We start from the raw sequence: 54,105 nt of genomic DNA on the forward strand, positions 1-54,105 counted from the left end.
CGAAGAGCGCCTGGCATTCGAAAAGCGCTTGGCTTTCGAGAAGCGGGGCGAAGGTCGTTTTTCTCGCCGCCCTGATCGGTATCGGCTCGTCCGCAACCGGCGTCGCCAATGCAGCGCAGCCCAGCGGCACGGTCAAGTCAACGCATGGCGCGTGGTCGATCATCTGCGACACGCCGGCCGGCGCCACCTCGGAACAATGCGTGATGATGCAGAACGTCGTTGCCGAGGATCGCCCGGAAATGGGACTGTCCGTCGTCGTCCTGCGCACCGCCGACAACAAGGCCGAGATCCTGCGCGTGCTGGCTCCGCTCGGCGTTCTGCTGCCCAATGGCCTGGGCCTCAATGTCGACGGCAAGGATATTGGCCGCGCCTATTTCGTGCGCTGCTTCCAGGACGGCTGCTATGCCGAGGTCATTCTCGAAAAGCCGCTGCTCGATACGCTGAAGACCGGGACGTCGGCCACGTTCATCGTCTTCCAGACGCCGGAAGAAGGCATCGGCATCCCCGTCGACCTCAAGGGCTTCGCCGACGGTTTTGCCGCCCTGCCCTGAGCTTGATGCTTGCGAAACCGTCTTTCCTCACAATTCCCACGGGTTTGATCTTTGGCTGTGGGGGTCATCATGCGTGCTTGTTCTTTGCTTTTGTCGACCGGTCTAATCCTGACCGGCGCCGTTTCCGTCGCCTTTGCCGAGGATTCCGAAATCATCACGGCGCCCGATCCGGCCGTCATTTTCGAGCTTGCGAAAGGCTATGGCTCGGCCAAGATGGACAAGGACGACGGGGCGATCCGATGGTCTCGGGCCGGCTTCAGGGCATGAAATATGTCATCTACTTCTATGGCTGCGAAAACCATGAGAAGTGCAAGTCGATCCAGTTCTCCTCGGGCTATACCGACCCTTCACGGCCGACCAGGCCAATGAATGGAACAAGAAATATCGCTGGGTGAAGGCCTTTTCGGGTGACGGGTCGAACTTCAAGATGGATGTCATGTTCAGGGGCGGGGTTACCCGCTCCTACCTGCTGCGGATCGTCATTGCGGATTGTGCAGGCGCGTCTTCGCGCCTACATCGTGGCAACACCATTCCTCTTGTGAGCGGACCTGCCATGAACAGCCTGACCGGCCAATTCGACATTTCAGACGATCGCATCAAGCGGATCGTCGCCGACACACTGAACGGCGCCGACGACGGCGAACTGTTCCTCGAATACAGCGAGAGCGAAGCGCTGATGTTCGACAATGGCAGGCTGAAGACCGCCAATTTCAACACTGACCAGGGTTTTGGCCTTCGCGCCGTGGCCGGCGAGGCCAGCGGCTACGCCCATTCCAGCGATCTTTCCGAGGCGTCGCTGCTGCGCGCCGCCGACGTCGTCTCGACCGTCAAGGGCGGCTATTCCGGCACGCTTGCCGGGGCGCCCGCGCGCACCAACCGCCATCTCTATGGCGAGGAGAACCCGATCCCCTCGCCTTCCTTCGAGGTCAAGGCCAAGCTGTTGCAGGAGATCGACGCATGGCTGCGTGCCGAGGACCCGCGCGTGCGCCAGGTGACGGCCTCGCTCGCGGCGTCCTGGCAGCATGTCGAGATCGTGCGCGCCGACGGCCAGATCGTGCGCGACATCCGCCCGCTGGTCCGCATCAACGTTTCCGTCGTCGTCGGCGACGGCGACCGCCAGGAAAGCGGTTCCTATGGCATGGGCGGGCGCAAGGCGTTCGGCGAGTTCCTGGTCGAGGACGCCTGGAAGCATGCGGCCAGGGAGGCGCTCAGGCAGGCGCTGGTCAATCTCGAAGCCATTCCCGCGCCGGCCGGAACGTTCGACATCGTTTTGTCCAGCGGCTGGCCGGGCGTCATGCTGCATGAGGCTGTCGGCCACGGGCTGGAAGGCGACTTCAACCGCAAGAAGACGTCCGCCTTCGCCGGCCTGCTGGGCCAGCAGGTGGCGGCCAAGGGCGTTACCGTGGTCGATGACGGCACCATGCCGGAGCGGCGGGGTTCGCTGACCGTCGACGATGAAGGCACGCCTTCGGCCCGCAATGTGCTGATCGAGGACGGCAAGCTTGTCGGCTACATGCAGGACCGCCAGAACGCCCGGCTGATGGGCATGAAAGCCACGGGAAACGGCCGGCGCGAAGGCTATGCGCACCAGCCGATGCCGCGCATGACCAACACCTATATGACGGCGGGCGACATGGAGCCGGACGAGATCATCGCCTCGGTCAAGAACGGCATCTATGCCGTATCCTTCGGCGGCGGCCAGGTCGACATCACGTCAGGCAAGTTCGTGTTCGGCTGCACCGAGGCCTACATGATCGAGAACGGCAAGGTGACGCAGCCGATAAAGGGCGCCATGCTGATCGGCAACGGACCGGACGCCATGCACCGTGTGTCGATGATCGGCAACGACATGAAGCTCGACACCGGCATCGGCATGTGCGGCAAGGCCGGACAAGGCGTGCCGGTCGGCGTCGGCCAGCCGCATCTCAGGATGAACCAGATGACCGTCGGCGGCACCAGGGTTTGAGCGAGGAGACGCCAATGGGCTTGAATAGTTCCCCTCACAGGGATATCTTACCTTTGTCTTACACAAGGGTAATACCGCAATGGGTGCAATAGAAAAGCTTATAACGACCGTCTCGACGAAGGGACAAGTCATCCTGCCCAGCGCTATCCGCAAACGGAGGGACTGGGGCGCGGGCACGCGCCTGCAGGTCGAAGACACACCGGACGGTGTACTTTTGAGACCGGCGCCTGCCTTTGCCCCGACACGACCAGAAGATGTCTTTGGTGTCCTGCCGCACAGTGGCAGACCGAAGACCTTGGAGGAGATGGACGCGGCCGTCCTTGCTGAAGCACGGCGGCGCCATGCTCGCGATTGATACCAACGTTGTCGTCAGGTATCTGACGAACGACGATCCCGAGCAGTCCCCGCGAGCCCGGCGGCTGATCGACGGTCAGGCCGTTTTCGTCGCCGTCACGGTGATCCTGGAGGCTGAGTGGGTGCTGCGCAGCGGCTATGGTTATGATCAGGCCTCGATCGTCGATGCACTGCGGGTGTTCGGCGGGCTTCCCACTATCGAGATAGAGGATGCTGCGATGGTCTCTTCCGCGGTCGATCTAGCCGAGACGGGAATGGATTTCGCCGATGCGCTCCATCTGGGCAAGTCCTCGCACTGCTCAGCATTTGTGTCCTTCGACCGTAAGTTCATCAAGGCCGCACAAGCGGCCGGGTACGAAAGCGTTCGCGAAGGCTAGTTTGCCAGCCGGCTACGTCTTGCGGGGGGCGGCAAACTCAAGCACGGCCTTGTGAAAATCGGCGGATTAACGTCGCCGTTTCGGCTTCTCCAGCAGCGCCACGGCCTCGACATGCGGCGACCACAGGAACTGGTCGATGGGCGTGACGCTCTTCAAGATGTAGCCGCCGTCAATCAGGATGCGCAGGTCTCGTGCCAGCGTCACCGGATTGCAGGAGACGGCGGCGACGAACGGCACATCCGAGCGGGCGATCTGCTTCGACTGGTCCTCGGCGCCGGCGCGCGGCGGGTCGAAGACGACGCCATCGAAAGCATTCAGCTCCTTGAACGTCAGCGGCCGCCGGAACAGGTCGCGGCGTTCGCCGGTTACCCGCTTCAGGCCGGTGGCGAAGCGCGATCCGCGGTCGAGCGCCGAAAGGGCTGCCGCGTCGCCTTCGACCGCGTGGACTTCGGATTTGGCCGCCAGCCGAAGCGCAAAGCTGCCGCAGCCGGCGAAAAGATCCGCGACTTTCCTGGCACGCTTCAGATGTCCGCCAACGAGATCGGCCATCGTCTGTTCGGCGGCTTGCGTTGCCTGCAGGAAGGCGCCAGGCGGTATGGCGACAGCGACGGTGCCGAACATGACCACCGGCTTTTTCGGCTCGATGACAATCTCGTCGTCGATCGAAAGCCGGGCAAAGCCATTGGCCATGATGAAGTTGGAGGCGACCCGGCGCTGGTTCTCGCCCAGCTTGCCCGACTCATAGACAGCGACGTCAAGCCCCGAGCCCGTCACAGTGACCGCCATCCGGAACGATTTGGTGGTGGCGCAAACCAGGTCGGCGACCGACCTCAAGCGATCGAGCGCGGCAACGATCTCCGGCAGCGAGATCGGACATTCCTCGATGGGGATGATTTCCGGCGACAGATGGCGATGGAAGCCAAGCAGCATGCCTGTGTCGGCGCGCCTGGCGGCAAGCACGACGCGGCGGCGTGTGTGTGGCGCACACGGCACCAGGGCGCCGATGTCGCCGGCAATGCCTTTCAAGGCATGCACGACCTTGTCGCGTTTCCATTGCTGGTAAGCGTCGGCTTGCAGATGCTGGACGGCGCAGCCGCCACATTCGGTGAAATGCCGGCAGGCCGGATCGATACGCAGCGGCGACGTCTCCAATACCGCCATCAGCATGGCGCGATCCCTCTCGCGCGCGGCGGTGACGGTCTCGCCGGGCAGGGTGAAGGGAATGAACAGCTCGCCGGTTTCCGTCTCGGCGACGCCGTCGCCCTGCGAACCCAGTCTCTTGATGGTGAAGCCCGTGCTCATCGGTCCTTGGTCCCGGCATCCTTGGTCCCGGCATCCTTGATCCCGGCAAGCAGGAATTCGCGGTTGCCGTCCCCGCCTTCGATCGGCGACATGTGCAAGCCCAATGTACGCCAGCCAGGGACGCCTTCGAGCCATTCCTGCAGCAAGCCGGCCACACGGGCGGCGTCATAAGGGTCTTTCAAAAGACCGCCCTTGCCGATCGCCTCGCGGCCGGCCTCGAATTGCGGCTTGACCAGAAACACCGCACGAGCGCCGTCCCGTGCCAATGCCAACGCCGGTGGCATCGCCAGTTTCAACGAGATGAAGCTTACATCGGAGACGATGAAATCGGGGATACGGCCGCCGAGATCGGCAGCCGCGAGCTCGCGAGCGTTGAGGCCCTCGATAACCGTCACGCGCGGGTCGCCCGCAATGTCGGGATGCATCTGGCCGTGGCCGACATCGATGGCCGTGACATGGGCCGCGCCGCGTTCGAGCAGCACCTGGGTGAAGCCGCCTGTCGAGGCGCCGATATCGAGAGCTTCACTGCCCGCGGGATCGAGACTGAAATGGTCGAGCCCGGCGATCAGCTTCAGCGCCGCGCGTGAGACATAACCCTGCGCCGGGTCGTCGATGACGATGAGACAGCGCGGCAGAACCGTCTGGCCGGGCTTGCGGGCGACCACGCCGTCGACCATCACGGTGCCGCGCTCGACCGCGTCGCGGGCGCGCGAGCGGCTCGCAAACAGGCCGCGCTGGACGAGCAATTCGTCGAGCCGCTGGCGTGTGCTGGCTGGCAGAGGGGAGTTCATCGGCCTTCATGGCGAAAGCCGGCCGCGAAGGCAAGGACATTGGCATGGGAGGACGTCGAGACCCGGGCCGCAAGCCAGTCCGCCCGGTTGAATAGCGCAGCCAGTCCGGCAAGATGTAGAGGCTCAGGCAATGCGGAGGAAGACGAATGCTGACGGGAACCTGCCATTGCGGCGCCGCCCACTGGACGCTGGAAGGCGATCCCGGCCCGATCACGGCCTGCAATTGCACGCTTTGCCGCCGCTATGGCACGCTCTGGGCCTATGACTTTGTCGACGAGCGTATCCGGCTTGCGGGGCCTGTGCAGTCCTACACCCGCGCCGGCAAGGAGACGCCGTCGCTGGAAATCCTGTTTTGCCCGACATGTGCCTGTGTGCTTGCCTGGCGCGGTTTGCGCCGCAGCGACAGCAGCCGCACGCGTATCGCCGTCAATGTCAGGCTGGCACCGCCTGAGGCGGTCGCCGACCTGCCGATCGACCATTTCGACGGGCTGGACACTTATGACGACCTGCCGCGCGATGGGCGCTGCGTGCGCGATATGTGGTTTTAGAAGATCGTCCGTGAGACCTGCCGTTCAACGGCCGGCATCAGGCCGTCGCTTCCGTCATCTGAAGCCTGCTTGCGCGGGCGCTCGACAGCAACGACTGGTGCGTCCGGCACGACGACAAGCTGCGGCACCTGCTTGTAGGAAAAAGCGCCCCTGATATCGCCCATCTTGCGGGCGACGATGCCTGCCACCGCCTGTTCGAGCTTGCGGTCATAGCGCGTCTCGGCCATGGCCGGCGCGGCGATGACGGCCAAAAGGGCCGCGCCGCACAGAAGCGTTCGCATTGTTTTTAACTCCCTGCCTAGAGGCAGTTCTAGCAGGGCGGCGTTGAAAAACGGCCAAAAGAGACGGTAAGCGAAACGCCAAAGAGAAGCGTTAACAAAGTGTTAAGCTTGCACAGGCAACTGCTTCAGCTGCGTGAGGTTTGATTCAGGCGCGCTGCGCGCGCGCGGAATGGCCGAGCGCGACGAACACGGTGCGCACGATGCCGGCCGCGTCGAGCCCGGCATCGGCATACATTTTTTCCGGCTTGGCGTGGTCGGTGAACTCGTCTGGCAGCACCAGCGGCCGAACTTTCAGACCGCTTTCCAGCAGGCCTTCATGGGCGAGGAACTGCAGCACGTGGCTGGCGAAACCGCCGACAGCGCCCTCTTCCACCGTCACCAGCACTTCGTGCGAGCGGGCAAGACGGCGGATCAAATCCTCGTCGAGCGGCTTGGCGAAACGGGCGTCCGCAACCGTTGTCGACAATCCGGCCGCGCCGAGTTCCTCGGCCGCCAGCAGGCAATCCTGCAGCCGGGTGCCAAAGGACAGAAGCGCCACCTTGGTGCCTTCCCTGACGATGCGGCCCTTGCCAATTTCGAGCACCGAGCCGCGCTCCGGCATGTCGACGCCGACGCCATTGCCGCGCGGATAGCGGAAGGCGATCGGGCCTTCGTCATAATAGCCGGCGGTGCGCACCATGTGGCGAAGCTCCGCCTCGTCGGCGGCCGCCATCACCACGAAGCCCGGCAGCGTCGCCAGGAAGGTGGTGTCGAAGGCGCCGCAATGAGTGGCGCCGTCGGCGCCGACGAAACCGGCGCGGTCGATCGGGAAACGCACCGGCAGTTTCTGGATCGCCACATCATGGACGACCTGATCGTAGGCGCGCTGCAGGAAGGTCGAATAGATGGCGGCGAAGGGCTTGTAGCCCTCGCTGGCGAGGCCGGCGGCGAAGGTCACGGCATGTTGCTCGGCAATGCCGACATCGAAGGTCCGGGTCGGAAACGCTTCGCCGAACAAATCGAGGCCGGTGCCGTTCGGCATGGCGGCGGTGACGGCGACGATGCGGTCGTCCAGGCGGGCCTCCTGGACCAGGCTCTCGGCGAACACCTTGGTGTAGGCCGGCGCATTGGCCGGGGCCTTGGTCTGCGCGCCGGTGATGACGTCGAACTTGTTGACGCCGTGATATTTGTCGGCCGCGGCCTCGGCCGGCGCGTAGCCCTTGCCCTTCTGGGTCACGACATGGATCAGCACCGGGCCGTCGGCATGGTCGCGGACGTTCTTCAGCACCGGGATCAGATGCTCGAGATTGTGGCCGTCGATCGGGCCGATATGGTAGAAGCCAAGCTCCTCGAACAGCGTGCCGCCGGTGACGTAGCCGCGCGCATGCTCGACCGCCCGCTTGATGGCGCGATCGGCACGCTTGCCGAGATAGGAGGTCAGTTTCTTGCCGAAATCGCGCAGGCCAAGATAGGTCTTGCCAGAGGCAAGCCGCGCCAGATAGGCGCTCATGGCGCCGGTCGGCGGCGCGATCGACATGTCGTTGTCGTTGAGAATGACGATCAGGCGAGCATCGAGCGCGCCGGCATTGTTCATGGCTTCATAGGCCATGCCGGCAGACATGGCGCCGTCGCCGATGACGGCAATGACATTGTTGTGGCCGCCGGAGAGGTCGCGCGCCATGGCCATGCCGAGGCCAGCGGAAATGGAGGTCGAGGAGTGCGCGGCGCCGAACGGGTCGTATTCGCTCTCGGCGCGACGGGTGAAGCCGGACAGGCCGCCTTCTTGCCTGAGCGTGCGGATGCGGTCGCGGCGGCCGGTCAGGATCTTGTGCGGATAGGCCTGGTGGCCGACATCCCAGATCACGCGGTCTTCCGGCGTGTTGAAGACATAGTGCAGCGCCACCGTCAGTTCGACGACACCGAGGCCGGCGCCGAGATGCCCGCCCGTATGCGAGACGGCATCGATCAGCTCCGCGCGCAGCTCCGAGGCCAGCTGCGGCAGCTCGCTTTCGTCAAGCTTCTTCAGGTCGGCTGGAATGCGGACCTTGTCGAGAAGCGGCGTATGCAGCGTTGCGTTCACTGTTAAAGGCCTGCTCAGCTATGATGCGCGTCGATCATGGCGAAATATGCCTGCGTCGCCCGAATGTAAATGCGTGTCAGTGACGCGGGTGATGCTGACGTTAATTGTCCGGTAACGGAATGAACTCTTCCTCATCTCCAGGAACGATATCGAAGCGGCCCGTCTTCCATTCCTGCTTGGCCTCTTCGATGCGTTCCTTCGACGACGAGACGAAGTTCCACCAGATGTGGCGCGGAGAGCCGAGCGAAGCGCCCCCGAAGAGCATGAAATGGGCGCCGCGCTCGGACGACACGACGATCTCGTCACCAGGCCGGAACACCAGCAGCCGTTCGGCCGGAAAACGGTCGCCCGAAACCGAGACATCGCCGTCCAGCGTGTAGATGGCGCGTTCCTCGGCGTTGGCGGGAATTTTGACGCTGGCGCCGGGCGCCAGCCTCAGATCGGCGTAGAGCGTCTCGGTGTCGGCTCTTACCGGCGAGCGCAGTCCCTGGAAATCGCCGATCACCACGCGGCCGGAAACACCTTCGGCGTCGATCTCGGGCAGAAGGAGCGCGGCCGTGTTCTCGAACACCGGCGCCACTTCCTCCTTGCCGTCGGGCAAAGCCAGCCATGTCTGCAGGCCGGAGACCGACATTGGCGCGCCGCGCAGTTCTTCGGGCGTGCGCTCGGAATGGACGATACCGCGGCCGGCGGTCATCAAATTCACGTCGCCCGGCTGGATGACCATCTCGGTGCCGAGCGAATCGCGGTGCCTGATATTGCCGTCGAACAGATAGGTGACGGTGGAAAGCCCGATATGCGGGTGCGGGCGCACATCCATCGCCTGCCCGGCGCGCAAGATGGCCGGCCCCATGCGGTCGAAGAAGATGAAGGGACCAACCAGCCGCCGCTTTGCCGTCGGCAGAGCGCGGCGAACCTGGAAGCCGCCAATATCCTTGGCGTTTGGAATGACCATGAGCTCGATCTGGTCGCTGGCGAAGGCATCGCCAGGCTCAGGGTCCTTGCCGGGGAAGAAACTCATCTGGATGTCCTCAGGCGAAGCGGAGCGCCGATTTGGCTTTTGCCTTGGCCGCCACCTCTTCGCGATTGCGCGGATGATGCGTGGTTTCCAGCGAATGCAGCAATTCATGCGCCGATTCGGCGATCGCCTCGACGGCACGGTCGAAGGCCGCCTGGTTGCGCTGCGAGGGCCGCGTCGTTCCGCTCAGTTTGCGCACGAATTGAAGCGCGGCGTCGCGGATCTCGTCATGGGTCGCCGGCGGCTCGAAATTGAACAGGGTCTTGATGTTTCTGCACATGCTTGAACTCCTATCTGCTTTATGCCCGCCCCATTCCACTACTCCGCGTCGAGCGGCTCCGTTCCCACCGGTTTGCCATCACGCGACAGCCTGATCTTCTCGACCTTGTCTTCGGCGGCCTTCAGCAGCCGGTCGCAATGGGCCTTCAGCGCCTCGCCGCGCTCATAGATCTTGATCGACTGGTCGAGCGGCACGTCGCCGCGTTCCAGATCATCGACAATCTTTTCCAGCGCGTCGAGTGCCTGCTCGAAGCTCATCGCCTTGACGTCTTCGTTTGCTTCGCCAGCCATACTTTATCCCTTCATCAGCCGCCCGACATGGGCAGCGACCGAAAATGCCAATCCCTGCAGATCGTAGCCGCCCTCGAGCAGGCTGACGAGCCGATTGCCGCTGTGGCGCCCGGCGCGTTCCAGCAACTGGCCGGTCGCCCAGTCGAAATCGTCCTCGCTGAGGTTGATCTCGGCCAACGGATCGCGATGGTGAGCGTCGAACCCTGCGGAAATGATGATCAGATCGGGCGCGAAATTGTCGAGTGCCGGCAGGACGCGCGACAGCAAGGCATCGCGAAACATGTCCGAGCCGGTCTGCGGCGCCAGGGGCGCGTTGACGATGTTGCCGGCGCCGGTTTCGTTTTTAGCCCCGGTGCCGGGATAGAGCGGCATCTGGTGCGTCGAACAATAGAGCACCGAGGGATCGTCCCAGAAAATGTCCTGCGTGCCATTGCCGTGATGCACGTCCCAGTCGACGATGGCGACACGCTCGGCGCCGTGTTTCTTCTGCGCGTAGCGGGCCGCGATCGCCGCGGTGTTGAACAGGCAAAAGCCCATGGCCGTGGTCTTTTCGGCATGATGGCCGGGCGGACGCGCGGCGACGAAGGCATTGGCAACGCTGCCCTCGAAGACGTCGTCGACGGCAGCGTTGGCCGCACCGATGGCAGTGACCACCGCCTGCCAGCTTTTCGGGCTGGCGCTGGTGTCGGCGTCGATCGAGGCAATGCCGCTTTCAGGGATCGCGGCGCGGACGCGGGCGACGAAATCCTCGGGGTGGGCGTAGAGGATTGTGGCCTCGTCGCCTTGCGGCGCCGTTACCCGATCGAGTGCGGTGAAGGCCTCGTCGTCGAGCACGCGCTCGATAGCGCGCAAGCGGTCCGGCCGCTCCGGATGACCGGGGGGCGTCAGATGTTCGAGGAAGATCGGATGGGTGTAGAGCCTGGTGACCATGACCCGATATAGGCGCGCCCGGCCGCTTTGACCATGGTTTGACGCCTCACCGCCCCGACGTTCAACAGGGATTACACCACGGGCGCGGGCTGCGTCCAGCGCGAGCCGCCGAAGGAAGCCACCGCCTTGTCCCTGAGTTCCCTGAACTTGGACGACGCCTCGGCCAGCCGCTGGTCCCATTCGGCGTTCGGCACCTGGCCTTCGATGGTCTTGAAATAGACCTGCATCAGGCAGGCGATGGCGAAGGGTTCGATGAAGGCCGCCTTGAAGGCCCAGGCAAGGAGGATGGCGAGCACGAAGGCCCAGCCGCCGAGCTGCCCCGGAATGAACCACATGATGGCGGCGGCCGGCGCCAGCATCAAAAGGAAGATGACGAAGGACACACCCCACATGATGACCGCCAGCCAGACGGCGTTCTTGACCATGGTCTTGCCGTTCTGGGCATAGAGCACGACGCCTTGCCGGGCGGTTTCGAAGGGCGACGAGGAATTGATACGGATGTTGTAGCCGAGGATGATCTCGTCGACATAGGTCAGCGACAGGCGGATGACCGTATTGATGAAAGCGACCAGGCCGCCGAGGCCCGGAATGGGCAGGAAGGCGGCGATGCCGCCGATCAGGCCGGTGATGGCGCGGATGGCGCCCTTGACCAGCTGGTCGACCACGAAAAGGATGTTGGCCTCGGCGAAACGTTCCTTCACCACACCCTTGGCGTAGGCGATCTGGTCCTGGCCATTGGGAATCTCGCGGCCATCGATCAACTGGACCATGACGGCGATATGGCCGGCCTTGACGACGTAGAGGATGTATTCGCGGATCCAGTAGAGCGCGATCGAAACGATGCCGATGCCGACGATGCCGCCCCACAGTGCAAAGGAAAGCGGCCCGTCGGGATCGGTGGAGATATGGCCGACGCCATAGCCGACCGAGGCGCCGCTGCCGGTCGCCACGATATAGGCGAGCGTGATGCCGAAATAGACGATCATGCGAAAGACGATGAATGGCCATGTCCTGATCATGATGGACACCGACCTGCCGATTTCGAAATCCCACATGCGCCCGAATCTCCCCTCAGAGATGGACGGCGAGGATGAACCCGGGCCGGGAATTGTCAATCTCGGCAAATGCCGGGTCTCGGCCGACCAGATTTCAGGCCGGCTGCGAACCCTGTTTTTTGAGAAGGCCTTCAAGCAGTTGCTGGAAGGCTGCCACCACGGTCTTCGACGTCGCTTCGGGGTCGTTCGAATTGGCGATGCGCTGCGCCGCCTGGCTGCTGGCGCCGTTGATCAGCCGGGCGGCGGTTTCGGGGTCGAAGCCGGGGACGACCACCCCCTCCTGCTGCAGAGCCGTCAGATGATCGGTCATCGAGCCGACGCAGGCATTGGCGTTCGGCCATTGCGCCGGATCGCCGAGCACAGCCGGACCGTCGCGAAACATGATGCGCTGGATTTCCGGCTCCAGCGCCATTTCGATATAGGTCGTGCATTCGTCGACGAAACGCTGCCAGCGGCTTGGCGCCCGCGACGCAATCTCATGGATGCGGACGGCCATCTCGCCATCGATTTCGGCGATGACGGCCTGCAGCAGGCCCTTCTTGTCGCCGAAATGATGATAGAGCGCACCGCGCGTCAGCCCGGCCGAGGCGGTGAAGTCGTCCATCGACGCGTCGGCATAGCCGATCGTGCCGAAAGCGTGGCGGGCCGCCGTGATCAGCTTGGCGCGCGTTTCGGCAATCATCTCCTTGCGGGGTCTGTGCATGGTTCTGGCCTTATTCACATACGCTTCGTATGCCAATTGACATACGCGGCGTATCGACTACCTATATTCATACGCACCGTATGTAATTGTCGAATTGGCCTTTGTCGAGGAACCAGCCATGCAAAACCCATACTCGGAAATCTTTCGTGCCCCTGGAGCCAAGGGGTTTGCCGCCGCGGGCTTCCTCGCGCGGCTGCCGATCGCCATGGCGCCGATCGGCATCGTGGCCATGCTGTCGCAGACACGTGGCGAATACTGGCTGGCGGGAGCTGTCTCGGCGACGTTCGCGCTGAGCAACGCTTTCGTGGCGCCGCAGATATCACGGCTGGTCGATCGCCTCGGCCAGACGCGGATCGTGATTCCGACCACCATCCTCACCGTGCTCGCCTTCGCGGTGCTGATTGCCGCAGCCAATCAGGACTGGCCGGTGTGGACGCTGTTTGTGTCGGCACTGGCGGCCGCCGCCATGCCCAGCATGCCGGCGATGGTGCGCGCGCGCTGGACCGAGATTTTTCGCGGCCGGCCGCAGATGAACACCGCATTCGCCTTCGAATCGGCGGCGGACGAACTCGTCTACATTGCAGGCGCATCGCTGTCGGTGGGCTTGAGTGCCGCTCTGTTCCCGGAAGCCGGTGTCCTGGTCAGCACGCTATTCCTCGCCCTTGGCTCGGCAGCCTTCATCCTGCAGCGTTCGACCGAACCACAAGTGCGGCCGGTGGACCATGTCTCGAGCGGCTCGGCAATCCGGCTCAGGCCGGTGCAGATCATCACCTTCGCCCTGATCTTCGTCGGCGCCACCTTCGCGACGACGGAAGTGACCACGGTGGCGATCACCAAGGAACTCGGCCAGCCGGGCGCCGCCAGCCTCGTCATCGGCGTCTATGCGCTGGGATCGTTCGTGCTCGGCCTCGTCGTCGGTGCGCTCAACCTGAAAGCGGCGCTGCAGCGCCAGTTGGCCCTCGCGGTCGCCCTCGTCGCGCTCGGCACGCTGCTGCCGCTCACCGCCGACACGGTGCCGCTGCTGGCGCTGACCGTTTTCATCAGCGGCGTGGCGATCTCGCCGACCTTCATCACCGCCTTCGGCCTGATCGAGCGGCACGTGCCGGAAGCGATGCTGACCGAAGGCATCACCTGGGTGATGACCGGCATCGGCATCGGCATGGCGCTCGGGTCGTTTGCCGCCGGCGCGGTGGTGGATGAGTTCGGCGCCAGGAACGGGTTCTGGGTCTCGGTGGCGGCCGGCGTCATCGCATTGGTCACGGTGTTGCTGGGCCAGCGCAGCCTGGCCACCCACACATGCGAGCTGGACGGATGCGACGCTGCCGCCGTTCCCGCGGAGTGAGGATAGGCCTGACGTTGGCTTTGGAGACCACCGCAAACGTTCGGAATTAGGTGAGGCCTCTGGCGTCGTCATCCACGGGCGAAGCGGGAGCGAAGCGGACGCGCAGACCCGAGGAGCCATTCCGTTACCGTAGGGTGCAGCGGAGCAGAATTCTGCACCGTTGCAACGCGTCGAAGTCGCGGCATGGATCCTATGGTCTGCGCCGCGTCGCTTCGCTCCTTGCTTCGCCATAGGATGACGAACGCGTGGAGGCTTCAGCAAATCGCAGAAGCAGGCGACCTGCCCGCGCAATTTTTTCGGCAGCGTCGCTCTTGCGCGACGAACTAGATAATCTCGGTCTTGGCGATATGTATGCCAAAGCCTTCAAGCCCGACATAGTGGCGCTCGCGCGAGGCGATCAGGTTGATCGAGGAAATGCCGAGGTCCTTCAGGATCTGGGCGCCGAGGCCGATTTCTCGCCACTCGTTCTCACGGCGGCGGGCCTCTTCGTGGTCCTCACGGTCGGCACTCATCGGCCGGTTGCGCTCCTGATGGGCGACGCCGACCGAACCCTCCCGGAGATAGACGATGACGCCGCGCTTGCGTTCGCCCATCGCCTTCATAATGGCGTCGAGCCGGTGGCTGGTGCCGAACACGTCGGTCACCACATCCTCGGAATGCAGCCGCACCGGCACGTCCTCGCCGTCACGGATGTCGCCGAAAACGACCGCGACATGGTGCATGGAATCCCAGGGCAGCGTGTAGGTGAAGACCTGTGCCTTGCCGCCGAGTGTGTCGATTTCGGAGCAGGCGACGCGTTCGACCAGCGTTTCCTTGCGCTGCCGGTAGGCGATGAGGTCGGCGACCGAGACCTGCTTGAGGCCGTGTTCCTCGGCAAAGCTCGCCACCTGCGGGCCGCGCTTGACGGTGCCGTCGTCATTGACCAACTCCGAGATCACGCCAACCGGCGGCAGGCCGGCAAGTTTGCACAAGTCAACCGCGGCTTCGGTATGGCCCGAGCGCATCAGCACGCCGCCTTCCCTAGCGATCAGCGGGAAGATGTGGCCGGGCCGGACGAAATCCGAACCGCCGACATTGCCGTTGGCCAGGTTGCGCACGGTCAGCGTGCGGTCCTCGGCCGAAATGCCGGTGGTGGTGCCATGCTTGAAATCGACGCTGACGGTAAAGGCCGTGGTGTGGGCGGAATCATTGTCGGCGACCATCGGCTGCAGATTGAGCCGCTTGGCCTCCTCGCGCGGCATCGGCGTGCAGACGATGCCGGAGGTGTGACGGATGATGAAGGCCATTTTCTCCGGGCTGCAATGCACGGCGGCAACGATCAGGTCGCCCTCGTTCTCACGCCCGTCATCGTCCATGACGACGACGATCTCGCCGCGTTCGAAGGCGCGTATGGCTTCGACGATTTTCTTCTGATCGTATGGCATTGGCTCGCTTCGCTCGCAGGGAATAGGGTTGGGCAGTAGGAGTTAGGGAAGGAAGGACGGGCTGGCCTATTGCCTAATCCCTACTGCCTAATCCCTGGCCTGTCTGTCCCCGGTGCCGCAGATAATGGTCCGCGATGGCGCAGGCAACCATGGCTTCGCCGATCGGCACGGCACGGATGCCGACGCAGGGATCGTGGCGGCCCTTGGTCATGACGTCGACGTCGTTGCCGTCCTTGTCGATGGATTTGCGCGGCGTCAGGATCGACGAGGTCGGCTTGACGGCGAGGCGGGCGACGATCGCCTGGCCGGTCGAGATGCCGCCCAGAATGCCGCCGGCATTGTTGGACAGGAAGACCGGCTTGCCGTCATTGCCGATGCGCATCTCGTCGGCATTCTGTTCGCCGGTGATGCGGGCGGCCTCGAAGCCGTTGCCGATCTCGACGCCCTTGACGGCGTTGATCGACATCAGGCCGGACGCGATGTCCTGGTCGAGCTTGGCGTATATCGGCGCGCCAAGGCCGGCTGGCACGCCGTCGGCGACGATCTCGATAACCGCGCCGACCGAGGAGCCGGATTTGCGGATGCCGTCGAGGTATTGCGTGAAGACGGGAACGGACGCCGGATCGGGGGTGAAGAACGGGTTTTCGGCGTCACCGATGAAATTCCAGTTCCAGTTGGCGCGGTCGATGGATTTCTCGCCCATCGAGACCAGCGCGCCGCGCACCACCATGCCGGGCACCACCTTGCGCGCCAAGGCGCCGGCCGCCACGCGAGCGGCGGTCTCGCGGGCCGAAGAACGGCCGCCGCCGCGATGGTCGCGCAGGCCGTATTTGACGTCATAGGTGTAGTCGGCGTGGCCGGGACGGTACTGGCGGGCGATCTCGCCATAGTCCTTGGAGCGCTGGTCGACATTCTCGATCAGCATCGAGACGGGCGTGCCGGTGGTGATCATCGACTCGCCGTCCTCGTCGAGGATGAAGCCGGACAGCACCTTCACCTCGTCCGGTTCGCGGCGCTGCGTCACAAAACGTGACTGGCCGGGGCGGCGCTTGTCGAGTTCGGCCTGAATTTCGGCCCGTGTGAAGCGGATGCCGGGCGGGCAGCCGTCGACGACACAGCCGAGCGACGGGCCATGGCTTTCGCCCCAGGTGGTGACGCGGAAGAGATGGCCGAACGTGTTGTGAGACATGAATTTTAGCCCTGCCCGGCAGCGGACCGGATCAAAGGTGCGTTCTATTGGCGTTTTCCACAGCGGTCAAACTGTGATCCGGCGGTTTTAGTTTTGACACATTCGGTTGGTTTCTGCTCTCTTCCATCCGCCCGTTGAAAGCTCGCCGCCATCCGTGCAGGCGCAATGACAAAGAGGACGACGATGCGTACCCTGATTGGCGCTGCTGCCGCCATGTTGCTGATTTCCACCGCCGCCTATGCCGGCCAGACCGAAGGCCTGATCAAGAAGGTCGACAAGGACGCACTGACGCTGACGCTGGAGGACGGCAAGTCCTTCAAGCTCAACGCCGAGACCGATCTCGATTCGCTGAAGCCGGGCATGGATGTCGTGATTGCCTATGACGTGACGAATGGCGAGAACGTCGTCACCGACATGGAATTGCCCGACACCGAATAAGACCGACGCCGAACAGGGTCTTGCCGCTCGGCGGAGCCCTGCACGGATAAACAGGACAGTCGTCCTGTTTATCTGCTCGAACCTAAAGCCAATCCAGACGCCCGTCCTGCAGCCTGAGCACCCGGTCCTGCCGCACTTCCAGGTTTGCCGCTTCGTGTTCGGAAACACCCTTGACCATCCGAAACAGGGTCCGCACGACGCCACCATGCGTGACGCAGACCGTCTGGTGGTCGAGCGCGTCGAACCACGGCTTCACCCGTTCGAGCAGCATCTGGTAGCTTTCGGCGCCCTCGCCCGGCGGCTGGAAATTCCATTTGTTGCGTCGTCGCGCCTTCGCCGAGCCCGGCATCCGCGCATCGAGTTCGGCATAGGTAAAGCCCTGCCAGTCGCCAAAGTGCACCTCGACCAGACGCGGGTCGGTGCGGTAGCCATCGGGATCGAGCTGCATCGCCAAGCGCAGCCGCTGCATCGTCTCGCGCGTCCGCTTCATCGGGCTGGCGACAAAGTCGAAATCCTCAGGGTTCTGGATCAGTTCGGCCAGCCGCCGTCCATTGCGGGTCGCCTGCTCGCGGCCGAGCGCGTTGAGATCGGTGTCGGCCTGGCCCTGCAGCCGCGACTCGGCATTCCACTGCGTCTGGCCATGGCGCACGATGTAGACGAGCGGAACCATCAGGTCTTCCGGAAATCAGGACAGGCGGGCGGAAACCGCGGCAGAACTATTCCTTGACGGTCGAAATATCCGGCGCGTCGACCGCCTTCATGCCGACGACGTGATAGCCGGAATCGACATGGTGCACCTCGCCGGTGACGCCACGCGACAGGTCCGACAGGAAATAGACGGCGGAATCGCCGACTTCTTCCTGGGTGACGGTCTGCTTCAGCGGCGAATTGTATTCGTTCCACTTGAGGATGTAGCGGAAGTCGCCGATGCCCGAAGCAGCCAAGGTCTTGATCGGCCCGGCCGAGATGGCGTTGACGCGGATCTTCTTGCCGCCGAGGTCGACGGCGAGATAGCGCACGCTGGCTTCGAGCGCGGCCTTGGCGACACCCATGACGTTGTAATGCGGCATGACCTTTTCGGCGCCGTAATATGTCAGCGTCAGCAGCGAGCCGCCGTCGGTCATCAGCGCTTCGGCGCGCTTGGCGATGGTGGTGAAGGAATAGACCGAAATGTCCATGGTGCGCAGGAAATTGTCGCGCGTCGTCTCGACATAGCGTCCGGTCAGCTCGTCCTTGTCGGAAAAGGCGATGGCATGGACGAGGAAGTCGAGCTTGCCGCCCCAATGCTTGGCGACATTGGCAAACACCTCGTCGAGGCTCGCCGGATCAGTGACATCGCAATGACCGGCGACAAAGGCGCCCAATTCCGCAGCCAGCGGCTCGACGCGCTTCTTGAACGCCTCGCCCTGATAGGTCAGCGCGATCTCGGCGCCATGGTCGACGCAGGCCTTGGCGATGCCGTAGGCAATCGATCTGTTGTTGGCGACGCCCAGTATAAGGCCGCGCTTGCCGGCCATAAGGCCCTGTCCACCCGCCATGTCAGCGCTCTCCGAAAGATTTTCTGCTTTGGAGTGCCTATCGCACAGGCAGAAAGGCGCATCAAGCGCAGACGGGGCGCGCGTTCAATTCAGACACTCGGCGTGACAACGAATGGGGGATAATAACGTTGTTGTGAGATTTGAACGCCTCACTGCGGCCAGCGCGCCTTGATGGCCCAGGCCCGGCCGACCAGCCGAATCGGCTGGTCGGCAACGCATCGGCCCTATCCAGCCATTTTGCGCCAGGGAATGAGCATTCCCACCTGCTTGCGGTAGAGGCGGTACTGATCGCCAAACATCGCGACGAGATCGCGTTCCTCGAGGAAGATGCCGAGCAGGATGTAGCCGGTGCTGCCCGCCGCGAACAGAAGATGGCCCCATGTCATCGACGGCGTCGCCCAGAAGGCCAGGAGAAAGCCGACATAGAGCGGGTGCCGGACCCATTTGTAGAACAGCGGCGTCCTGAACACGGGCGGCGCCGGTTCGCTCTTGCGCAAAGCGGCGAGAACCTGGCGCAGGCCGAACAGTTCGAAATGGTTGATCAGAAAGGTGCTGGTCAACAATACCGCCCAGCCGAGCCAGAACACGCCATGGATGACGGCGACCCAGACCGGGTTCTCGACCGTCCAGACGAGACCGGGAATCGGCCGCCATTGCCAGTAGAGCAGCAGCAGGATGAGGCTGGCCAAAAGCACATAGGTGCTGCGTTCGGCCGCGTGCGGGACAATCCGTGTCCACCAGCGCTTGAAAACCGGCCGCGCCATGATGCTGTGCTGGGCGGCGAAAAGGCCGAGCAGCAGTGCATTGCCGATGACGGCTTCGACCGGACTTCCAGCGACTCCGGAATCGATCGATTTCGGCACAACCATGTTGCCGACGAAACCGACCGCATAGAGAAACGAACCGAGAAAAATCAGGTATGCGGCAACGCCGTAGATAAGGGTGATTACGCCCGCCATGAGTGCCCTCCATGCAAGCATCAGGATTCGGTCGGTCGACCGAATTCAGCGTCAAAAACCATAAATTTTCTAGCGAGTCAACTTGATCGGTCGCTCGACCGAGATAGAGTGGAGGGACGTCCAGCCCCGGACAGGAGAAGCTATGATCCGCCCAGATTGCACCGCTAACAGCGGCAGCCACGCCGCATGACGGACGCTGCCGAAGCCGTTACCCCGCCGCAGAACAAGCAAAAGCGCGACACGCGCGCCGAACTGATTTCGGCCGCCGAGTTATGCCTCCATCGAGGCGGTTATGCCGATCTGTCGACGCGCCGCGTTGCCGAGATCGCCGGCGTTCCGCTCAGCCAGATCCATTACCATTTCGGCTCCAAGGAACGGCTGTTCCTGGCCCTGCTCGACCATCTGAACGAGGGCCTGCTGAAGCGCCAGGCGGAGACTTTTGCGGCACCTATGCCGCTGTGGCAACGCTGGGAGCGCGCTTGCGATTTCCTCGACGATGATCTGGCGTCCGGCTATGTCCGGATCCTGCACGAGATGATCGCGGCAAGCCTGTCGAGCCCCGAGATCGCCAAGGCGGTGCGCCGCGACCTGCGCGGCTGGTTCGAACTGCTGGACGGACTGGCGCAAGAGGCGGAGCGGCGGTTCGGCGGCCTCGGGCCATTCTCCGCCGCCGAAGTAACCAGCCTGGTCAGCGCCGCATTCCTCGGCAGCGAGACGATGATCCTGCTTGAGATCGAGAGCCCGCATGTCCCGGTGCGGCAGGCGTTGCGCCGCTTCGGCGAAACCATCCGGCGGATGGAGGAAGCAGCGCCCGGCAGCTAGCCAGCCAAGTCGAGCCGCATCAGCCTTTGCGGCTGCGCATCAGCGCTTCGAGTTCGCTGTCGCCGCCTTCCGGCAGCATGATGCGGACATGGGCGTAGAGATCGCCATGGCCGCCGGCCTTTTCCGGCAAGCCCCTGCCCTTCAGGCGCAGCACCTTATCGGAACTCGACCAGGCCGGAATGTTGACCGCCAGCCTGCCGGTCGGCGTGTCGACCGGCACCTTGGCGCCCAGCACCGCGTCGGCCAACGCTACCTCCAGATCGGCATGCAGGTCACGGCCCTCGATGCGGTAGCGCGGGTGCCTGCGGATACGGATCTTGACCAGCGCATCGCCCGGCTGTCCCGGCCCCTGCTCGCCCTGGCCCTTCAGCCGGATGGTCTGGCCATCCTCGACATAGACCGGCAGCTTGACCGCGATCTTGCGGCCGTCGGGGAACATCGCCGTCACCTTTTCGGCGGTCGCTATCTCCTCGATGGTGACGTCGAGCGTGACGTTCAGATCGGCGGCGGTCGCCTGCTGGCGGCGGTCGCCTGTTCCGGCGCCGCGCGCGCCGGAAAAGGCGTCGCCGAAGATCTGGCTGAAAATGTCGCTGTTGCCGTCGAACGGATCGCCGCCCGGACGCCCCGATCGGAATTCGAAGCGCGAGCCGCCGGCGCCCTGCTGGCGGCGGAAGCCACCGAACGGATCGCCGCCGCCGGCTGCGCCCTCGAAGCCCTGGAATTTCGGCTTGCCGTCGGCGTCGATCTCGCCGCGGTCGAAGGCCGCACGGTTCTTCTCGTCGCCGACGACCTCATAGGCCTGGTTGGCGGCGGCAAAACGGTCCTTGGCCTTTGGATCATTCGGATTCTGGTCCGGATGATACTTCTTGGCGAGCTTGCGGTAGGCCGATTTTATGTCCTTGGCCGATGCGTTCTTGGCAACGCCCAGCACCTCATAGGGGTCGCGCATGCGTCCTGCCCTGGAAAATGAGTTAAATCCACGTTGGCCCTTATATGCGCTCCCATAGGAAGAAATTCCAGTGGCGCGCAGGCTTATCGAGGCTGAAATTGCGGCGCCCGCAAACCTCCAAAATCAGAGCGGTTTGAAGTCCTGCATGTGCCAGCCGCCGGCCGCGGCGATGCACAATTGCCCCTTGAACAAAGCGACGCCGTCGAAGCTTTCGCGCGAGGCGGTAAAGCTGCGGCAGTCTTCGCCGTTGTCCTGCACTTCGGCGAGTTCGGTGATGGAGCCGCGCGAGCCGGTGTCGGCATTCGCCCACGGCACGGCCTGGCCGCGAAGCTCCTCGATGTCGGCCGAAGACACTGCATTGCCGATCGTGGTCTGGTCGGAAGCGCTGTCGGCGTCCGTCGATGTCACCCTCGCCGGCGCGCTCGAGGTGACGATGGAACGGTCGACCTCGGCCTTTTCCAGGCTGAAGCCGCCGGCGCCGCAGGCGGCAAGCGGCAGGGCGATAATCACGATCACGGCTTTCGAACTGGCCGAAGCGATAACGCTCCATTGCCCGCTGTCAAAAGCTTGCGCGATACGCGACAATCGGCAACCTCCTGAAGCTCGAGACAATTTGAGAAAAACTATGAGTGACACTGAGTTAACAAGTAGTGACTTTACCGAAGCCGCCGAGCCGTTCCGGCTCTTTGCTGAGTGGCTGGAGGACGCCAAGAAAAGCGAAATCAACGACGCCAACGGCGTAGCACTTGCAACCGTGGATGCCGACGGCATGCCGGATGTGCGGATGGTGCTGCTCAAGGGTTTCGATGAAAGCGGCTTTGTCTTCTACACGAATTTCGAGAGCGCCAAGGGCCGCGAGATTCTTGGCAGCATGAAGGCGGCGATGTGCTTCCACTGGAAATCGCTGCGCCGCCAGGTGCGCATACGCGGTCCGGTGGAGATCGTCAGCGACGCTGAAGCCGACGCCTATTACGCGACGCGGCCGCGCGGCAGCCGGATCGGCGCATGGGCTTCGAAACAGTCGCGGCCGCTGGAAAGCCGCTTTGCCCTGGAGAAGGCGGTGGCCGAATACACGGCGCGCTACCCTATCGGCGAAATCCCGCGGCCAAAGCACTGGTCGGGCTTCCGCATCGTGCCGCAGGCGATCGAGTTCTGGCACGACCGGCCATTTCGGCTGCACGATCGGCTGGTCTTTTCGCGCAACGCCGAAGGCGGCTGGGACAAGACACGGCTTTATCCCTGAGGATAAGTTCAGGCCTTCTTCCTAGTCATAAACGCGGTCAACGCGGCGCGCGCTTCGTCGGACTTCAGCCGCTCGGAGAAATGCTCGCTCTCCACCTTGATGCGGGCGACAAGGTCGTGGCGCGGGGCGCGCATCAGGTCACGCGCGATCTTCAGCGCCTGCGGCGGCTTGGCGGCGATCGCGCCGGCCGCGGCGAGTGCCGCGGCTTCTAGCCCGTCCTCCTCGACCACCTCATAGATCAGGCCGGCGGCCTTGGCGCGTTCGGCGGAAAAACCTTCGCCGAGTCCAAGCAGCGCAAAGGCGCCCTGCCTGCCGAGGATGAGCGGCGCCAGCAGGCTGGAGCCCGCCTCCGGCACCAGGCCGAGGTCGACGAAGGGTGTGCGGAACACCGTGCGCGGCGTGGCGAAAGTCAGGTCGCAATGCAAATTGAGCGTGGTGCCGATGCCGACCGCAATGCCGTCGACGCCGGAGACCATCGGCTTCTCGGTTTTGGCGAGCGCCATCAGGAAGTCCCAGACCTCATTGCCGCCTTCACCGCCGGTGGCGATAACGAGGAAGTCGGCGAGGTCGTTGCCGGAAGAGAAGGCGCCAGGCACGCCGAGGAAGACATGGACGCGGACCGCCGGATCGGCGTCGCCCTCGGCCAGCGCCTTGGACATTGTCGCGTACATGGCGCGCGTCAGTGCGTTCTTCTTGTCGGGACGGTTCATGCGGATGATCTGGACGGCGCCCTGGCGCTCGACGAGGATATGGTCTGTCACGGTCATTTTCCCTGGTGAGCGCTCTGGTATTCAGGCCGATATCAGCGCCTTGCCGGCGGCGGCGAGGCTCTCGGCGCCATCGATGACGCGTTCCTTCAAGGCGCTGACTTCGCCGAGCAGGTTTTCGGCGAAAAAGCGGCAAAGGGCGATGCGGCTCTGCTGGGCAAGTCCGCCACGCGCCAGATAAGCGCCGCCGGCAGCAAGCGAGATCAGCCTGAGATAGGGGGTCGCACCGGCTTGCGCTTCGTCCAGACGGCCGTCGGCCAGCAGCTTCTGCAGGAAGCGCGTCGCCTCGGTGAGATCGTCGAACGCCTGGTCAAGCGCTTCGGCGGTGCGGCCGAAGCCCTGCAGGTTCGAGGTCCGCACCTCGTCGGCGATGGCCTTCAGTTCGGCGATATAGCCGTGCACATGCTCGCCGCCGCCAAGCGGCAATTTGCGGGCTACAAGGTCGATCGCCTGGATGCCGTTGGTGCCTTCATAGATCGGCGCAATGCGGGCGTCGCGATAGAGCGCGGCCGCGCCCGTCTCCTCGATGAAGCCCATGCCGCCGTGAACCTGGACACCCAGCGACGCAACGTCGACGCCGATATCGGTGGAAAAGGCCTTGGCCAGCGGCGTCAGCAGATTGGCGCGATCGCGCCAATGCGCGGCCTCCTCGCCTGCCGACACACGCGCGAAGTCGATGGCATAGGCGCAGGAATACGAGATGGCGCGGGCGATCTGGGTCAAAGCCTTCATGGTCAAGAGATTGCGCTGCACGTCGGGGTGATGGACGATCGGCGCCATCCCGGCGCCTGAAAAGTCCGATGCCTTGCCCTGGCGGCGCTCATTGGCATAGGCGATCGCCTTCTGCGTCGCGGCTTCGGCCACTGCCACGCCCTGCATGCCGACGCAAAGCCTCGCGTTGTTCATCATGGTGAACATGCAGGCGAGCCCCTTGTTCTCCTCGCCGATCAGCCAACCGATGGCGCCGGGCGCAGCACCCTGGAACCCGTCGCCATAGATCATGGTGCAAGTCGGCGAGGCATGGATGCCGAGCTTGTGCTCGAGGCCCGAACAGAAGACGTCGTTGCGGGCGCCGAGCGACCCGTCTTCGTCGACCAGGAATTTCGGCACCAAAAACAACGAAATGCCGCGCGTGCCGGCCGGTGCGTCGGGCAGCCGCGCCAGCACCAGATGGACGATGTTGTCGGTGAAATCGTGCTCGCCATAGGTGATGAAGATCTTCTGGCCGAAGATGCGGTAGGTGCCGTCGCCGGCAGGCTCGGCGCGGGTGCGCAGAGCGGCGAGATCGGAACCGGCCTGCGGCTCGGTCAGGTTCATCGTCCCCATCCATTCGCCGGAAACGAGCTTCGCCAGATACCTTGCTTTGAGCGCCTGGGAAGCATGCTTGTCGAGCGCCTCGACCGCGCCCATGGTCAGCGTCGGGCCGATGCCGAAGGCCATGGCGGCGGAGTTCCACATTTCGAGCGCGGCAACGCCGAGCATGGTCGGCAGGCCCTGGCCACCGAATTCTTCCGGTCCCGACAGCGCGTTCCAGCCGCCGTCGATCCAGCTGCGGTAAAGCGCCTTCCAACCGGGCGGCATGGTCACGGCTGCATCCTTCAGCACCGCACCGTGCTGGTCGCCGATCTTGTAGAGCGGCGCCACCTCCTCGCTGGCGAAGCGGCCGGCCTCGGCCAGGATGGCGTCGACAAGGTCTTCGCCGAGGTCCCCGAACGCGCCGCTGTCGAGTGCCGGCTTGAGCCCGGCGACATGCTTGAGCGTGAACGAAATGTCGTCGACCGGGGCCTTGTACATGCCGCTTCTCCTCCGCTGCTCCGATCGCTCGATCCTAGGACCCGGGCCGATGCAAAACCATCCGCCTCTGGGCGGCCTCCGACCTTCTTTTTACGTAAACGTCAAACTTTGTCACGCGGATTTTCATCGAACTTCGTCGTCCACAGGTGGAGAGGGAGCGTAGCGGACGCCGAGTACCATGTCGCGACCTCGCGCTAGGGCGCAACGGTGCAGAATTCTGCGCCGTGGCAACGCTTCGAAGTCGCGGAATGCATACTATGGTCCGCCCCGCGTCGCTTCGCTCCTTGCTTCGCCATAAAATGAAGAAGTCGCGAGAGCGACAGGACTCCTGCCCGAAAGCACTTCCTTAACCATACCGGTCCACCATCGGTGTTTGGTCAGCGGGGATCCCCTGTTTGAAAACGCCGGCGCATCTTCTTCGCCGCTCAGCGATCGCTCTCGCGGCGATGATGGCGCTGACGTCAGCGGCTACAGCCTCGGACTTTTCCGAGCCTTGGCGGGATGGCGACCGCGCGCTGGTGGTCGACGCCTATGAATACAATTCCATCGACTGGGCGCAGCTTGCAACCGACAAGCGCATTGTCGGCTTCATCAACAAGGCCTCCGACGGGCTGCCGCCGCCCTATTTCTGCTACGGCGACGAGCCTACGGTCAAACTCTGCAAGACATTGTGGAAACGCTTTGCGGTGACGCGCGAGCTGTTTCAGACGCGCAAGGTGGTGGCCAAGGCGCTCGGCCTGAAATGGGGCGCGTATCATCTTGCCCGCCCCGGCAATCCGCTCGAGCAGGCCAACAGTTTCATCGATTTCGCCGAGCCAGCCCCTGACGATCTGCTCGCCCTCGATCTCGAAGGCAACGACCCCTCGCAATGGATGTCGCTCGAGGATGCCGAGGAATTCGTGCGCCAGGTGCACCGGCGGCTCGGCCGTTTCCCGATCCTCTACACCAACGGCAAGACCGCCCAGTACATCGCCGACAACCGCTACCAATACCGTCTGCTGTCGCGGCTGCCGCTCTGGTATGCGCGCTACAAGCCCGACATCGACGTGCATTTTCCGATGGGCAACTGGCAGGGCTATGCGCTGTGGCAGTTCTCGGCGCAGGCCAATTGCGGGCGCCTGCGCTGCCCCTACCGCGTCGCCGGCACGCCCAACGACATCGACGTCAACGTCGCGCCGATGGACGCGGCGGCACTGCGCCAGCAATGGCCCTTCGGCGGCCTGATCGACGTGCCGCCCGACTACCTCGCCTCGATACCGGTGCCGGTGTCGCGCGCGGCCGGGCTCGCCGGCAAAGTCACCATCACATACGCCGATGTGGCGACGCCACCGACGGTCGAGGAAATGGTGGCGGTGCTCGGCGCGCGCTGGCAGACATTCCGCGCCGCCTTCCGCATGCCGGTGGTCAAGACGGTGCCGCGCCGCGCGCGCTTCGGTATTGCCGAGTATGTCGCCTGGAAGCGGACCACGTATCGTTCGGAGGCTCTGCTCGAGGCCGCCTTCTCGCAGGCCGCCGACCCGGTCAGCACCGCTTCGACGGAACTGGTTCGCGAGCGCTGAGGCTTATGTGGCGGCGCTGGCCTTTTCCCGCGCCACCGCCTGCCAGCCTATGTCGCGGCGGCAGAAGCCTTGCGGCCAGTCGATACGGTCGAGCGCGGCGTAAGCGCGGCTTTGCGCTTCGCCCACCGTCTTGCCTGATGCCGTGACGTTGAGCACGCGGCCGCCATTGGCGACCAGCGCGCCGCCATTGATGGCAGTGCCGGCATGGAAAATCTCAACGCCTTCGCCAGCGGCTTCGTCGAGAGCCCGAATGACCGAGCCTTTTTCCGGCGTCCCGGGATAGCCCTGTGCCGCCATCACCACGGTCAGCGCGGCATCGTCGCGCCAGCGGATCGAACTGTGCGCCAACTGGCCGTCGACGGCGGCGTTGAGCAGCACCAGCAGATCGTCCTTCAGCCGCATCATCAGCACCTGACACTCGGGATCGCCGAAGCGGGTATTGTATTCGATCAGCTTCGGCCCCTTGTCGGTGATCATCAGCCCGGCAAACAGAATACCGGCGAACGGCGCGCCAAGCTCGGCCATGCCGCGCATGGTCGGCTCGACGATCTCGCGCATGGTGCGCTCGACAATTTCGGGGCTCATCACCGGCGCCGGCGAATAGGCGCCCATGCCGCCGGTGTTGGGGCCGGTATCGCCATCGCCGACGCGCTTGTGGTCCTGCGCGGTGCCAAAGGGAAGTGCGGTCGTGCCGTCGCACAGGCAGAAGAAACTCGCCTCCTCGCCGGTCATGAATTCCTCGACCACGACCTCAGCGCCGGCGTCACCGAATGCGCCGTCGAAACAAGCATCGAGGGCGGCGCGCGCCTCGTCCAGCGTCATGGCGATGGTGACGCCCTTGCCGGCAGCGAGCCCATCGGCCTTGATGACGATCGGCGCTCCCATCTTTTCGACGTAGGCCTTTGCCGCGGTCAGATCGGTGAAGCGGCCATAGGCAGCGGTCGGGATATCGTATTTGGCGCAGAGGTCCTTGGTAAAACCTTTCGAGCCTTCGAGCCTTGCGGCGCGCTTCGACGGTCCGAAGACGCGGATGCCTTCGCCGCGCAGGTCATCGGCAATGCCGGCGACCAGCGGGCCTTCCGGCCCGACGACGACGAGGTCGATCGCGTTGTCCTTGCAGAAGCTGGCAACAGCGGCATGGTCGGCGATGTCGAGCTTGACCAGTTCGGCCTCGTGGGCGATGCCCGGATTGCCGGGCGCGGCATAGAGCCTGGTCAAAAGCGGCGAGGCCGCGATCTTCCAGGCCAGGGCATGTTCGCGGCCGCCGGAGCCGATCAACAAAACGCGCATGCCGATGTCCCTTGTCATTTCACGACAGGGACTGCGCTATTGCCCCGGGCGGCGCGGGTCAAGAGTTTTACCTTGCGCCATACCGGTTGCGCACGGGAACGTCGCGCCGAGAGCACGGCGTCCCCGGCCGGTATCAGCTCTGGAAGACGACCGGGAACCAGTCCTCGCGCAGTTTCTGGCCGGGCTTCATGTCATGGCCGGGATAGGGCGGCGAGGTACGGCCGGGGCGCTCGACATAGCGCGCATCGTCGCCGACCCAGCGCAGCGACAGCGCCCGGCGACGCGCCGCGGTCGGATTGCCGCGCGCACCATGCGCGGTGCGGAAGTCGAACAGGATGGCGTCGCCCGGCTCCATCTCCCATTCGAGCACCTTCAGCGACGGGTCCTTGTCTGGATCCGGCACGGGCAGATAATCGCCCTCGCCGGCATAGAAATTGCTGTCATCGAGCCAGCGCACCGGCAGGATCATCTTGTCCCATTTGTGCGAGCCGGCGATCAGCCGCAGCGTCGCTTCCTTGACCGGATCGATCGGAATCCAGAAGCTGACGGTCTGGGTGCCATCGACGAAGTAATACGGGATGTCCTGGTGCCAAGGCGTCGGCTTTTGCGTGCCCGGTTCCTTGACCAGCACATGGTCGTGGAAGAACTGGGCGCTGCGCGACTGCATCGCCGCTGCCGCGAGTTCCGCGGCCGGGGAATTGCGCACCACGTCGACGAATTCGGGAATGCGCTCCCAATTGCAGTAATCGTCGAAGAAGCTGCCCTTGCCGTTGGCGATGTCCGACGCCGTGGCGCTGCGGTTTTGCATGTTGCGCTCGATGCCGGCGCCGATGGTGCCGACCCAGTCCTTGAAAGCGCCGCGTATGCAGACCGCGCCGTCGCGCTGGTAGTCGGCAATCGCTGCGGCATCGATATGTCTGGCGGCCATCTCATGTCTTCCCTGTTTCGATGACCGACTATCGCAGCCGCCGCACATCGCGTAAAATAATAACTTCTCATCTCTCTTATAGTTTTAGACTATGAACCTGACCCTCACCCAGCTGCGTTACCTCGTCGCCGTCGCACGGCATGGCAGCGTCACCGCGGCCGCGCGGATGCTGAACGTCTCGCAGCCCTCGATCTCGGTGGCGATCGACAATGTCGAAGCGACGCTCGGCCAGAAACTGTTCGTGCGCCAGCGCGGCAGCGGCATCGCGCTGACCTCGTTCGGCCGCAGCGCGGTGGCGAAGGCAAAGCAGGTGCTGGCCGAAGCGGACGAACTGGTTGGGCTCGGGACGCGCGACGCCGATGTCGGGGGCGAACTTGTGCTCGGCTGTTTCGAGGATCTGGCGCCTTATTTCGCGCCGGCGCTGATCCGCGCTTTTTCGCAACGCTGCCCGGCGGTCACCGTGGTGGTCCGCGACGAGACCTTCGAGACGCTGGGCCGGCGGCTCGGCGATGCGGCAATCGATCTCGGCCTGACCTACGATCTCGGCCTGCCCTCGCACTTCGCCCGCATCCTGCTGCATGAGCTGCGGCCACACGCGCTTCTGCCGCAAGGCCACGCGCTGGCCAGCCAGGCCAGCGTCAGCCTGGCGGAGCTGGCGACCCATCCCTTGATCACCACCGACCAGCCGCACAGCTGGCAGCATATGCTGGACCTGTTCCTCAGCCGCGGCCTGTCGCCGGTCTCGCAATCGACGGCGAGTTCGTTCGAACTGCAGCGCAGCATGGTCGCCAACGGCTTCGGCGTCGCGGTGAGCTACACCAGGCCTTATGGCGACAGGAGTTATGACGGGCTGCCGCTGGTCTGCAAGCCGCTGTCCGATCCGCTGCCGATGCAGCGCATCATCCTCACCCATGACACAAGGCAAAGGCTGTCGAAGGCGGCGCTGGCCTTCACGGAGGTGGCGAAGGAATGGTTTGCCAGCCACGATATTTTCACCGCCTGAGCGACAATGCGGCCGCTTGACGGGGCACGCCGCTGCTGCCACTCCAGCACGATGGAAACCATCCAGTCGAAAGCCGCACAGGGCCGCGTCGCCGACGCGCCGAGCGGCCATTGGGTCTACAAGATATTGCCGCGCTGGCTGTGGCCTTACGCGCAGCTTGCGCGCTGGGACCGGCCGATCGGCTGGCAATTGCTGCTGTGGCCCTGCTGGTGGTCGGCAGCGCTTGCGGCCAGCGCCTATCCGCGCGCAAGCGACCCGTTGCTCACATTGCTGCCGTCGCCGTGGTTCCTGTTCCTGTTCTTTGTCGGCGCCGTCGCCATGCGTGGCGCCGGCTGCACCTATAACGACATTGTCGACCAGGACATCGACAACAAGGTCGAGCGCACGCGCTCGCGGCCATTGCCGGCCGGCAAGGTGACGCGCCGCCAAGCCTGGGCGTTCCTGGTCATCCAGGCCTTGCTGGGCCTCGTCGTGCTGCTGCAGTTCAACGACTTCGCCATTCCGCTCGGCATCGTCTCGCTGGTCATCGTTGCCGTCTATCCCTTCATGAAGCGCTTCACCAACTGGCCGCAATTGGTGCTCGGGCTCGCCTTCTCCTGGGGTGCACTGATGGGCTGGGCGGTCGAGTTCGGCGATCTCGATGGCCCGGCCATCATGCTCTATATCGGCTCGATCCTGTGGGTGATCGGCTACGACACCATCTATGCACATCAGGACAAGGAAGACGACGCAATCGTCGGCGTGCGCTCGACGGCGCGGCTGTTCGGCGACAACACCAAGACCTGGCTGGTCGGGCTTTATGGCGGCACGCTGGTCTGCTTCGCCATCGCCTTCGCCTCGGCGCAGGTGCCGGTGGTGGCGCTGGCCGGGCTGATCGCCGCCGGCGCCCATATGGCGCGGCAGATAGCGGTTCTGGATATCGACGATCCCGATCAATGCCTGCGGCTGTTCAAATCCAACAACCAGGTCGGCTGGTTGATCTTCATCGGCCTGATCGGCGGTGCGCTGTGGGTGGCGCTAAAGCCGCTGGTTTAATTGTCCAGCCGATAGATGGGTAACACTTTGAACCGGATACATAGGTGACACTTCTCTCCCCCTATGCGTCCGCCGCAGCGCCAAGCGGATTGGTTGGCGCGGCGCTGCGGCGGACAAGCTTCATGTGCCGTGTGTCGATGATGCCGAGCGGGTGGGCATGGAATGAGAGTGTCCATTGTCCGTCTTCGGTCTCCAACGCAGCGACCGGTTCGCCCGCCAGCGCTTGCGAGACATATATGAAGCCGCCATTCCATCGGATCTCGCCATTGTGGCGCACGCGGCGGACCGAGGCCTCGGCCGGATAGACGGGCTCGGGTGGTGTCCTGGGCATGGCGCGCTGTGAGGACCGGTAGTGCTGGGCGGGCGTATCCATGCCCAGCGCCTCATGGGGACGTTCCTCATTGTAGCTGTGGCGGAAGGTCTCGAAGGCCTGGCCCTGTGCCGTTCGGTCGGCTTCCGGTGCCTCGGCCATCGGCAGCATGGTCAGGTGAAAGCGCTCGTGACGTCCGTTCTGCTGTGGCCTGCCGGGTGCGATCCGCTCCAAGGTGATGCCGAGCTTGATGAAGCGCACGACAAGCGGCGTCAGCCCGGTGACGCCGGCCGATGCGAAGGGCGGGCCATTGTCGCTTCTGAAGCGATCCGGCAGGCCATGCTCTTCAAACAGCCGTTCGAACACCGGCCAGGCTTCGCTATCGGCCGTCGACCCCGTCGCTTCGAGCGCCAGAAGATAGCGGCTCGACGCATCCATCACCGTCAAGGGTTCGCAACGCCAGCCGTCGCGGGTCCGGAACCAGCCCTTGTGATCGCCAGTCCACACCGCGTTCGGTTCTTGCGGCTGTGGCCAGGGTCCATTGCCGCAGGCCCGCAGGCGGGGTCGCTTGCGGGCGCGGACAAGCCCATGCCGCGCAAGGATCGCGCCGACCGTCGAGGCTGAAGGCCACATGAACTCGGGAGCCGTGCGACGATCTTCTTTGGACCCCAAAGCGGATGCAGCTCCTTGGCCGCCACAATCCGCTCAACCAGATCCTGAGCTGTCGCCCGACCATGATTGAGCGGGGCTCGCGGCAGGTCGTGCAAACCCTCAGGCCCAAACGTCCGATAGCGTCCTAGCCATTTGTAGCCGTTCTTGCGTGAGATCCCGTAGGCCGCACAAAGCGCAACCATCGTCTCATCCCCAGAAAGACACTCCACAACAAACCGTAGCCGCTCGTCCATGATGCCAGTCTCTCGCCAAACCATCGCCGGTCCTCCGGCGGACAAGAAAACTGTCACCCATGCTATCGGTCCATTCTGTTACCTATCTATCCGGTTCGGACATAATCTCCTTCTCCCCGTCACTACACGGGGAGAAGGTGCCGGCAGCCGGATGAGGGGCAGCGCCAATCTTTGCAGTTGAGGTGAGATGCACAGCGGCGATATTGCGAGAAATGCCTCGGTCAGCGCCGCCCCTCATCGCCCTGCCGGGCGTTGGTCACTCGAAAAGCCAAGCAATTGGCTTTTCGTCCGCTACGCGGACCGCTCCTCAACCCCCGTATAGTGACGGGGAGAAGAAGGCTGTCGTCGGCGGTTTCGCCAATCGCCGGTCAAGCTACTCTCTCGAAATAATCTCCTGGCCGTCGATCACCAGCCTCAGCCCGAGATTGCCGGCCCTGCGGCGGGCGAGGAAGCGCGGGCGGCGCGTGGTCGAGACCCGGCCCTTGCGGCGATCCTTGGCCGGCAGCGCCTTGATGGCGGCGCCGAGCGATTCCTCAAGCGTGCGGGCAATGCCGTCGGATTCGATCAGCAGCATCTGCAGCCGGTAGGCGTCGGCCCAGGCGCGCCAGTCGGCGGCGACGTCGTCGAGATCGTCGGCCACCAGCAGCGGCACCGACAGCATCGGGTCGTTGTGCAGGAGTTCGAGGGTTACCGTGACATTGCCTTGCGCATCCTCCATCGCGCGGGCGGCGACGCCGCGAAACGCGTTGGCGGGCAGCGCGATGATCGCCGGCACGCCGCTCATCTCGAGCGTGCGGCGGATGACGGCGCCGCGCTGGTCGATGGTGAAGGTAACGTCGCCATAGTCGTCGCGCGTGGCATAGCTCACCACTTGCGGCAGGCGGAATGGGTCGAGGCGCATGTTGCGCCCGGCCCAGACGGGCTTCAATACACTGTTCATCTGCTGCCTTCCTGTGTTTCTCCTGAGAGCCGCTTTCACGGATCCCACCGGGCCAGTTTTCCCGGCCTCGTTGTGTGAAACATTAGCGCGAGCTTCTGCCGCGCGGCTTAAGAAAGTCAGTTAAATTTTGCTGATCTCAGGCGATGGTTATCGGAATGAAACCAGCCACAAAATGTTGAAAGGATCAGATAACCTTACCGGGATTCATGATGCCGGCCGGATCGAAGACGGCCTTCACCCGGCGCATCAGTTCGATCGCCATTGGCGGCGCGGTGGCGATCAGTTCGTCGCGCTTCAACTGGCCGATGCCATGCTCGGCCGAGATCGAACCGTGGAAGGAGCGCACGACATCGTGCACGGCATCGTTCATGGCGTGGTAGAGGCCGAGAAACGCTTCGTCGTCACCGCCCTCCGGCCGGGAGATGTTGTAGTGCAGATTGCCGTCGCCCATATGACCGAAGCAGACCACGCGCGCCTGCGGACTGACCGAAGCCACTGCACCGGCCGCCTTTTCGATAAACGCCGGGATGGATGCCACCGGCACCGAAATATCATGCTTGATCGAAGCACCTTCGGGCTTTTGCGAATCCGGCAGCACCTCGCGGAAGTTCCAGAACGCGTCGCCCTGCGCCAGGCTGGCCGCGATCACCGCGTCGCCGACGATGCCTTGCTGGAGGCCTGCCGACAGCACTTCTTCGATCAGCCCCCTGGCGTCCTCGGCTGAACGGCCCGACGACACCTGCATCAACACATACCATGGCCAATCCTGCGCCAGCGGCCGCGTGACGCCCTGCGCATGGCGCAGCGTGAAATCATAAGGACGCTGGCCGATCAGCTCGAAGGCGGTGAGTGCCGCCCCTGCCCGGTCCATCGCCAGGCTGAACAGCGCAAGCGCTGCTTCCGGCGACGACAGGCCGGCAAAGGCGACTTCGCGCCCCTTGGGCTTGGGAAACAGTTTCAGCACCGCGGCGGTGATGATGCCGAGCGTGCCTTCGGCGCCGACGAACAGGTTCTTCAGATCGTAGCCGGTGTTGTCCTTCTTCAGTTTGCGCAGATCGTCGAACACCTCGCCGGTCGGCAGCACGACTTCGACACCAAGGCAGAGTTCGCGCGCATTGCCATAGGCAAGCACGCCGGTGCCGCCGGCATTGGACGAGAGATTGCCGCCGATCTGGCAGGACCCTTGCGCGGCAAGCGACAGCGGAAACAGCCGGTCGGCGGCGTCGGCGGCTTCCTGCAGCGTCTGCAGGATGACGCCGGCCTCGACGGTTACCGTGTTGGAGAAGACGTCGATCTCGCGAATGCGGTTCAGCCGCGACAGCGACAGCACGATCTCGCGGCCGGAGGCATCCGGCACCTGGGCGCCGACCAGCCCGGTGTTGCCGCTTTGCGGCACGACCGGCGTTCCCGTCTCGCTCGCCAGGCGCATGATCCGGCTGACCTCGTCGACGCTGCCGGGACGCAGCACCAAGGCGGTCCTGCCGTGCCATAGGCCGCGCCGCTCGGTAAGATACGGCGCAATATCGGCCTGGTCGCGCAGCGCATATTTGTCGCCGACGATTGCCGCAAAGCGGTCGATGAGAGCGGGGTCGAGGTCGAAGGGTGCGTCGTTCATGGGCGCAAACTATGGCGCTCAGTCGAGCTTGTCACGGGGGGCAGCGGCACGAAACAGCCGATCGTTGATCGCCTCGCCGAGCCCTTCGACCGGGATCGGCTCGACGGCGATCGTCGCCGCGCCGCTGCAGTCGAGTTCCTGCAGATACGCGAACAGATTGCTTGCGGCTTCGCGCAAATCGCCCGATGCGGACAGGTTGCGCAAGGCGGCCGCCGCTTGCCAGCCTTCGGCGCGGTCGCCACCAAAGGCCAGCAAGGCCTCGCCTTCAGCCACACTCTGTGCATCGAGCCGCACCGATGCGCGCGGCGCATAATGCGACGCCAGCATGCCGGGCGCCTCGATGCCGGCTGTCGCGCCGCGCTGCAGCTTGATGCCGGTGACGGCCTCGATATCGGCGGCAGCGATGCCGCCTGGCCTCAGCAGCCGCACGCTGTTGCCTTCGACCTTGACGATGGTCGATTCCAGCCCGACCGGGGTGGCGCCGCCATCGACCACCAGCCGGATTTTGGCGCCGAGATCGGCCGCCACGGCTTGCGCTGTCGTCGCGCTGATCTTGCCCGAAGAGTTCGCGCTGGGCGCGGCCAGCGGCCGGCCGAGCCTGGCGATCAGCTCGCCGCCGAAGCCCCTCGGCATGCGCAGCGCGATCGTATCGAGCCCGGCGGTGACCAGCGGATGGATGCCGTTGCCGGGTCGGAGCGGCAGCACCAGCGTCAGCGGCCCCGGCCAGAACGCCTCGGCCAGCCGCTTCGAAAGCGGGTCGAAGATCGCAATGCGCTCGGCCATCGCGAGATCGGCGACATGGGCGATCAGCGGGTTGAAGCGCGGCCGGCCCTTGGCTTCGAAGATGCGGGCGACGCCGACGCCATTGGTCGCGTCGCTGGCCAGTCCATAGACGGTCTCCGTCGGGATGGCGACCACGTCGCCGCCCTCAAGCAGCGCCAACGCCTGCTCCATCGCTTCGCCGACGGATAGTATCTCAGCCACTCGCTTCACCTCACAGGCACCGGACCTAAAGCGCGTCGCGCTGAACCGGATTCATGCGACGCGCTTTAGGTCTTTGTTTTGATGCATGTCGTTCTCTCAAAACCGGGGCCACTTTTGAGCGACATGCATTAGAGCGGTTCAGCTGTTCGCTTAAACGCTCTAAGTATTTGTTTTTGCGGAATTCCGGACGGAAAACCGCTACTCACTTTTCCTGGAATTGCTCTAATACGGCAGTGGTTTTCGGGCAAGCCGGCGTTGGCGAATTATCAATGCCTAAAATGCTATGTTTCCCTGCAAGCCGGCATCAATCCACTCGGGTTAAGGCTACTTGGGTTAGGGCTGGCGGCTTGTTGGGCAAGGGGACGGTTTCGATGTCGATGCGTGTGCTTGGAGCGCTTGGTTTCACCCTGGCGGCGATGACCGGTGGGGCGCACGCCTCGTCGATCGTCTTTCTCGGCGTCTCGACCTCGACGCCATCGGTCATCAAGGTTGGCGGATCCGAACCGGTCAGGACCGCCTCGACGCCATCGATCGTCGCGCTCGGCGATGCCCAGCCCGATGTGACTTATGAAAAGGTCGCGGCGATCCCCGAAAAGCCTAGGCAGGATCCGATGATCATTCGCGGCGGCATCGTCGGCGGCGCCTTCGCCGCGCCGGCTCCGGCCAGGGCGAGCGCCGCGGCGCCGGCAACTGAGCCGACGGCAGAGACCGCACCAGCCGGAACTGCAACGGCATCGAACGGCAAGCCCGAGTCGCAACCGGCAGCGCCGCAGCCGGCAACAACACCGCAGCAGCCGATCGAGGGCGTCGGCAAAGCCGAGTAGGCCATTCAGCCAAAACAGTCGGCCAAGACAGTCGGCCGATCCATGCCGCTTGACGCCAATCGACAGCCCGGCGCACGATCGGCTTGGCGGCGGCGGCCCCAATTTCGCCAATCGGTTTTGGCATGAGCGCGCCGGGTTGTAGGAGAGCGAGGGGTTATCATGAACATGACGAAATCTTTGATTATTGCCGGCCTGTTGCTGGCGTCACCTATAGGTGTCGGCGGCGCGCAGGCCGGTGACGAGCTAGGGTCCTACGTCGCGCGCATTTCCGATCGCGACCACCATGCCAGCGACGGCTATGAGCTGAGCAGCGCAGCACAGATGGTGCGGCAGGACCGTGCCAACTGGCACAAGTTCCACCGGCGCGACGCCGACGACCAGGGCGATGACTGGTTCCGCAGCAACGATGATCGCGCGTATCTGGAACGCATGCTGAAGCGCAGTGGCGCGATGAGCTCCTCGACACGGAACGCCATCGTCAATGGCGAGCCGCTGATCCAGGTCGACGTCTATTCAGACAGCGTGCATGTCAGCATTTTGGAGGACTGACGGAGTCAGCCTCGGGAGGACTGAAAACAAGACGGGCGGCGTGTGAACGCCGCCCGTGTTCGGGCTTGTCCGTCCCTTAGCTAGCCAGCTATTCTGGAGAAATCAGCCACCTGGTCGGTGGCCGTGCGGATGCGGGCGAGCAATGCCAGACGGTTGGCGCGCACGGCCTGGTCCTCATCATTCACGAGAACACGTTCAAAGAATGAATCAACCGGTTCGCGCAGCACGCTAAGCGCCAGCATGGCGGCGGAAAAGTCTTCGTTTTGAATCGCTTCGCCGGCTTCTCTCTCCGCCTGATTCACCGCTGCAAACAGCGATTTCTCGGCCTCCTCGCGAAACAGCGCCGGCTCAACAGTCTCGGCGACGAGCGTTTTCTTCTTCTCCTCGGCAGCCAGAATGTTGGCCGCCCGCTTGGCGCCGGCGAGCAGGTTCTTGCCGTCCTCGGTGTCGAGGAAGGACCCCAGAGCTTCGACGCGACGCACGATCTGCAGGAGGTCGTCCGAGTGCGATTGGCCGATCTCCCCCCTTGTGGGGGAGATGCCCGGCAGGGCAGAGGGGGGCGCGCCAGAATGAGAGGTCGGCGGGACAGCGCCCCCCTTTGTCGGCTTCGCCGCCCCCAAAAGGGGGGAGATTGGCGCGCTTCCACCACCTGCCAGCACGGCGTCAATGAGATCATGCCGAGCGCCCTGGTCGCGGAGATAGACTTTCAGGCGGTCGTGGAAGAAGGCGAGGAGGTCGGGCCCAAATGCCCGTCCAGCCTTAGACGCGAGATAACTCGCCGTTTGATAGGCACTATCGAAGAGCGATGTCAGCGGCCGTGAGATCCCATTCTCGATCAGGATTCTCACCACGCCCAGTGCGGCCCTTCTCAGCGCGTAAGGGTCCTTCGACCCCGTCGGCTTTTCATCAATGACCCAGAAGCCGACCAGCGTATCGATTTTGTCGGCCAGCGCGACGGCAATCGACACCGGATTGGTCGGCACGCTATCCGACGGACCTTGCGGTTTGTAGTGCTCCTCGATCGCCGCAGCCACGGACGGATGCTCACCCTGCAGCAGCGCGTATTTGCGGCCCATTGCGCCTTGCAGTTCCGGAAACTCGCCCACTGCTTCTGTCGTGAGATCAGCCTTGGCCAGCACGGCGGCGCGAGCGGCGAGCGCGGTAATCTCCCCCCTTGAGGGGGAGATGTCGCCGAAGGCGACAGAGGGGGTCGTCTCGCGTGGAGTGCCAACTCCCTCTTTCTTCGAGAGACCGGACGGCGTCGCGGCAGCCGAAGCGACCCCCTCTGGCCTGCCGGCCATCTCCCCCTCAAGGGGGGAGATCGACTGCGCCACTGTTGGCGCCAGCTCCTGCGCCAGCCGCTTGATCCGCTCCACCCGATCGCCTTGCGTACCGAGCTTGGCGTGAAAGGTGACATTGAGATGGTCGAGGCGGGCCATGCGCTGGTCGAGCGGCTTTTTCAGATCGAGCCCGAATTTCTTCGCCGACGCCTCGAGCTGCTCCAGATCCGGCAGATCGCCCTGGTCGGTCTTCCAGAAATACAGCGCGTCCGACAGGCGGGCACGCACCACCTTGCCGTTGCCGTGCGCGACCTCCTTGCCGCCGTCCTTGGCCTCGATGTTGGCGGTGAGGATGAAGCGGTTGGAGAGGTTTTCGCCGTCGCCCTGCGGCCGGGTGACAAAGCATTTCTGATTGGCGCGGATGGTCAGCCGGACCACTTCTGGCGGTATGGCAAGAAAGGCCTGCTCGAATTCGCCCATCAGCACCACCGGCCATTCGACCAGGCCCGACACTTCTTCCAACAACCCTTCGTCCTCGACCAGATCGAGCCCGTTGGCGAAGGCGAGGTTGCGGGCGTCGGCAAGGATGATCTCCTTGCGGCGGTCGCTATCGAGCACGACCTTGGCCGCTTCCAGCTTGGTCACGTAATCGTCGAAGCGGCGCACGGTGATTTCTCCCGGCGCCATGAAACGATGGCCGTAGGTGATATTGCCCGAGCGGATGCCATCGATCTCGAAATCGACCACCACCGGCTCCTCGGTCTCCGGGCCGAAGGTGCACAGAATCGTCTGCAGCGGCCGCACCCAGCGTAGCGAACCGGGCTTGGCTGAAGCCGGCCCCCAGCGCATCGATGTCGGCCAGGGGAAGCCGCGAATGATGGCCGGCACCAGTTCGGCGATGATTTCTTCCGCCGCCCTGCCCGGCTTCGAAATATGGGCGACGTAGAAATCGCCCTTCTTCGGATCGGAATGAACATGCGCCTCGGCAACCGAGGCAAGGCCTGCCTTGCGCAGAAAACCCTGCACCGCCTGTTCCGGCGCCGTCGTCGACGGCCCCTTGATCTCCTCGTGGATATCCTTCGAGCGCGCGGTCAGGCCCCTGACATCGAGCGCCAGGCGCCGCGGCGTCCAGTATTCGCGCGCGGCGTCATAGGTCAGACCCGCCTCGACCAGACCGTCGGTCAGCATCTTCCTGAGATCGCCCGCCGCCTTGCGCTGCATACGGGCGGGGATTTCCTCGGAGCGAAGTTCTAAGAGCAGGTCTGGCATGGTTAAGCTCCCACCCTCCCCTTGATGGGGAGGGTCGGCGCGTAGCGCCGGGGTGGGGTGGCGACCTCTCAGCCGCCGATACCTTCGGCACCATCGCGCAAACGCAGGTGTGATTTTCGTTCTTCCACCGCCGCATAGATCGTATCGAGCACGGAATCCAGTTCGTTTTTGATTTCATGGTTCCAGAAGCGAATGACGCGGTAGCCTTGGCTCTCGAACCATTTCGTTCGACGCTCGTCATGGCGCAGCTGGTCATCGAAGCTGTGATGGGCACCGTCCACCTCAATGATCAGCTTCAGCCGGTGGGAGATGAAATCAGGGAAGTAAACGCCTACCGACGCCTGCCTGCGAAAATGAGTGCCTTCTACTGGAATGCGCCACAGATGCCGCCACAGGATGCGTTCCTCGTCGGTCATCGCCGCGCGAAGCCTTTGCGCAGACTGCAGCTTGAATCGATCGAGTTTTGGCATGGAACGTCGCGCTGTCACCCCCACCCGCCGCTTCGCGGCGACCTCCCCCATCTAGGGGGAGGTAAGAGGGCATAGCAACTCGGCTGACCGCTGTTTCCAGGAATTTTGACCGCCCCTGTCGGGCCGCAACCAGCCCGCCCGTCCTTGGATCAAAGATTTCCATGAACCAAACGCAGCGCTGAAGCGACCAACGCTCAGGCAGGGACCTATTGGCTGAACGACCATGAAAACGGCATCGAGACTTCTCCAGATCATCGCGCTCAGCGCCTGTTTCGCCGCGCAGGTGCATGGCGCCTTCTCGATGCCGGGTGTGCGGCAGGCTATGCGGACCATGGCGGGATCGTCTGGCCAGTTCTCGGCGCCAATCAACATTTCCCCCGAAATGATGAAGTGAGCCTGAACCTCAGGCGGCGAGCCCGCCGGCCTGGGTCTGCAAAAATGCCTCGCCGCAGGCTTTCGCCAGATTGCGCACCCGCAGGATGTAGCTCTGCCGCTCGGTCACCGAAATCACGCCGCGCGCGTCGAGCAGGTTGAAGACGTGGCTGGCCTTGATGCACTGGTCATAGGCCGGGAAGACCATGCGGTGCATCGGCAGATTGTCGTTCGAAGCCGGGGCGCCGGCCGCGAGCAGCGCCTTGCATTCGGCTTCGGCGTCCTCGAAATGCCTGAGCAGCATGGCGGTGTTGGCATATTCGAAATTGTGCCTGGAATATTCCTGCTCGGCCTGCAGGAAGACATCGCCATAGGTGACTTTTTCGGCGCCTTCTCGGCCATTGAAGTTGAGGTCGTAGACATTGTCGACGCCCTGCACATACATGGCCAGCCGCTCCAGGCCGTAGGTCAGTTCTCCCGCCACCGGCGCGCATTCGATGCCGCAGACCTGCTGGAAATAGGTGAACTGCGACACTTCCATGCCGTCGCACCAGCACTCCCAGCCGAGCCCCCAGGCGCCAAGCGTCGGGCTTGCCCAGTCGTCCTCGACGAAGCGAATGTCGTGCAGCAACGGATCGACGCCGATCGCCTTGAGCGAGCCGAGATAGAGCTCCTGCAGGTTCGGCGGGTTGGGCTTCAGGATCACCTGGTACTGGTAATAATGCTGCAGCCGGTTGGGGTTTTCGCCGTAGCGGCCGTCCTTGGGCCGGCGCGAGGGCTGGACATAGGCAGCGTTCCAGCCCTTGGGCCCGAGCGCGCGCAGCGTGGTGGCCGGATGGAAGGTGCCGGCGCCGACTTCCATGTCGTAAGGCTGCAGGATGACGCAGCCATAGGCGGCCCAGTAATTGTGCAGGGTCAGGATCAGCCCCTGGAACGAGCGGCTGGGATGTATATGGGCTGGACTGTCTGACGTCACGGCGGCCTCGGAAAGCGCTGAAATGATGCCATTCCCTAGTTGCCGGGCCGGCTAGCGTCAAGGCAGCGCCTATCGCCGCCTTGATGAGAGGTTGAACGCTTTGCTTCGGACTGGCCCATTGCCGGACGGTGCCGGTGGCCGTTTGCTCGCCCAGCTTCAACGACAGAGGTTCAGCCATGCAAGGCCAGCTCACCGTACGCCCCGTCACCCGAGAGGATTACGAGCAATGGCTGCCGCTGTGGGACGGCTACAATGCGTTTTACGGCCGCTCGGGCGAGACCGCCCTGCCCGGTGACATCACTGCAATGACATGGTCGCGCTTCTTCGATGCCTATGAGCCGATGCATGCGCTGGTCGCCGAGAGCGAAGGCAAGCTTCTCGGCCTTGTCCACTATCTCTACCACCGCACCACCACGGCGATTTCACCGAACTGCTATCTGCAGGACCTCTTCACCAATGAGGCGTCGCGCGGCAAAGGCGTCGGCCGGGCACTGATCGAAGGCGTCTATACCAGGGCGCAAGCCGCAGGCTCCGGCCGCGTCTACTGGCTGACACACGAAACCAACCACACGGCGATGAAGCTCTACGACAAGATCGGCGATCTCTCGGGGTTCGTCGTCTACCGAAAGCTGTTCTAGAATGAGCGCCAACGCTGGAGATTGGCTGAAAGCCTTCCCGACTTCGTCATTCCAGGCGAAGCAGCCGCGAAGCGGCGTCGCGCAGACCCTGGCATCCATTCCGTGACCTTGATCGAAGAACGCAGCGGAGCAGAATTCTGCACCCTCGCAACCCCTTAAGGTCACGGCATGGATTCTATGGTCTGCGCCGCGTCGCTTCGCTCCTTGCTCCGCCACAGAATGATGATCGCGATAGGGCGCGTCTCTATCTCTTTGTTCTGTCGCAATTCCGAACGGAAAACCGCGCACACTTTTCCTGGAATTGCTCTAAGACGCCAAGCCGAAACAAAAACGGGGCTCAGCGAGCCCCGTTTCATCAGAAGTATGGCCCGATCACCCTTTCGGCGCTGGCGGGGTGGCCGGCTTGACTTTCGGGGTTTCCTGCGCCGTGTTGGATTCGATCGGCGGCAGGCCCTTCATCAGCTTCTGCTGCAAAATGGCAAGCACATCGGGATCCGGCTTCAGGTCGCGCGCCTGGTTCCACTGGAAAGTGGCTTCGAGCTTGCGGCCGACGCGCCAATAGGCATCGCCGAGATGGTCGTTGAGCACCGGATCTTCCGGCTTGAGCGACACGGCGCGCTCCATTTCGCGCACGGCGTCGTCGAACCGGCCCATGCGGAAATAGGCCCAGCCCAGCGAATCGACGATGTAGCCGTCGCTCGGCCTGAGGTCGACGGCCTTCTGGATCATCGCCAGGCCTTCCTTGAGGTTCATGTTCATGTCGACCCAGGAATAGCCGAGATAGTTCAGCACCTGCGGCTGGTCGGGGAACAGTTCCAGCGCCTTGAGGAAGTTCGGTTCGGCCTTGGGCCATTCCTTCAGCCGCTCATAGGCGATGCCGCGCTGATAGTAGATGTTCCAGTTGGCATTGGTCGGCGTCTTCAGCACCGCGACCGCCTTGTCGTAGAGAGTGGCGGCGGAGCGGAAATCCTCCTTCGAGGCATAGACCCCGCCCAGCGCCAGATAGGCGCGCATGTCATCGGGGTGAGCTTCGACGAATGCTTTGAGGTGGGCGATAGCCTCGTCGTGACGGTTGAGATCGGCAAGGTTGAGGCCGAGCTGCAGGTCGGAAAGCTCCTTCAGCGGCGAGGAGGCTGGAATGCGGCTATAGAGCGCAATGGCGCCTTCGCCGTCCTTCAGCTGCTCCGCAACGGCGGCAAGCTGCACCAAAGCGGCGTCGCTGTCGGGCTTGAGCGCGAGCGCATATTGCAGATAGAGGCGCACGAACGGCTCGCCGCCGCCGCGATTGAGCGCGATGGCGAGGTCGAGCAGGATTTCAGCGGCGCCTTCGGAGGGACTGGCGACGAAGGGCTCGATCTTGTCGCCCTTGCTGATCCTGTCGCGAAGCGCCTGGATGTCGAGCTTGCCGGGCGCGAACGCCTCGGCCTTGTCGAGCACGTAGAGCGCCTTGTTCTTGTTTCCCTTGCGCGCCAGGAAAGACGCGTAGGCCTGGGCGTTGCGCATCCATGTCTCGGGCGCGGCACCGCCGGCCGTGACGTCGGTCAGGGTCGCGTCATAAAGCGCGTCGGCCTTGTCCGACAGGCCTGCGGCATCGGCGATCAGCGCGCGGTGGAAGGACTTGAACAGGCCGAACCAGTCAGGCCCCTGCAGTTTGTCGATCGAGGCCATCGCCCCGGTGGGGTCGCCGGCGCCCTCTTGTGCCCAGCCGGACATGACGCCGGAAATCAGCCGGTCGAGATCGGATTCGAGCGACAGCTTGAGCCAGTACTGCGCCTTGGTGAAATCCTTCTTGTGGAAGGAATCGACCGCCAGAGCCAGACGCGAGAAGCGCTCGACGTCGGGAACTGCCTTGAGCTTGTCGGCATAGACCAGCGATTCCTCGAAGCGGCCTTGCGCGATCAGCGACAGCATCAGGCTTTGCTGCAGCGAGGTGTCGCCGGGATTGAAGGCGAGCGCCTGCTTGTAATAAGCGATGGCATTGTCGAGGTCGTTGTCGCCTTCGGCGATGCGGGCGGCGAGATAGGCGCCCGAGAAGGAGGTGATCTTGACCGGGCCGGTCGATTCCTTGGCGTAGGCAGGCAGCGGAGAAATCGCCATTCCTGCCACAATTGCCAGCCCCGCGAGCCAGCGCGCACGTCCTTGCCGCATCGTATCCCTTTCAGCCAAGCGCCATCCCGCGTCGGCGCGGAGAAGCCATAGACTCGATGTTTCCTGACAAAGCATGGCCTTTTTGGGGTCAGGCTTCAATCCGGGCCGAATTCACAATCGGGTCACCCGATTAACAAACCATGGCGACGCAGACACTGTCGGTTCCGACAATAGCAGATCGGGGTTGGGAGCTACAGCCTGACATCGCGATATCCGCCTGCCGCTATCGTGCTGCACAGGCCGGCCCACTCGCAACCCTGGCAGGCCTCACGCGTCACGCCGGCTGAAAAGGCCGCGCGCAAGGCGGCAAGCGTTGCCGCGTCGAGGCTGAGACGGACGCCCGCCTCGATGGGCCGGGCCAGCAGCTTGCCGACATCGCGTGCTGCCAGCTCGTCCCGGCCTGCGGCGCTTTCGCGCAAGCAGTGGGGCTCGGCCTCGCCGAGCAGCGGCCGACAGATGTCGTCGGGGCCGGAGACGATCAGAATATCCTCGCCCCGGCCCAGACGTTTCGCGATCACGTCATAGTTGGCGACGAAGGCTGCGCTGTAGCCCTTGCCGACATAGGTCAGCAGGCAAAGCAGATGGTGGGAGCGCAGCCTGACGGTCATCGGTCTTAGGACGCGGTTGCGGAGCCTGTTCCATCCCGAAGATATCGGGATGGGGCTCCATCTTTTTGTTTGAGCATGATCTCTTCCGAAAGCCGGACTCCACTTTTCGGGATCATGCTCCTGCCGGGTCCGCCTTACCGGAAAACAGCTTGAGCGTCGCGGCGCCGAGCGCCGATTTCAGCAGGCCGCCGACGAGGAAGGGCAAGAAGCCGAAGGTGATGGCCTGTTCGAGGCCGATCATGACGGCGAGCCAGGCCGTGCCGAGAACCAGGCAGGCGAGGTTGCCGAGGACCATGCCGGCGAAGGCGAGCAGCACGCGGTTGCCGTTCCAGCCGCGTTCGGCCAGCCAGCCGACCAGCGCGCCGACGACCGGGAAGGCGAAGAGATAACCGCCCGTTGCCCCGACGAAATACGACGCGCCCGCTGCCCCTCCGGACAGGACAGGAAAGCCCACGGCGCCCTCGGCGAGCCAGGCGATGATGGTCATGGCGCCAAGCCGCCAGCCATAAAGTGCGCCGACCAGCGTCACGGCGAAGGTCTGCATGGTGACCGGCACCGGCACCATCGGCACCTCGATCTGGGACAACAGCGCCAGAAACAGCGTACCGAGGGCGACGGCCGCGGCCTGCCAGCTATGCGAGCGGGTTTGCAGGCGCAACGGGCTGAAGGACGGCTTGGACGGCGAAAAGGCGATGTAGGTCATGGTGCTTCCTAGCTGGTTTGAAATTATAGATAATTTTGTTGTTCGATCTATTATCGAATCCATATTTGCGCGGGAATGGCAACCCTCACCCCTAAAAAGGCTTGGGCTTGCGTGTCGAATAAAGGACATTTGGAAAGGCTGGCGGGACAGCACCCCCCTCTGGCCTGCCGGCCATCTCCCCCGCAAGTGGGGAGATCGGATGTCGCCTTTGCTTTCGCCAATGGCCGACGTTGCAGGACTAACGCAACGGCAAAGCTGTTGATCTCCCCCCTTGCGGGGGAGATGTCCGGCAGGACAGAGGGGGGTGTGAAGGATCGCTACGCGCGGAATCCGACGACTTGTCCCTTCGTCCCTACCCGACGATGGCAAACGCTTCGCGCATCTTGCCCGACGCGGTCTTGACCGGTTTCTGGCCGATCCACTGAACGTGCCGGCCAAGCGTGGCGGCGGCCGATTCGGTGTTGCCTTGCCGCAGCGCGCTCAGGATCGCGCGATGATCCTGGTCGGTGCGGATTTCCCATTCCGAGCGCCAGGCGGCGAACAGGAAGCGGGCGCTTGCGGCGTGCAAATCGTCGATGGTGGCGATGAGCCGCGGCATGCCGCAGGGCGCCAGGATCAGCCGGTGGAAGGTGCGGTTGGCCTCCTCCCAAGAGCGGACATCGCGGGATTTGTCGCCGGCCTTTGTGGCTTCTTCGGCAAGGTTGAGAATGGAAGCCGTCAGATGCGGCGCGGCATGGCGCAGCGCCAGCACTTCGAGGGCTGCCCGCATTTCGGCGACTTCCCTTACCTCGCCGAGATCGAAAGCGGCGACGCGCACGCCCCGCCTGGGCTCACTGACCGCCAGCCCTTGCGCCTCCAGGCGCCGGAAGGCTTCGCGCACCGGGACATGGCTGGTCTGGAATTCCTCGGCGATGTGATCCTGCCGCAGCCGGGCGCCGGGTTCGATCGCGCCCGATATGATGCGATCCGCCAGCACCTTGCTGATGCGCACGGCGATGGTGTCGTCTGCGGTCTTTGCCATGTTTTATAGATAATTTGCACTGCTGCCGATTGTCGAGCGGTGATTGCCCGATTTTGCGTGCAAACTTGCTTTGGCGCCAGGCGCGGGTCAGTTCACCCGGCTGATGCAGAAGTCGATGACGTCGATGAGCGCCGATTTCTGCGGCGTCGCCTCCAGCGGTGCCAGCGCATCGCGGGCGATCTCGCCGAAATGGCGGGCCCGTCCGATGGTGTCGGCAATGGCGCCATGGCGGGTCATCAGGCCGATCGCCTTTTCCAGGCCGGCATCGTCGGTGACATTGTCCTCGATGGCGCGCTTCCAGAAGGTGCGCTCGGCCTTGGTGCCGCGCCGGTAGGCGAGGATGACCGGCAGTGTAACCTTGCCTTCGCGGAAATCGTCGCCGACATTCTTGCCCAGCTCCTGGCTGGAGCCGCCATAATCCAGCGCATCGTCGATGAGCTGGAAGGCAAGGCCGAGATTCATGCCGTAGGAGCGCAAGGCGGCGCGATCGTTGCGCGTCGCCGATGCGATGACCGGGCCGACCTCGGCGGCAGCCGAGAACAGCGCCGCGGTCTTGGCCTTGATGACGGCGAAATGCTCGTCCTCGGTGGTATCCAGGTTCTTGGCTGCCGCCAGCTGCATCACCTCGCCCTCGGCGATGATCGAGGCGGCGCTGGACAGGATGTCGAGCGCTTCCAGCGAACCGACATCGACCATCATGCGAAAAGCCTGGCCGAGCAGGAAATCGCCGACCAGCACGCTCGCCTGGTTGCCCCAGATCATGCGGGCGGTCTTCTTGCCGCGCCGCATGCCGCTCTCGTCGACGACATCGTCATGGAGCAGCGTGGCGGTGTGCATGAACTCGACCGCGGTGGCGAGCTTGACGTGGCCCTCGCCGGAATAGCCGAACATCTGGGCCGCCGCGAGCGTCAGCATGGGACGCAGCCTTTTGCCGCCCGACGAGATCAGATGATTGGCGACCTCCGGGATCATCTCGACGTCGGAGCCGGCCTTGGACAGGATCAGTTTGTTGACGCGCCCCATATCGGCGGCTGTCAGGTCGATGAGATCCTTGATGGAGGCGGGTTCCCGCTTCCCGTTTTCGATGTTGAGAACGACACCCACCAACAAACACTCCCGTCTTTGATCACGCGTGCGACGGCACCCTGGTCCCGCCTGGGACTCTAGGGCGGCACATACGGGCACGGCAAGAGGCGAATTGGCGCGGCTGCGGTGACGGCGTGTCAACCTTAGCGACCGCATGCCGTTGCCCGAAAACCGCTCCACACTTTTCGGCGCCATGCTCCGGCGTTTACATCAACGCTGCAACCTGCGAACTTCGTCCGATGATAGAACTCGTGCGCACCAACGATGCCGTGATCATCTCCTTCGTCGAATCGCTGATGCGCGATGCCGGGATCGCCTGCTTCGTCGCCGACCAGAACATGAGCATTCTCGAAGGGTCGATCGGTCTTTTGCAGAAGCGCGTGATGGTCGATGCCGACCAGGCCGATCAGGCGCGGCGCATCTTGAAAGACGCCGGCATCGAGAACGAAATCCGCCAGACATAATGGCTGAAGCGAGCGCGCTTACCAGCGATACGCCGGCCCATACGGTCGATGCCTTTCATCGCGGCCGCTTCTGGCTGGTCCAGCCCAGGACAGGGCATCGCGCCGGGATGGATGCCATGATGCTGGCGGCAGCAGTTTCATCCGGCTTTTCTGGACGCCTCGCCGATTTCGGCGCCGGCGCCGGTGCGGCGGGTCTCGCCGTGCTGTCGCGCTGCCCAGAGGCGCAGGTCGTGCTCGTCGAACGGTCGGCCGAGATGGCAGGCTTCGCCACAACCACGCTCGCCCATCCCGGCAATGCGCATCTCGGCAATCGCGCCTCGGTGCTGACCGCCGACGTCACGCTGTCGGGCCGGGCGCGGACGCAAGCCGGCCTTGCCGACAATTCCTTCGATTTCGTCATCATGAACCCGCCCTTCAACGCGGCGCAAGACCGCGCCACGCCCGATCCGCTGCGGCGGCAGGCGCATGTGATGGAACAGGGGCTGTTCGAAAGCTGGATCCGGAGTGCGGCTGCCGTCGCCAAACCGCGCGGGGGCCTGGCCGTCATTGCGCGGCCGGAACAGCTTGGCGACCTCCTCCATGCGCTGTCGGGCCGCTTCGGCGACGCCGAGATGCTGGCCGTCCATCCGCGCCCGGAAGCAGCCGCAATCCGCATTGTCGTCAGGGCAGCGCTCGGCGCGCGCGGCAAGCTGTCGATCCGCCAGCCTTTGATGCTGCATGGGCAAACGGGCGACGGCCCGTCGGAACGCACCGAGATGATCAACAACGGACTGGCGTCGCTGTTTGGCGATTGATTTTGGGCCCGTCAGTGTCGTTGCCGCAAAACCGGCACACAGTTGGCTGAGATGGATTGCAGCATTGCCGTTGACCGGCAAATCCCTACATGCGTTGAAGCCATTTGGAGACAGCCACCTCGTGAAACGCCTTTTCAACCGCCTGCTGCCGAAATCCTGGCGATCCAGCGTCGTCACCATTCCCGTCATCAGGCTGCATGGCACCATCATGGCCGGCGGCGGCCCGTTCCGGCCGAGCCTGTCCTTGGCGTCCACCGCCGCCCTCATCGAAAAGGCGTTCCTGTTCGATGCGCCCGCCGTCGCCATTTCGATCAATTCGCCTGGCGGCTCGCCGGTGCAGTCGCGGCTGATCTTCAAGCGCATCCGTGACCTCGCGGTCGAGAAGAACAAGAAGGTGCTGGTCTTCGTCGAGGATGTGGCGGCCTCGGGCGGCTACATGATCGCGGTCGCCGGCGACGAGATCTTTGCCGATCCGTCCTCCATCGTCGGTTCGATTGGTGTCGTCTCGGCCTCGTTCGGCTTTCCCGAACTGATGAAGAAGATCGGTGTCGAGCGCCGTGTCCACACCGCCGGCCAGAACAAGGCGGTGCTCGACCCGTTCAAGCCGGAAAAGAAGGAAGACGTCGAGCGCCTGAAGGCGCTGCAGCTTGAGGTGCACGAGACCTTCATCGATCTGGTCAGAGAACGCCGTGGCACCAAGCTGAAGGACGATCCGGACCTGTTCACCGGCCTGTTCTGGACCGGCAAGAAAGGGCTGGAGCTTGGCCTCGTCGATGCGTTGAGCGACATGCGCACGGTATTGAAAACCCGCTTCGGCGCGAAAACCCAGCTCAGGCTGGTCACCGCGCCGCGTGGCCTGTTTGGACGTATCGGCCTGTTCGGCTCGAACTTTTCAGCGCCCGATATTGCCGCCGCCGCCGCAAGCGGCGTGATCGATGCGGCGGAAGAGCGCGCATTGTGGGCGCGCTTCGGGCTTTGAAAAAGCCGGGAAAGCGTCTAGCATGAGCGCTTGACAGTCTGCCTTGCCGCCTTGCGAGGGAGGAGCTTTGAAATGCCACAGATCATTTTCTTCGCAGTTGTCGGCGCCGCCGCTTATTTCGGCTACCGCACCTTCGTCCGCGAGGCCGAACGTGTGACCGCCAAGGTGCGGCGCACCGAAAAGCAGGCAGCCAACGGCACCAACGGCACGCTGGTCCAGGATCCCAAGACCGGCGAATACCGCCTGGCCAAGGACTGAGCATCATCCCGTCAGCAGCCGACAGTTTGGATGCCGCAGCCCGGACGTGGCTTGCGCCCGCCAAGATAAATCTGGCGCTGCACGTCAGCGGCAGGCGCGCCGACGGGTATCATCTGCTCGAGAGCCTGGTCGTTTTCACCCGCTTCGGCGACAGGGTCGAGATCGAGCCTGCCGACGCCGACCGGTTCTCCGTATCGGGCCGTTACGCGACTTCCGTGCCGATCGACGACAGCAATCTGGTGGTGAAGGCGCGCGAGGCGCTGCGCAGGCAGGCCGGCCAGCAGAGCACGCCGCCGGTTGCCATCCGGCTGGAAAAGAACCTGCCGGTCGCATCCGGGGTCGGCGGCGGCTCGAGCGACGCGGCGGCGGTATTGCAAGGTCTTGTCCGGACCTGGGGGCTCGACATCGGCGAGGCCGAACTGAGCCGGATCGGTCTCACGCTCGGCGCCGACGTGCCGATGTGTCTTGCGGCAAAACCGCTGGTTGCGCGTGGCGTCGGCGACGAGCTGTCGCTGGTGCCGGATTTTCCGGCGCTCGCTTTGGTGCTGGTCAATCCCGGCGTCGCCGTCTCGACGCCCGATGTGTTCAATGCACTTGAAAAACGCGACAATGAAGGACTGCCGCCGCTGCCGCGCGGTTTCGATTTCCACGGCGTCCGCAATTGGCTGGAGATCACCCGCAACGATCTTGAGGAACCGGCGCAAGCAATACAGCCGCCCATCGGCAGAGCGCTTTCCCTGCTGAACAGGGCCGGATCTGGATTCTCGCGCATGTCGGGCTCCGGCGCGACATGCTTCGGGCTGTTCGAGACCGGCAATGTCGCCAAGCGCGCCGCCGCCGAGATCCGCAGCCGCGAACCGGAGTGGTTTGTCGCCGCGACACGAAGCATCGCTTCAGAGTGGGCCGATGACCAAAATTGACGAAAGCCGCCTGTTCATCCCGGTGCGCATCGCGGTGCTGACGGTGTCCGATACGCGCAGCCTTGCCGACGACAAATCCGGCCAGACGCTGGCTGATCGCATCGCCGAGGCCGGCCATGTCCTGGCCGCGCGCGACATCGTCACCGACGACCGGGAGAAAATCCGCGACAAGGTGCTGGGCTGGTCGCGCGACGAAGACATCGATGTCGTCATCACCACCGGCGGCACCGGTTTTACCGGCCGCGACGTGACGCCGGAGGCGCTGGAGCCGATCTTCGAGAAGCGCATGGATGGCTTTTCCGAAGTGTTCCATCGCATTTCCTACGACAAGATCGGCACCTCGACAGTGCAGAGTCGGGCGACGGGCGGCGTCGTCAACGCCACCTTCGTCTTCGTGCTGCCGGGCTCGCCCGGCGCCTGCAAGGACGCCTGGGACGGCATCCTGAAACCGCAGCTCGACTACCGCCACATGCCCTGCAACTTCGTCGAGATCATGCCGCGCCTGGACGAGCATTTGCGGCGCGGCAAGGCCGCCTCGTAAACCAAGGCAAAGTGCCGGCCAAGTGCTGCCTTTGTCAGGCAGAATGGCGGCTGCGCCTTCGAGAGGTCATTTCCTCCGGGTCGTCGGGCGGATAGTCTGTCGCCAAGTCAAGACGGAAGAGATCCAATGAGCGCGCACCGCGGCGGCTGCCATTGCGGCAACATCCACCTGACCTTCGAAACCGGAATTGAGCCGTCCGAGATGGAGATCCGCGCCTGCCAGTGCGCGTTCTGTGTCCGGCATGGTTCGCGCGCCGCCGCCGATCCGCAGGGCCGATTGATCGTCTCGGTCGAGGACGAGGCGCGGCTGCACCGATACCGGTTCGGATTACGCACCGCCGATTATCTCATCTGCCGGGACTGCGGCGTCTATGTCGCTGCTGTGACCACCGACTGCGACCCAAGAGCGATCGTCATCGTCAATGCGCTGGATGACCGGCCGCGGTTCAACCGCGAGCCGGTCCCGATGGACTATGATGCCGAGAACAAAGAGGGTCGCATTGCCCGGCGGCAAGCGCGCTGGATGCCGGTCGAGATCCGCTCCGGCGTCAGCGGATGACCGGTTCGCCGTGGAAGCGGCGGCGCGAGGGCGGCGAGACGCCGAAGCCGACCTCCATCATCAGCCGTGGCGTGGTGGACGGCACGGTGCCCATGTGGAAGCCGAACGGGTCCTCGACGAAGCCGAGCCCGGCCTCGCCGGTCAGCGTGACCGGGCTGTCCTCGCCATAGACCTTGAGCACGTCTTGCGCCGGATGGCCGACCAGCAGCGTCAACTGGTGCTTGAGGCTGCGCCTGTTGTGGCTGCCTTTGACATAGACATGCGGGCCGGTGCCGGCATCGCAGGGCTTGAGATAGAAGAAGAATTTCAGCATCCGCCAGTCGTCGAGATCGAAATGATATTTGCCGAGCGAGGCAAGGTTCTTGTCGGCGTCGGAAGCCTCGCCGGTCGGAAAGCTCCACCAGACACGCGTGGTGATCAGCTTTGCCTGCCCGCCCAGATAGTGCTGGGCGATGTCGAGCAGCAGCGGGTCGTTCTGGATGGCGAGTGCCGCCTTGCAGCCGAGGATGCGCTCGAAATAGTGTCCGCTGAGCAAAGAGCGGCCGAACCGCTTCTCGGCTTCTGCGTGTTCTCCGGGCATGAATTCGAGCCGGCGGTCGAAATTGCCGAAGCACGGCGTGCTCTGAGCAAAGCTGGCGATCTCTTCGTGGATTGCCTGCGGAAGGACCAGTCCGGAGAACAGGCCATCGGTGCGCAGCGCCGCGACGATCGACTTGAGGTCGACGCCCCTGAACATCGTCGCTCCGGCACTCTGCGCGGGGCGCGCGGCTTTGGCGCCAAGCCAGTGCAGCTTGCGCGCCGGCATGGTGCGGGCAAGCACGAACATCGGCAGCCATGCGGGATTTTCGCGCAGGTCGGACAGATAGGTCGGGATACGCACCGCGATGCGGCGGAGCAGGCTGCCGTTGCGGGCAATGGCTTCCAGACTGGGGGCGCCGGATTTGTCAGGGGACGAAAGGTTCATCGGGGTCCTCAGATATGAACGGCAGCAACGACGACGCGGCGCTTGCTTACCGCTCCGGCACTACCCAAACCCCGATATCCCGCATCAACGGAATGCTAATCCCGCGTCAGCTTTTGTGCAATGCACAATAGCTTTTTGCGGCGAAAAAGAGGGATGGTGCTGCGACCGTGCCAATGCGGATGAGACGCCGACGCTGCCCCTCATCCGCCCTTCGGGCACCCTTCTCCCTGGGAACGGGAAAAGGGAGAAACATCACTTCTTCGGCGCCAGCCAGATTTCGGCGTCGAGCCGCCTGGTGGCGAGACCGCGCGCAAGGGCTTCGGCGCTGTGCGCGTTCTTCGACAGGGCAGCGGCCTGGCGCTTGCTGATGACCAGCCCTTCGGCCAGCGCCCGGTTGCCCGAAAACACCCGTGACAGGAACGGCGTGCGGCTGCCGCGCGCACGGCAAAAGCGCGCCGGCATGGTTTGCCGCGCCGTGTGAGCGACAACGTCGTCGATCCAGCCCTCCGCCAGCCTTGCGCCGGGTTCCAGAAACAGCAGCCAGTCACCCTTCGCCTGCCTGATTCCCGCGGCAATGCCGCCGGCCACGAAGTGGCAGCCGGCATGATCGGCAACCCGATGCGTCTGGTCGGTCGAGCCGGTGTCGCAGACGATGACATCGCGCACCACGCCCTCGACCGCGCCGCCGATCAACGAGGCGAGCGTGCGGGCAAGGCCTTCTTCGTCATCCCGGGTTTCGATGAGAACGCTGAGCATTTTTAGCCGAATAGCGGAAAGCCCGGCGCAGCGCCAGTTTTGCATGGCCCAACGAAAAAGTTCTTGCTTTGTTCTCATCAGCGAAATAGGATTATTTTCATGAACAGAGCTATTCGACAGCCAGCCGACAGTCCTTGGGAAAGGGCCAAAATGGAACATATCGTGCGTGCGGACATTGCTGCTTTCGGAGCAGGGCGAGCCGAGATGGCCAATGCGATGATCGAACAGAGCGGCATGCGCGTCCGTCCGGATCGCAACCGCGGCCGTTCCGCGGGCATCAACCCGTCCGGCCGGTTCGAGCCGGTCAGCCGGCATGTGTTCGACGACGGCTGGAATTCGCTGGAGGAATTGCCGCCGTTCAAGACCGAAGTGCAGGTCGAGAAGCCGC

Annotated in this window: 59 protein-coding genes and 1 pseudogene (2 of these 60 cut by a window edge); 25 read left to right on the forward strand and 35 right to left on the reverse strand. The window is 63.9% G+C overall.

Going from position 1 to position 54,105, the window contains the following annotated elements; translation table 11 throughout:
- The 5 genes from ACYG9R_RS03880 to ACYG9R_RS03900 all read left to right on the forward strand — a co-directional run.
- Positions 1-551, forward strand: the 3' portion of a protein-coding gene (locus tag ACYG9R_RS03880; RefSeq protein ID WP_023668422.1) for an invasion associated locus B family protein. Its footprint begins 34 nt before the window's first position; only the last 551 of its 585 coding nucleotides appear in the window; its start codon lies off the left edge, out of view; the stop codon is at positions 549-551.
- Between the two features lie 69 nt (positions 552-620).
- On the forward strand, positions 621-818 hold the full coding sequence (locus tag ACYG9R_RS03885; RefSeq protein WP_155923284.1) for a hypothetical protein: 198 nt from the start codon (positions 621-623) through the stop codon (positions 816-818).
- Positions 819-1,104: 286 nt separating this feature from the next.
- A complete protein-coding gene (tldD, locus tag ACYG9R_RS03890; RefSeq protein WP_023668424.1) occupies positions 1,105-2,517 on the forward strand; it encodes a metalloprotease TldD in 1,413 nt (470 codons plus the stop codon).
- Between the two features lie 79 nt (positions 2,518-2,596).
- Complete coding sequence (locus ACYG9R_RS03895) at positions 2,597-2,872, forward strand: AbrB/MazE/SpoVT family DNA-binding domain-containing protein (RefSeq protein ID WP_081725433.1); 276 nt, start codon at positions 2,597-2,599, stop codon at positions 2,870-2,872.
- Positions 2,859-3,248, forward strand: a complete 390-nt coding sequence (locus ACYG9R_RS03900; RefSeq protein ID WP_023824246.1) for a type II toxin-antitoxin system VapC family toxin — start codon at positions 2,859-2,861, stop codon at positions 3,246-3,248. Before ACYG9R_RS03895 ends, ACYG9R_RS03900 begins: the two co-directional genes overlap by 14 nt.
- Before the next feature lie 66 nt (positions 3,249-3,314).
- Here the strand turns inward: ACYG9R_RS03900 and ACYG9R_RS03905 are convergent, their stop codons facing one another.
- Complete coding sequence (locus tag ACYG9R_RS03905; protein WP_023668426.1) at positions 3,315-4,550, reverse strand: class I SAM-dependent RNA methyltransferase; 1,236 nt, start codon at positions 4,548-4,550, stop codon at positions 3,315-3,317.
- Positions 4,547-5,341, reverse strand: coding sequence for a TlyA family RNA methyltransferase (locus ACYG9R_RS03910; RefSeq protein ID WP_023824247.1), 795 nt, complete (start codon positions 5,339-5,341; stop codon positions 4,547-4,549). Before ACYG9R_RS03910 ends, ACYG9R_RS03905 begins: the two co-directional genes overlap by 4 nt.
- A gap of 146 nt (positions 5,342-5,487) precedes the next feature.
- On the opposite strand from ACYG9R_RS03910, the gene ACYG9R_RS03915 reads away from it, so the two are divergent.
- A complete protein-coding gene (locus ACYG9R_RS03915; RefSeq protein ID WP_023668428.1) occupies positions 5,488-5,889 on the forward strand; it encodes a GFA family protein in 402 nt (133 codons plus the stop codon).
- On the opposite strand, the gene ACYG9R_RS03920 is transcribed toward ACYG9R_RS03915, so the two are convergent.
- The 8 genes from ACYG9R_RS03920 to ACYG9R_RS03955 form a co-directional block, all read right to left on the reverse strand.
- On the reverse strand, positions 5,886-6,170 hold the full coding sequence (locus ACYG9R_RS03920; protein ID WP_023668429.1) for a hypothetical protein: 285 nt from the start codon (positions 6,168-6,170) through the stop codon (positions 5,886-5,888). The genes ACYG9R_RS03915 and ACYG9R_RS03920 overlap by 4 nt on opposite strands.
- A gap of 145 nt (positions 6,171-6,315) precedes the next feature.
- Positions 6,316-8,229: a 1-deoxy-D-xylulose-5-phosphate synthase gene (dxs, locus tag ACYG9R_RS03925; RefSeq protein WP_023702019.1), complete on the reverse strand. Its 1,914-nt coding sequence runs from the start codon at positions 8,227-8,229 to the stop codon at positions 6,316-6,318.
- 100 nt (positions 8,230-8,329) lie between these two features.
- Positions 8,330-9,250: a pirin family protein gene (locus ACYG9R_RS03930; protein WP_023824248.1), complete on the reverse strand. Its 921-nt coding sequence runs from the start codon at positions 9,248-9,250 to the stop codon at positions 8,330-8,332.
- Positions 9,251-9,260: 10 nt separating this feature from the next.
- On the reverse strand, positions 9,261-9,527 hold the full coding sequence (locus ACYG9R_RS03935) for a DUF2277 domain-containing protein (RefSeq protein ID WP_023668432.1): 267 nt from the start codon (positions 9,525-9,527) through the stop codon (positions 9,261-9,263).
- Positions 9,528-9,565: 38 nt separating this feature from the next.
- Entirely contained in the window at positions 9,566-9,817 is a 252-nt protein-coding gene (locus tag ACYG9R_RS03940; RefSeq protein ID WP_023668433.1) for an exodeoxyribonuclease VII small subunit, read from the reverse strand.
- 3 nt (positions 9,818-9,820) lie between these two features.
- Complete coding sequence (locus ACYG9R_RS03945) at positions 9,821-10,747, reverse strand: histone deacetylase family protein (protein ID WP_023685412.1); 927 nt, start codon at positions 10,745-10,747, stop codon at positions 9,821-9,823.
- A gap of 71 nt (positions 10,748-10,818) precedes the next feature.
- A complete protein-coding gene (locus ACYG9R_RS03950) occupies positions 10,819-11,802 on the reverse strand; it encodes a hypothetical protein (RefSeq protein ID WP_023824249.1) in 984 nt (327 codons plus the stop codon).
- A gap of 94 nt (positions 11,803-11,896) precedes the next feature.
- Positions 11,897-12,505, reverse strand: a complete 609-nt coding sequence (locus ACYG9R_RS03955) for a TetR/AcrR family transcriptional regulator (RefSeq protein WP_023824250.1) — start codon at positions 12,503-12,505, stop codon at positions 11,897-11,899.
- 118 nt (positions 12,506-12,623) lie between these two features.
- Here ACYG9R_RS03955 and ACYG9R_RS03960 point away from each other — a divergent pair, with 118 nt between their 5' ends.
- Positions 12,624-13,847, forward strand: coding sequence for an MFS transporter (locus tag ACYG9R_RS03960; RefSeq protein ID WP_023747551.1), 1,224 nt, complete (start codon positions 12,624-12,626; stop codon positions 13,845-13,847).
- A 323-nt stretch (positions 13,848-14,170) separates the two neighbouring features.
- On the opposite strand, the gene ribB is transcribed toward ACYG9R_RS03960, so the two are convergent.
- Together ribB and aroC are read right to left on the reverse strand one after the other, a co-directional pair.
- The gene (ribB, locus tag ACYG9R_RS03965; RefSeq protein ID WP_023668438.1) at positions 14,171-15,271 is read right to left on the reverse strand and encodes a 3,4-dihydroxy-2-butanone-4-phosphate synthase; all 1,101 of its coding nucleotides are present in this window, start codon (positions 15,269-15,271) and stop codon (positions 14,171-14,173) included.
- 73 nt (positions 15,272-15,344) lie between these two features.
- Positions 15,345-16,460, reverse strand: coding sequence for a chorismate synthase (gene aroC / locus ACYG9R_RS03970; RefSeq protein ID WP_460221807.1), 1,116 nt, complete (start codon positions 16,458-16,460; stop codon positions 15,345-15,347).
- A gap of 183 nt (positions 16,461-16,643) precedes the next feature.
- On the opposite strand from aroC, the gene ACYG9R_RS03975 reads away from it, so the two are divergent.
- Complete coding sequence (locus ACYG9R_RS03975; protein ID WP_023687135.1) at positions 16,644-16,898, forward strand: DUF1344 domain-containing protein; 255 nt, start codon at positions 16,644-16,646, stop codon at positions 16,896-16,898.
- Between the two features lie 82 nt (positions 16,899-16,980).
- On the opposite strand, the gene ACYG9R_RS03980 is transcribed toward ACYG9R_RS03975, so the two are convergent.
- The 3 genes from ACYG9R_RS03980 to mddA form a co-directional block, all read right to left on the reverse strand.
- On the reverse strand, positions 16,981-17,568 hold the full coding sequence (locus ACYG9R_RS03980) for a histidine phosphatase family protein (RefSeq protein WP_023692086.1): 588 nt from the start codon (positions 17,566-17,568) through the stop codon (positions 16,981-16,983).
- 46 nt (positions 17,569-17,614) lie between these two features.
- Positions 17,615-18,436 (reverse strand): enoyl-ACP reductase FabI, encoded by an 822-nt coding sequence (fabI, locus tag ACYG9R_RS03985; protein WP_023727494.1) that lies wholly within the window; start codon positions 18,434-18,436, stop codon positions 17,615-17,617.
- A 224-nt stretch (positions 18,437-18,660) separates the two neighbouring features.
- Positions 18,661-19,395, reverse strand: a complete 735-nt coding sequence (mddA, locus tag ACYG9R_RS03990; RefSeq protein ID WP_023723279.1) for a methanethiol S-methyltransferase — start codon at positions 19,393-19,395, stop codon at positions 18,661-18,663.
- 186 nt (positions 19,396-19,581) lie between these two features.
- Here mddA and ACYG9R_RS03995 point away from each other — a divergent pair, with 186 nt between their 5' ends.
- The gene (locus ACYG9R_RS03995) at positions 19,582-20,217 is read left to right on the forward strand and encodes a TetR/AcrR family transcriptional regulator (RefSeq protein ID WP_023692089.1); all 636 of its coding nucleotides are present in this window, start codon (positions 19,582-19,584) and stop codon (positions 20,215-20,217) included.
- Positions 20,218-20,236: 19 nt separating this feature from the next.
- On the opposite strand, the gene ACYG9R_RS04000 is transcribed toward ACYG9R_RS03995, so the two are convergent.
- Positions 20,237-21,166 carry a DnaJ C-terminal domain-containing protein gene (locus ACYG9R_RS04000; protein ID WP_023692090.1) on the reverse strand — a complete coding sequence of 310 codons (930 nt, stop codon included), beginning with the start codon at positions 21,164-21,166 and terminating at the stop codon, positions 20,237-20,239.
- 123 nt (positions 21,167-21,289) lie between these two features.
- Entirely contained in the window at positions 21,290-21,751 is a 462-nt protein-coding gene (locus ACYG9R_RS04005) for an RT0821/Lpp0805 family surface protein (protein ID WP_023824253.1), read from the reverse strand.
- Between the two features lie 28 nt (positions 21,752-21,779).
- Between ACYG9R_RS04005 and pdxH the strand changes: the two genes are divergently transcribed.
- Positions 21,780-22,409, forward strand: a complete 630-nt coding sequence (pdxH, locus tag ACYG9R_RS04010; protein ID WP_081725434.1) for a pyridoxamine 5'-phosphate oxidase — start codon at positions 21,780-21,782, stop codon at positions 22,407-22,409.
- Positions 22,410-22,417: 8 nt separating this feature from the next.
- Here the strand turns inward: pdxH and ACYG9R_RS04015 are convergent, their stop codons facing one another.
- Positions 22,418-23,170: a crotonase/enoyl-CoA hydratase family protein gene (locus tag ACYG9R_RS04015; protein WP_023824254.1), complete on the reverse strand. Its 753-nt coding sequence runs from the start codon at positions 23,168-23,170 to the stop codon at positions 22,418-22,420.
- Positions 23,171-23,200: 30 nt separating this feature from the next.
- Entirely contained in the window at positions 23,201-24,970 is a 1,770-nt protein-coding gene (locus ACYG9R_RS04020; protein ID WP_460221808.1) for an acyl-CoA dehydrogenase, read from the reverse strand.
- A 446-nt stretch (positions 24,971-25,416) separates the two neighbouring features.
- Here ACYG9R_RS04020 and ACYG9R_RS04025 point away from each other — a divergent pair, with 446 nt between their 5' ends.
- Complete coding sequence (locus ACYG9R_RS04025) at positions 25,417-26,529, forward strand: glycoside hydrolase family 25 protein (protein WP_023723281.1); 1,113 nt, start codon at positions 25,417-25,419, stop codon at positions 26,527-26,529.
- A gap of 3 nt (positions 26,530-26,532) precedes the next feature.
- Here ACYG9R_RS04025 and purD read toward each other — a convergent pair whose 3' ends face one another.
- A complete protein-coding gene (purD, locus tag ACYG9R_RS04030) occupies positions 26,533-27,819 on the reverse strand; it encodes a phosphoribosylamine--glycine ligase (protein ID WP_023727498.1) in 1,287 nt (428 codons plus the stop codon).
- Positions 27,820-27,952: 133 nt separating this feature from the next.
- Positions 27,953-28,747, reverse strand: a complete 795-nt coding sequence (locus tag ACYG9R_RS04035; RefSeq protein ID WP_023752609.1) for a phytanoyl-CoA dioxygenase family protein — start codon at positions 28,745-28,747, stop codon at positions 27,953-27,955.
- A gap of 91 nt (positions 28,748-28,838) precedes the next feature.
- Here ACYG9R_RS04035 and ACYG9R_RS04040 point away from each other — a divergent pair, with 91 nt between their 5' ends.
- Together ACYG9R_RS04040 and ubiA are read left to right on the forward strand one after the other, a co-directional pair.
- Positions 28,839-29,750, forward strand: a complete 912-nt coding sequence (locus ACYG9R_RS04040; RefSeq protein ID WP_023668455.1) for a LysR family transcriptional regulator — start codon at positions 28,839-28,841, stop codon at positions 29,748-29,750.
- A 51-nt stretch (positions 29,751-29,801) separates the two neighbouring features.
- Complete coding sequence (gene ubiA / locus ACYG9R_RS04045) at positions 29,802-30,785, forward strand: 4-hydroxybenzoate octaprenyltransferase (RefSeq protein WP_023816800.1); 984 nt, start codon at positions 29,802-29,804, stop codon at positions 30,783-30,785.
- A 61-nt stretch (positions 30,786-30,846) separates the two neighbouring features.
- Here ubiA and ACYG9R_RS04050 read toward each other — a convergent pair.
- The 4 genes and pseudogenes from ACYG9R_RS04050 to ACYG9R_RS04065 all read right to left on the reverse strand — a co-directional run bounded on the left by ACYG9R_RS04050 (position 30,847) and on the right by ACYG9R_RS04065 (position 35,539).
- Positions 30,847-32,024: pseudogene (locus ACYG9R_RS04050) on the reverse strand (integrase core domain-containing protein).
- A gap of 349 nt (positions 32,025-32,373) precedes the next feature.
- Positions 32,374-32,940, reverse strand: a complete 567-nt coding sequence (locus ACYG9R_RS04055; protein WP_023668457.1) for a DUF6101 family protein — start codon at positions 32,938-32,940, stop codon at positions 32,374-32,376.
- Between the two features lie 184 nt (positions 32,941-33,124).
- Positions 33,125-34,555, reverse strand: coding sequence for an FAD-binding oxidoreductase (locus tag ACYG9R_RS04060; RefSeq protein WP_023823450.1), 1,431 nt, complete (start codon positions 34,553-34,555; stop codon positions 33,125-33,127).
- Between the two features lie 18 nt (positions 34,556-34,573).
- Entirely contained in the window at positions 34,574-35,539 is a 966-nt protein-coding gene (locus tag ACYG9R_RS04065) for an L-threonylcarbamoyladenylate synthase (RefSeq protein ID WP_023823451.1), read from the reverse strand.
- Between the two features lie 371 nt (positions 35,540-35,910).
- On the opposite strand from ACYG9R_RS04065, the gene ACYG9R_RS04070 reads away from it, so the two are divergent.
- Both ACYG9R_RS04070 and ACYG9R_RS04075 read left to right on the forward strand, forming a co-directional pair.
- On the forward strand, positions 35,911-36,363 hold the full coding sequence (locus ACYG9R_RS04070) for a hypothetical protein (RefSeq protein ID WP_023684360.1): 453 nt from the start codon (positions 35,911-35,913) through the stop codon (positions 36,361-36,363).
- 165 nt (positions 36,364-36,528) lie between these two features.
- Positions 36,529-36,912, forward strand: coding sequence for a hypothetical protein (locus tag ACYG9R_RS04075; RefSeq protein WP_081726860.1), 384 nt, complete (start codon positions 36,529-36,531; stop codon positions 36,910-36,912).
- 80 nt (positions 36,913-36,992) lie between these two features.
- On the opposite strand, the gene glyS is transcribed toward ACYG9R_RS04075, so the two are convergent.
- On the reverse strand, positions 36,993-39,461 hold the full coding sequence (gene glyS / locus ACYG9R_RS04080; protein ID WP_023823452.1) for a glycine--tRNA ligase subunit beta: 2,469 nt from the start codon (positions 39,459-39,461) through the stop codon (positions 36,993-36,995).
- Positions 39,462-39,529: 68 nt separating this feature from the next.
- Positions 39,530-39,931: an endonuclease domain-containing protein gene (locus tag ACYG9R_RS04085; RefSeq protein ID WP_023692101.1), complete on the reverse strand. Its 402-nt coding sequence runs from the start codon at positions 39,929-39,931 to the stop codon at positions 39,530-39,532.
- Positions 39,932-40,154: 223 nt separating this feature from the next.
- Between ACYG9R_RS04085 and ACYG9R_RS04090 the strand changes: the two genes are divergently transcribed.
- The gene (locus ACYG9R_RS04090; RefSeq protein WP_023702047.1) at positions 40,155-40,325 is read left to right on the forward strand and encodes a hypothetical protein; all 171 of its coding nucleotides are present in this window, start codon (positions 40,155-40,157) and stop codon (positions 40,323-40,325) included.
- Positions 40,326-40,334: 9 nt separating this feature from the next.
- Here ACYG9R_RS04090 and ACYG9R_RS04095 read toward each other — a convergent pair whose 3' ends face one another.
- Positions 40,335-41,279: a glycine--tRNA ligase subunit alpha gene (locus ACYG9R_RS04095; protein ID WP_023684365.1), complete on the reverse strand. Its 945-nt coding sequence runs from the start codon at positions 41,277-41,279 to the stop codon at positions 40,335-40,337.
- A gap of 176 nt (positions 41,280-41,455) precedes the next feature.
- Between ACYG9R_RS04095 and ACYG9R_RS04100 the strand changes: the two genes are divergently transcribed.
- Entirely contained in the window at positions 41,456-41,917 is a 462-nt protein-coding gene (locus ACYG9R_RS04100; protein WP_023709891.1) for a GNAT family N-acetyltransferase, read from the forward strand.
- 372 nt (positions 41,918-42,289) lie between these two features.
- Here ACYG9R_RS04100 and ACYG9R_RS04105 read toward each other — a convergent pair whose 3' ends face one another.
- The 5 genes from ACYG9R_RS04105 to ACYG9R_RS04125 form a co-directional block, all read right to left on the reverse strand.
- Complete coding sequence (locus ACYG9R_RS04105) at positions 42,290-44,065, reverse strand: tetratricopeptide repeat protein (RefSeq protein WP_023709893.1); 1,776 nt, start codon at positions 44,063-44,065, stop codon at positions 42,290-42,292.
- Between the two features lie 191 nt (positions 44,066-44,256).
- Positions 44,257-44,673 (reverse strand): DUF1284 domain-containing protein, encoded by a 417-nt coding sequence (locus ACYG9R_RS04110; RefSeq protein ID WP_023823453.1) that lies wholly within the window; start codon positions 44,671-44,673, stop codon positions 44,257-44,259.
- A 112-nt stretch (positions 44,674-44,785) separates the two neighbouring features.
- Complete coding sequence (locus ACYG9R_RS04115; protein ID WP_023668469.1) at positions 44,786-45,376, reverse strand: biotin transporter BioY; 591 nt, start codon at positions 45,374-45,376, stop codon at positions 44,786-44,788.
- Between the two features lie 352 nt (positions 45,377-45,728).
- Positions 45,729-46,397, reverse strand: a complete 669-nt coding sequence (locus ACYG9R_RS04120) for a GntR family transcriptional regulator (RefSeq protein ID WP_023687112.1) — start codon at positions 46,395-46,397, stop codon at positions 45,729-45,731.
- A gap of 87 nt (positions 46,398-46,484) precedes the next feature.
- Positions 46,485-47,501 carry a polyprenyl synthetase family protein gene (locus ACYG9R_RS04125; protein WP_023668471.1) on the reverse strand — a complete coding sequence of 339 codons (1,017 nt, stop codon included), beginning with the start codon at positions 47,499-47,501 and terminating at the stop codon, positions 46,485-46,487.
- A gap of 221 nt (positions 47,502-47,722) precedes the next feature.
- Between ACYG9R_RS04125 and ACYG9R_RS04130 the strand changes: the two genes are divergently transcribed.
- The 7 genes from ACYG9R_RS04130 (at position 47,723) to ACYG9R_RS04160 (ending at position 51,997) form a co-directional block, all read left to right on the forward strand.
- Entirely contained in the window at positions 47,723-47,947 is a 225-nt protein-coding gene (locus ACYG9R_RS04130) for a putative signal transducing protein (protein WP_023692106.1), read from the forward strand.
- The gene (locus tag ACYG9R_RS04135) at positions 47,947-48,741 is read left to right on the forward strand and encodes a tRNA1(Val) (adenine(37)-N6)-methyltransferase (protein ID WP_031199235.1); all 795 of its coding nucleotides are present in this window, start codon (positions 47,947-47,949) and stop codon (positions 48,739-48,741) included. Before ACYG9R_RS04130 ends, ACYG9R_RS04135 begins: the two co-directional genes overlap by 1 nt.
- Before the next feature lie 121 nt (positions 48,742-48,862).
- Complete coding sequence (locus ACYG9R_RS04140) at positions 48,863-49,720, forward strand: S49 family peptidase (protein WP_023823454.1); 858 nt, start codon at positions 48,863-48,865, stop codon at positions 49,718-49,720.
- A gap of 72 nt (positions 49,721-49,792) precedes the next feature.
- Entirely contained in the window at positions 49,793-49,978 is a 186-nt protein-coding gene (locus ACYG9R_RS04145; RefSeq protein WP_023668475.1) for a membrane protein, read from the forward strand.
- Between the two features lie 26 nt (positions 49,979-50,004).
- Positions 50,005-50,898 carry a 4-(cytidine 5'-diphospho)-2-C-methyl-D-erythritol kinase gene (locus tag ACYG9R_RS04150; protein ID WP_023823455.1) on the forward strand — a complete coding sequence of 298 codons (894 nt, stop codon included), beginning with the start codon at positions 50,005-50,007 and terminating at the stop codon, positions 50,896-50,898.
- A complete protein-coding gene (moaB, locus tag ACYG9R_RS04155; RefSeq protein WP_023726394.1) occupies positions 50,885-51,439 on the forward strand; it encodes a molybdenum cofactor biosynthesis protein B in 555 nt (184 codons plus the stop codon). Before ACYG9R_RS04150 ends, moaB begins: the two co-directional genes overlap by 14 nt.
- Positions 51,440-51,565: 126 nt before the next feature.
- Positions 51,566-51,997, forward strand: a complete 432-nt coding sequence (locus tag ACYG9R_RS04160) for a GFA family protein (protein WP_023823456.1) — start codon at positions 51,566-51,568, stop codon at positions 51,995-51,997.
- Here ACYG9R_RS04160 and ACYG9R_RS04165 read toward each other — a convergent pair.
- Both ACYG9R_RS04165 and ACYG9R_RS04170 read right to left on the reverse strand, forming a co-directional pair.
- Positions 51,987-52,961 carry a hypothetical protein gene (locus tag ACYG9R_RS04165; protein WP_023823457.1) on the reverse strand — a complete coding sequence of 325 codons (975 nt, stop codon included), beginning with the start codon at positions 52,959-52,961 and terminating at the stop codon, positions 51,987-51,989. The genes ACYG9R_RS04160 and ACYG9R_RS04165 overlap by 11 nt on opposite strands.
- Positions 52,962-53,213: 252 nt before the next feature.
- Positions 53,214-53,717 carry a glycosyltransferase gene (locus ACYG9R_RS04170; RefSeq protein ID WP_023687105.1) on the reverse strand — a complete coding sequence of 168 codons (504 nt, stop codon included), beginning with the start codon at positions 53,715-53,717 and terminating at the stop codon, positions 53,214-53,216.
- Between the two features lie 150 nt (positions 53,718-53,867).
- On the opposite strand from ACYG9R_RS04170, the gene ACYG9R_RS04175 reads away from it, so the two are divergent.
- On the forward strand, positions 53,868-54,105 hold the beginning of the coding sequence (locus tag ACYG9R_RS04175) for a PA0069 family radical SAM protein (protein WP_023684378.1). It continues 917 nt past the right edge of the window; only the first 238 of its 1,155 coding nucleotides appear in the window; it begins with the start codon at positions 53,868-53,870; its stop codon lies beyond the right edge, outside the window.

The sequence above is a fragment of the Mesorhizobium sp. RSR565B genome (assembly GCF_054719465.1).

Coding starts and splice junctions, on each gene's coding strand:
- ACYG9R_RS03885 (WP_155923284.1), top strand. CDS start 621: ATGCGTGCTTGTTCTTTGCTTTTGTCGACCGGTCTAATCCTGACCGGC.
- tldD (WP_023668424.1), top strand. CDS start 1,105: ATGAACAGCCTGACCGGCCAATTCGACATTTCAGACGATCGCATCAAG.
- ACYG9R_RS03895 (WP_081725433.1), top strand. CDS start 2,597: ATGGGTGCAATAGAAAAGCTTATAACGACCGTCTCGACGAAGGGACAA.
- ACYG9R_RS03900 (WP_023824246.1), top strand. CDS start 2,859: ATGCTCGCGATTGATACCAACGTTGTCGTCAGGTATCTGACGAACGAC.
- ACYG9R_RS03905 (WP_023668426.1), bottom strand. CDS start 4,550: ATGAGCACGGGCTTCACCATCAAGAGACTGGGTTCGCAGGGCGACGGC.
- ACYG9R_RS03910 (WP_023824247.1), bottom strand. CDS start 5,341: ATGAACTCCCCTCTGCCAGCCAGCACACGCCAGCGGCTCGACGAATTG.
- ACYG9R_RS03915 (WP_023668428.1), top strand. CDS start 5,488: ATGCTGACGGGAACCTGCCATTGCGGCGCCGCCCACTGGACGCTGGAA.
- ACYG9R_RS03920 (WP_023668429.1), bottom strand. CDS start 6,170: ATGCGAACGCTTCTGTGCGGCGCGGCCCTTTTGGCCGTCATCGCCGCG.
- ACYG9R_RS03930 (WP_023824248.1), bottom strand. CDS start 9,250: ATGAGTTTCTTCCCCGGCAAGGACCCTGAGCCTGGCGATGCCTTCGCC.
- ACYG9R_RS03935 (WP_023668432.1), bottom strand. CDS start 9,527: ATGTGCAGAAACATCAAGACCCTGTTCAATTTCGAGCCGCCGGCGACC.
- ACYG9R_RS03940 (WP_023668433.1), bottom strand. CDS start 9,817: ATGGCTGGCGAAGCAAACGAAGACGTCAAGGCGATGAGCTTCGAGCAG.
- ACYG9R_RS03945 (WP_023685412.1), bottom strand. CDS start 10,747: ATGGTCACCAGGCTCTACACCCATCCGATCTTCCTCGAACATCTGACG.
- ACYG9R_RS03950 (WP_023824249.1), bottom strand. CDS start 11,802: ATGTGGGATTTCGAAATCGGCAGGTCGGTGTCCATCATGATCAGGACA.
- ACYG9R_RS03955 (WP_023824250.1), bottom strand. CDS start 12,505: ATGCACAGACCCCGCAAGGAGATGATTGCCGAAACGCGCGCCAAGCTG.
- ACYG9R_RS03960 (WP_023747551.1), top strand. CDS start 12,624: ATGCAAAACCCATACTCGGAAATCTTTCGTGCCCCTGGAGCCAAGGGG.
- ribB (WP_023668438.1), bottom strand. CDS start 15,271: ATGCCATACGATCAGAAGAAAATCGTCGAAGCCATACGCGCCTTCGAA.
- aroC (WP_460221807.1), bottom strand. CDS start 16,460: ATGTCTCACAACACGTTCGGCCATCTCTTCCGCGTCACCACCTGGGGC.
- ACYG9R_RS03975 (WP_023687135.1), top strand. CDS start 16,644: ATGCGTACCCTGATTGGCGCTGCTGCCGCCATGTTGCTGATTTCCACC.
- ACYG9R_RS03980 (WP_023692086.1), bottom strand. CDS start 17,568: ATGGTTCCGCTCGTCTACATCGTGCGCCATGGCCAGACGCAGTGGAAT.
- fabI (WP_023727494.1), bottom strand. CDS start 18,436: ATGGCGGGTGGACAGGGCCTTATGGCCGGCAAGCGCGGCCTTATACTG.
- mddA (WP_023723279.1), bottom strand. CDS start 19,395: ATGGCGGGCGTAATCACCCTTATCTACGGCGTTGCCGCATACCTGATT.
- ACYG9R_RS03995 (WP_023692089.1), top strand. CDS start 19,582: ATGACGGACGCTGCCGAAGCCGTTACCCCGCCGCAGAACAAGCAAAAG.
- ACYG9R_RS04000 (WP_023692090.1), bottom strand. CDS start 21,166: ATGCGCGACCCCTATGAGGTGCTGGGCGTTGCCAAGAACGCATCGGCC.
- ACYG9R_RS04020 (WP_460221808.1), bottom strand. CDS start 24,970: ATGTACAAGGCCCCGGTCGACGACATTTCGTTCACGCTCAAGCATGTC.
- ACYG9R_RS04025 (WP_023723281.1), top strand. CDS start 25,417: ATGATGGCGCTGACGTCAGCGGCTACAGCCTCGGACTTTTCCGAGCCT.
- purD (WP_023727498.1), bottom strand. CDS start 27,819: ATGCGCGTTTTGTTGATCGGCTCCGGCGGCCGCGAACATGCCCTGGCC.
- ACYG9R_RS04035 (WP_023752609.1), bottom strand. CDS start 28,747: ATGGCCGCCAGACATATCGATGCCGCAGCGATTGCCGACTACCAGCGC.
- ACYG9R_RS04040 (WP_023668455.1), top strand. CDS start 28,839: ATGAACCTGACCCTCACCCAGCTGCGTTACCTCGTCGCCGTCGCACGG.
- ubiA (WP_023816800.1), top strand. CDS start 29,802: ATGGAAACCATCCAGTCGAAAGCCGCACAGGGCCGCGTCGCCGACGCG.
- ACYG9R_RS04055 (WP_023668457.1), bottom strand. CDS start 32,940: ATGAACAGTGTATTGAAGCCCGTCTGGGCCGGGCGCAACATGCGCCTC.
- ACYG9R_RS04060 (WP_023823450.1), bottom strand. CDS start 34,555: ATGAACGACGCACCCTTCGACCTCGACCCCGCTCTCATCGACCGCTTT.
- ACYG9R_RS04070 (WP_023684360.1), top strand. CDS start 35,911: ATGTCGATGCGTGTGCTTGGAGCGCTTGGTTTCACCCTGGCGGCGATG.
- ACYG9R_RS04075 (WP_081726860.1), top strand. CDS start 36,529: ATGACGAAATCTTTGATTATTGCCGGCCTGTTGCTGGCGTCACCTATA.
- glyS (WP_023823452.1), bottom strand. CDS start 39,461: ATGCCAGACCTGCTCTTAGAACTTCGCTCCGAGGAAATCCCCGCCCGT.
- ACYG9R_RS04085 (WP_023692101.1), bottom strand. CDS start 39,931: ATGCCAAAACTCGATCGATTCAAGCTGCAGTCTGCGCAAAGGCTTCGC.
- ACYG9R_RS04090 (WP_023702047.1), top strand. CDS start 40,155: ATGAAAACGGCATCGAGACTTCTCCAGATCATCGCGCTCAGCGCCTGT.
- ACYG9R_RS04100 (WP_023709891.1), top strand. CDS start 41,456: ATGCAAGGCCAGCTCACCGTACGCCCCGTCACCCGAGAGGATTACGAG.
- ACYG9R_RS04105 (WP_023709893.1), bottom strand. CDS start 44,065: ATGCGGCAAGGACGTGCGCGCTGGCTCGCGGGGCTGGCAATTGTGGCA.
- ACYG9R_RS04110 (WP_023823453.1), bottom strand. CDS start 44,673: ATGACCGTCAGGCTGCGCTCCCACCATCTGCTTTGCCTGCTGACCTAT.
- ACYG9R_RS04115 (WP_023668469.1), bottom strand. CDS start 45,376: ATGACCTACATCGCCTTTTCGCCGTCCAAGCCGTCCTTCAGCCCGTTG.
- ACYG9R_RS04120 (WP_023687112.1), bottom strand. CDS start 46,397: ATGGCAAAGACCGCAGACGACACCATCGCCGTGCGCATCAGCAAGGTG.
- ACYG9R_RS04130 (WP_023692106.1), top strand. CDS start 47,723: ATGATAGAACTCGTGCGCACCAACGATGCCGTGATCATCTCCTTCGTC.
- ACYG9R_RS04135 (WP_031199235.1), top strand. CDS start 47,947: ATGGCTGAAGCGAGCGCGCTTACCAGCGATACGCCGGCCCATACGGTC.
- ACYG9R_RS04145 (WP_023668475.1), top strand. CDS start 49,793: ATGCCACAGATCATTTTCTTCGCAGTTGTCGGCGCCGCCGCTTATTTC.
- moaB (WP_023726394.1), top strand. CDS start 50,885: ATGACCAAAATTGACGAAAGCCGCCTGTTCATCCCGGTGCGCATCGCG.
- ACYG9R_RS04160 (WP_023823456.1), top strand. CDS start 51,566: ATGAGCGCGCACCGCGGCGGCTGCCATTGCGGCAACATCCACCTGACC.
- ACYG9R_RS04165 (WP_023823457.1), bottom strand. CDS start 52,961: ATGAACCTTTCGTCCCCTGACAAATCCGGCGCCCCCAGTCTGGAAGCC.
- ACYG9R_RS04170 (WP_023687105.1), bottom strand. CDS start 53,717: ATGCTCAGCGTTCTCATCGAAACCCGGGATGACGAAGAAGGCCTTGCC.